Annotated in this window: 54 protein-coding genes and 1 pseudogene (1 of these 55 running past the window's edge); 30 read left to right on the top strand and 25 right to left on the bottom strand. The window is 46.6% G+C overall.

Features of this window, described 5'->3' with window-relative positions; genetic code table 11:
* The 11 genes from hisH to C943_RS07890 form a co-directional block, all read right to left on the bottom strand.
* Positions 1–294 carry the start of an imidazole glycerol phosphate synthase subunit HisH gene (gene hisH / locus C943_RS07940; RefSeq protein ID WP_008626284.1) on the bottom strand. 306 nt of this gene lie to the left of the window's left edge, so the window shows 294 of its 600 coding nt (coding positions 1–294); the start codon lies at positions 292–294; its stop codon lies beyond the left edge, outside the window.
* 143 nt (positions 295–437) lie between these two features.
* Positions 438–1,214: a phenylalanine 4-monooxygenase gene (locus tag C943_RS07935; protein WP_008626283.1), complete on the bottom strand. Its 777-nt coding sequence runs from the start codon at positions 1,212–1,214 to the stop codon at positions 438–440.
* Between the two features lie 197 nt (positions 1,215–1,411).
* The gene (gene aroF / locus C943_RS07930) at positions 1,412–2,431 is read right to left on the bottom strand and encodes a 3-deoxy-7-phosphoheptulonate synthase (RefSeq protein ID WP_008626282.1); all 1,020 of its coding nucleotides are present in this window, start codon (positions 2,429–2,431) and stop codon (positions 1,412–1,414) included.
* A gap of 3 nt (positions 2,432–2,434) precedes the next feature.
* Positions 2,435–3,208, bottom strand: coding sequence for a tryptophan synthase subunit alpha (gene trpA / locus C943_RS07925; protein WP_040479633.1), 774 nt, complete (start codon positions 3,206–3,208; stop codon positions 2,435–2,437).
* Between the two features lie 224 nt (positions 3,209–3,432).
* On the bottom strand, positions 3,433–4,611 hold the full coding sequence (gene trpB, locus C943_RS07920; protein WP_008626279.1) for a tryptophan synthase subunit beta: 1,179 nt from the start codon (positions 4,609–4,611) through the stop codon (positions 3,433–3,435).
* A 120-nt stretch (positions 4,612–4,731) separates the two neighbouring features.
* Positions 4,732–5,358, bottom strand: coding sequence for a phosphoribosylanthranilate isomerase (locus C943_RS07915; RefSeq protein WP_008626276.1), 627 nt, complete (start codon positions 5,356–5,358; stop codon positions 4,732–4,734).
* Positions 5,355–6,179, bottom strand: a complete 825-nt coding sequence (gene trpC / locus C943_RS07910) for an indole-3-glycerol phosphate synthase TrpC (protein WP_040479631.1) — start codon at positions 6,177–6,179, stop codon at positions 5,355–5,357. The genes C943_RS07915 and trpC overlap by 4 nt, the downstream gene beginning before the upstream one ends.
* Before the next feature lie 4 nt (positions 6,180–6,183).
* Positions 6,184–7,197 (bottom strand): anthranilate phosphoribosyltransferase, encoded by a 1,014-nt coding sequence (gene trpD, locus C943_RS07905; protein WP_040479831.1) that lies wholly within the window; start codon positions 7,195–7,197, stop codon positions 6,184–6,186.
* 137 nt (positions 7,198–7,334) lie between these two features.
* Positions 7,335–7,901: an anthranilate synthase component II gene (locus tag C943_RS07900; protein ID WP_008626270.1), complete on the bottom strand. Its 567-nt coding sequence runs from the start codon at positions 7,899–7,901 to the stop codon at positions 7,335–7,337.
* Between the two features lie 87 nt (positions 7,902–7,988).
* On the bottom strand, positions 7,989–8,393 hold the full coding sequence (locus C943_RS07895) for a four helix bundle protein (protein WP_008626268.1): 405 nt from the start codon (positions 8,391–8,393) through the stop codon (positions 7,989–7,991).
* Between the two features lie 36 nt (positions 8,394–8,429).
* The gene (locus tag C943_RS07890) at positions 8,430–9,836 is read right to left on the bottom strand and encodes an anthranilate synthase component I family protein (RefSeq protein WP_040479629.1); all 1,407 of its coding nucleotides are present in this window, start codon (positions 9,834–9,836) and stop codon (positions 8,430–8,432) included.
* Between the two features lie 228 nt (positions 9,837–10,064).
* Here C943_RS07890 and C943_RS07885 point away from each other — a divergent pair, with 228 nt between their 5' ends.
* The 3 genes from C943_RS07885 (at position 10,065) to ppsA (ending at position 13,329) form a co-directional block, all read left to right on the top strand.
* A complete protein-coding gene (locus C943_RS07885; RefSeq protein WP_008626263.1) occupies positions 10,065–10,295 on the top strand; it encodes a hypothetical protein in 231 nt (76 codons plus the stop codon).
* Positions 10,296–10,423: 128 nt separating this feature from the next.
* The gene (locus C943_RS07880; protein ID WP_008626258.1) at positions 10,424–10,864 is read left to right on the top strand and encodes a hypothetical protein; all 441 of its coding nucleotides are present in this window, start codon (positions 10,424–10,426) and stop codon (positions 10,862–10,864) included.
* Between the two features lie 89 nt (positions 10,865–10,953).
* Positions 10,954–13,329: a phosphoenolpyruvate synthase gene (gene ppsA / locus C943_RS07875; protein WP_040479828.1), complete on the top strand. Its 2,376-nt coding sequence runs from the start codon at positions 10,954–10,956 to the stop codon at positions 13,327–13,329.
* On the opposite strand, the gene C943_RS07870 is transcribed toward ppsA, so the two are convergent.
* Positions 13,321–14,085, bottom strand: coding sequence for a hypothetical protein (locus C943_RS07870; protein ID WP_008626254.1), 765 nt, complete (start codon positions 14,083–14,085; stop codon positions 13,321–13,323). The genes ppsA and C943_RS07870 overlap by 9 nt on opposite strands.
* 49 nt (positions 14,086–14,134) lie before the next feature.
* On the opposite strand from C943_RS07870, the gene C943_RS22200 reads away from it, so the two are divergent.
* The 15 genes from C943_RS22200 (at position 14,135) to C943_RS07795 (ending at position 30,919) form a co-directional block, all read left to right on the top strand.
* Positions 14,135–14,368 carry a hypothetical protein gene (locus C943_RS22200; protein ID WP_008626253.1) on the top strand — a complete coding sequence of 78 codons (234 nt, stop codon included), beginning with the start codon at positions 14,135–14,137 and terminating at the stop codon, positions 14,366–14,368.
* A gap of 82 nt (positions 14,369–14,450) precedes the next feature.
* Positions 14,451–14,747: a hypothetical protein gene (locus C943_RS07860; protein ID WP_008626251.1), complete on the top strand. Its 297-nt coding sequence runs from the start codon at positions 14,451–14,453 to the stop codon at positions 14,745–14,747.
* A gap of 219 nt (positions 14,748–14,966) precedes the next feature.
* The gene (locus tag C943_RS07855) at positions 14,967–15,782 is read left to right on the top strand and encodes a polysaccharide biosynthesis/export family protein (RefSeq protein WP_040479623.1); all 816 of its coding nucleotides are present in this window, start codon (positions 14,967–14,969) and stop codon (positions 15,780–15,782) included.
* Positions 15,783–15,784: 2 nt separating this feature from the next.
* Entirely contained in the window at positions 15,785–18,220 is a 2,436-nt protein-coding gene (locus C943_RS07850) for a GumC family protein (RefSeq protein ID WP_008626240.1), read from the top strand.
* Between the two features lie 223 nt (positions 18,221–18,443).
* Complete coding sequence (locus tag C943_RS07845; protein ID WP_040479620.1) at positions 18,444–19,571, top strand: DegT/DnrJ/EryC1/StrS family aminotransferase; 1,128 nt, start codon at positions 18,444–18,446, stop codon at positions 19,569–19,571.
* Positions 19,568–20,143: an acyltransferase gene (locus C943_RS07840; RefSeq protein ID WP_008626234.1), complete on the top strand. Its 576-nt coding sequence runs from the start codon at positions 19,568–19,570 to the stop codon at positions 20,141–20,143. Before C943_RS07845 ends, C943_RS07840 begins: the two co-directional genes overlap by 4 nt.
* Positions 20,140–21,066, top strand: a complete 927-nt coding sequence (locus C943_RS07835) for a Gfo/Idh/MocA family oxidoreductase (RefSeq protein ID WP_008626231.1) — start codon at positions 20,140–20,142, stop codon at positions 21,064–21,066. Before C943_RS07840 ends, C943_RS07835 begins: the two co-directional genes overlap by 4 nt.
* A gap of 35 nt (positions 21,067–21,101) precedes the next feature.
* Positions 21,102–22,550 (top strand): lipopolysaccharide biosynthesis protein, encoded by a 1,449-nt coding sequence (locus C943_RS07830; protein WP_008626229.1) that lies wholly within the window; start codon positions 21,102–21,104, stop codon positions 22,548–22,550.
* 530 nt (positions 22,551–23,080) lie between these two features.
* Complete coding sequence (locus C943_RS22015) at positions 23,081–23,965, top strand: O-antigen ligase family protein (protein ID WP_157198476.1); 885 nt, start codon at positions 23,081–23,083, stop codon at positions 23,963–23,965.
* Positions 23,962–25,050 (top strand): glycosyltransferase family 4 protein, encoded by a 1,089-nt coding sequence (locus C943_RS21355; RefSeq protein WP_008626225.1) that lies wholly within the window; start codon positions 23,962–23,964, stop codon positions 25,048–25,050. Before C943_RS22015 ends, C943_RS21355 begins: the two co-directional genes overlap by 4 nt.
* A gap of 107 nt (positions 25,051–25,157) precedes the next feature.
* On the top strand, positions 25,158–26,126 hold the full coding sequence (locus C943_RS07815; RefSeq protein ID WP_157198475.1) for a glycosyltransferase: 969 nt from the start codon (positions 25,158–25,160) through the stop codon (positions 26,124–26,126).
* Complete coding sequence (locus C943_RS07810) at positions 26,123–27,241, top strand: glycosyltransferase family 4 protein (RefSeq protein ID WP_008626222.1); 1,119 nt, start codon at positions 26,123–26,125, stop codon at positions 27,239–27,241. The genes C943_RS07815 and C943_RS07810 overlap by 4 nt, the downstream gene beginning before the upstream one ends.
* A 24-nt stretch (positions 27,242–27,265) precedes the next feature.
* A complete protein-coding gene (locus C943_RS07805) occupies positions 27,266–29,284 on the top strand; it encodes a hypothetical protein (RefSeq protein WP_008626220.1) in 2,019 nt (672 codons plus the stop codon).
* A gap of 62 nt (positions 29,285–29,346) precedes the next feature.
* Entirely contained in the window at positions 29,347–30,426 is a 1,080-nt protein-coding gene (locus C943_RS07800; RefSeq protein WP_008626219.1) for a sugar transferase, read from the top strand.
* Between the two features lie 115 nt (positions 30,427–30,541).
* Positions 30,542–30,919, top strand: a complete 378-nt coding sequence (locus C943_RS07795; RefSeq protein WP_008626217.1) for a four helix bundle protein — start codon at positions 30,542–30,544, stop codon at positions 30,917–30,919.
* A 102-nt stretch (positions 30,920–31,021) separates the two neighbouring features.
* Here the strand turns inward: C943_RS07795 and C943_RS07790 are convergent, their stop codons facing one another.
* Positions 31,022–31,858 carry an alpha/beta hydrolase gene (locus tag C943_RS07790; protein WP_008626206.1) on the bottom strand — a complete coding sequence of 279 codons (837 nt, stop codon included), beginning with the start codon at positions 31,856–31,858 and terminating at the stop codon, positions 31,022–31,024.
* Between the two features lie 64 nt (positions 31,859–31,922).
* Positions 31,923–32,762, bottom strand: coding sequence for a 1,4-dihydroxy-2-naphthoyl-CoA synthase (locus C943_RS07785; protein WP_008626201.1), 840 nt, complete (start codon positions 32,760–32,762; stop codon positions 31,923–31,925).
* A gap of 80 nt (positions 32,763–32,842) precedes the next feature.
* Between C943_RS07785 and C943_RS07780 the strand changes: the two genes are divergently transcribed.
* From C943_RS07780 to C943_RS07770, 3 genes are read left to right on the top strand one after another with little or no spacing between them, the layout of a single operon-like run.
* Positions 32,843–33,919: an AMP-binding protein gene (locus C943_RS07780; RefSeq protein ID WP_008626200.1), complete on the top strand. Its 1,077-nt coding sequence runs from the start codon at positions 32,843–32,845 to the stop codon at positions 33,917–33,919.
* Positions 33,916–34,341, top strand: coding sequence for a DUF2141 domain-containing protein (locus tag C943_RS07775; protein ID WP_008626199.1), 426 nt, complete (start codon positions 33,916–33,918; stop codon positions 34,339–34,341). Before C943_RS07780 ends, C943_RS07775 begins: the two co-directional genes overlap by 4 nt.
* A 27-nt stretch (positions 34,342–34,368) precedes the next feature.
* Positions 34,369–35,550, top strand: coding sequence for an ATP-grasp domain-containing protein (locus C943_RS07770; RefSeq protein WP_008626198.1), 1,182 nt, complete (start codon positions 34,369–34,371; stop codon positions 35,548–35,550).
* 33 nt (positions 35,551–35,583) lie between these two features.
* Here the strand turns inward: C943_RS07770 and C943_RS07765 are convergent, their stop codons facing one another.
* From C943_RS07765 to C943_RS07735, 5 genes are all read right to left on the bottom strand, one after another.
* A complete protein-coding gene (locus C943_RS07765; protein ID WP_008626197.1) occupies positions 35,584–36,354 on the bottom strand; it encodes an XRE family transcriptional regulator in 771 nt (256 codons plus the stop codon).
* An 11-nt stretch (positions 36,355–36,365) separates the two neighbouring features.
* Positions 36,366–36,623, bottom strand: a complete 258-nt coding sequence (locus tag C943_RS07760) for a hypothetical protein (protein ID WP_008626196.1) — start codon at positions 36,621–36,623, stop codon at positions 36,366–36,368.
* A gap of 446 nt (positions 36,624–37,069) precedes the next feature.
* Positions 37,070–37,366, bottom strand: coding sequence for a hypothetical protein (locus tag C943_RS07755; RefSeq protein ID WP_008626195.1), 297 nt, complete (start codon positions 37,364–37,366; stop codon positions 37,070–37,072).
* An 855-nt stretch (positions 37,367–38,221) separates the two neighbouring features.
* Positions 38,222–40,468 carry a Tex family protein gene (locus C943_RS07740; protein WP_008626192.1) on the bottom strand — a complete coding sequence of 749 codons (2,247 nt, stop codon included), beginning with the start codon at positions 40,466–40,468 and terminating at the stop codon, positions 38,222–38,224.
* A 163-nt stretch (positions 40,469–40,631) separates the two neighbouring features.
* Entirely contained in the window at positions 40,632–41,249 is a 618-nt protein-coding gene (locus C943_RS07735) for an outer membrane beta-barrel protein (RefSeq protein ID WP_008626190.1), read from the bottom strand.
* A 203-nt stretch (positions 41,250–41,452) separates the two neighbouring features.
* On the opposite strand from C943_RS07735, the gene C943_RS07730 reads away from it, so the two are divergent.
* Complete coding sequence (locus C943_RS07730; protein ID WP_008626187.1) at positions 41,453–42,028, top strand: TlpA family protein disulfide reductase; 576 nt, start codon at positions 41,453–41,455, stop codon at positions 42,026–42,028.
* A 99-nt stretch (positions 42,029–42,127) separates the two neighbouring features.
* On the opposite strand, the gene C943_RS07725 is transcribed toward C943_RS07730, so the two are convergent.
* Positions 42,128–42,748 (bottom strand): hypothetical protein, encoded by a 621-nt coding sequence (locus C943_RS07725; protein WP_008626185.1) that lies wholly within the window; start codon positions 42,746–42,748, stop codon positions 42,128–42,130.
* 173 nt (positions 42,749–42,921) lie between these two features.
* On the opposite strand from C943_RS07725, the gene C943_RS07720 reads away from it, so the two are divergent.
* From C943_RS07720 to C943_RS07700, 5 genes and pseudogenes are all read left to right on the top strand, one after another.
* Positions 42,922–43,521: a TlpA family protein disulfide reductase gene (locus tag C943_RS07720; RefSeq protein ID WP_008626183.1), complete on the top strand. Its 600-nt coding sequence runs from the start codon at positions 42,922–42,924 to the stop codon at positions 43,519–43,521.
* An 86-nt stretch (positions 43,522–43,607) separates the two neighbouring features.
* Positions 43,608–44,270 carry a hypothetical protein gene (locus C943_RS07715; protein WP_008626182.1) on the top strand — a complete coding sequence of 221 codons (663 nt, stop codon included), beginning with the start codon at positions 43,608–43,610 and terminating at the stop codon, positions 44,268–44,270.
* A gap of 184 nt (positions 44,271–44,454) precedes the next feature.
* Positions 44,455–45,807, top strand: coding sequence for a flavin monoamine oxidase family protein (locus C943_RS07710; RefSeq protein ID WP_008626180.1), 1,353 nt, complete (start codon positions 44,455–44,457; stop codon positions 45,805–45,807).
* A gap of 164 nt (positions 45,808–45,971) precedes the next feature.
* Entirely contained in the window at positions 45,972–46,514 is a 543-nt protein-coding gene (locus C943_RS07705) for a hypothetical protein (RefSeq protein WP_157198473.1), read from the top strand.
* A 224-nt stretch (positions 46,515–46,738) separates the two neighbouring features.
* Positions 46,739–47,332: pseudogene (locus tag C943_RS07700) on the top strand (DUF1684 domain-containing protein).
* 115 nt (positions 47,333–47,447) lie between these two features.
* On the opposite strand, the gene C943_RS07695 reads toward C943_RS07700, so the two are convergent.
* The 5 genes from C943_RS07695 to C943_RS07670 form a co-directional block, all read right to left on the bottom strand.
* Positions 47,448–49,130: a gluzincin family metallopeptidase gene (locus C943_RS07695; RefSeq protein WP_008626174.1), complete on the bottom strand. Its 1,683-nt coding sequence runs from the start codon at positions 49,128–49,130 to the stop codon at positions 47,448–47,450.
* A gap of 7 nt (positions 49,131–49,137) precedes the next feature.
* Positions 49,138–49,818, bottom strand: coding sequence for a hypothetical protein (locus C943_RS07690; protein ID WP_040479603.1), 681 nt, complete (start codon positions 49,816–49,818; stop codon positions 49,138–49,140).
* Positions 49,819–50,711: 893 nt separating this feature from the next.
* Positions 50,712–52,973 (bottom strand): xanthine dehydrogenase family protein molybdopterin-binding subunit, encoded by a 2,262-nt coding sequence (locus tag C943_RS07680; RefSeq protein ID WP_008626163.1) that lies wholly within the window; start codon positions 52,971–52,973, stop codon positions 50,712–50,714.
* Between the two features lie 12 nt (positions 52,974–52,985).
* On the bottom strand, positions 52,986–53,444 hold the full coding sequence (locus C943_RS07675) for a (2Fe-2S)-binding protein (RefSeq protein WP_008626161.1): 459 nt from the start codon (positions 53,442–53,444) through the stop codon (positions 52,986–52,988).
* A gap of 95 nt (positions 53,445–53,539) precedes the next feature.
* A complete protein-coding gene (locus tag C943_RS07670) occupies positions 53,540–53,989 on the bottom strand; it encodes a nuclear transport factor 2 family protein (protein WP_008626159.1) in 450 nt (149 codons plus the stop codon).
* A gap of 148 nt (positions 53,990–54,137) precedes the next feature.
* Here C943_RS07670 and C943_RS07665 point away from each other — a divergent pair, with 148 nt between their 5' ends.
* The 3 genes from C943_RS07665 (at position 54,138) to C943_RS07655 (ending at position 57,336) form a co-directional block, all read left to right on the top strand.
* Complete coding sequence (locus C943_RS07665) at positions 54,138–55,037, top strand: helix-turn-helix domain-containing protein (RefSeq protein WP_008626157.1); 900 nt, start codon at positions 54,138–54,140, stop codon at positions 55,035–55,037.
* 273 nt (positions 55,038–55,310) lie between these two features.
* Positions 55,311–55,961, top strand: a complete 651-nt coding sequence (locus C943_RS07660; RefSeq protein ID WP_211208870.1) for a hypothetical protein — start codon at positions 55,311–55,313, stop codon at positions 55,959–55,961.
* A 214-nt stretch (positions 55,962–56,175) separates the two neighbouring features.
* Entirely contained in the window at positions 56,176–57,336 is a 1,161-nt protein-coding gene (locus C943_RS07655) for a methionine adenosyltransferase (protein ID WP_008626152.1), read from the top strand.
* Positions 57,337–57,671: the final 335 nt, after the last annotated feature.

Raw genomic sequence — 57,671 nt, 5'->3', positions numbered from 1 at the left:
AAATACACCCAAGCACGTCGTATCGTTTTCTTCGGAATATTCGCAAAGAAGCTGCTGCCCCAGGCAAACACCAAAAAAGGGTTGTCTGAGCTGTGGAATCAAGCGGTCGAGCTTCTTTTCCTTCAGGTAACGCATGGCCGTACTCGCTTCGCCTTGACCGGGGAAGATTACCTTATCCGCCTTTTGGATGGTATCAAAGTCGTCGGTCAAGACAGCGTCGACGCCTAGCCTTTCCAGTGCGTAAAGGACCGATTGGACATTGCCTGCGTTGTATTTGATGACTGCTACCTGCATGCTAGATGTGAGATTTGAGACCTGAGATTTGAGATTTGGGCTGGATTGATGGATGACCGATGATGGGTTACAGCTGAACTCCCAAATCCAAACACTTAATAACTCAGTAACTTTTTAACCTTATAACATTTTAACTTCTTAACCTACTTGGCTGCCTCCGCGACCATTTCCTCAAGCACTTCTTCGATCTCCGGCAATGAACGGTACAATTGCTCATAGCTGTCGATGACGAAGTATTTGTCCTGAAATTTGTCTTTCCAGTATGGCGTATTCATGATCCTTCTGACATCATATGGAAGGTGGGCAGGCGAATCGGAAAGACTGAACTTGGTCTCTCCCGCCGAACTTAGGATTCCTGCGCCATAAATGCGCAACTCACCTTCTTCACGAATCAGTCCGAATTCGATTGTAAACCAATAAATTCTCGACAGCAGTTCTATCGCCCATTTATCGTCTATATGCTTTAGCGCAATTCCGCTGAGATTTTCGAGGAAATCCACATAATGCTGATTGGTCAGCATGGGCATATGTGCAAATGCATCGTGGAACATGTCCGGTTCTTCGAGGTAATCCAACTGTTCCATCTTTCGCAACCAAGTCGAGGAGCAAAAGCGCTTGTTGTTCATCAGCCCGAAAAACAAGTCGTCGTCAATCAGACCTGGCACCACCTGTATCGCCCAACCGGTGGACTTTGCCAACCTTTTGTTGACATCTTCGAAATCAGCGATTCGGTCGGCGGTGAAATTGATGGTTTTGATTCCATCCAGATAAGCTTTTGATGCTGCTTTGGGGAGATTGACGATTTGTCTTTCAAAAAGGATCCTCCAAACTTTGAAGTCCTCCTCCGTGTAAGCCGCATAGTCCTGCCGCATGGCCTTTAATCTCGGGTCCGAAAAGACCCAGTCTTTGGGTTTATTCATGGTAAGCATATTTGGGTTTGGGTGTAAAGATAGGCGAAAGCACAAAAGGTTGAAAGGTTAAAGAGTTATAAGGTTATAAGGTTGAAAGGTTATAAGGTTTTAAGGTTGAAAGGCTATAAGGTTTGGTATTTGCATCTAAGGATGCTAAACCACAAAGTGGCAACTTTAAAACTTTCTAACATTCAAACCTCCTAACCCTACAATAACTCAAACCCCTTCCGCATCTCGAATGTTTTTCGGATCCAATCTGCAAGGCGGGCACTTTGTGCGAAGTCAAGGGTTTGCTGTCCGTCGGAATAGGCTTTTTCGGGCACCTCATGGGTTTCGTAGATGATGCCATCCGCTCCGGCCATCACGCCTGCCAAGGCCATTTGGGGCACATACTCACGGATACCGATGCCATGGGAGGGATCGACGATCACGGGTAAGTGCGATTTGGCTTTGAGGATTGGGACGGCATTGAGATCGAGGGTATTGCGGCTGGCGCGTTCGTAGGTACGGATTCCCCGTTCGCAAAGAATGAGTTTTTCATTCCCGCCGGAAAAGACGTATTCAGCGGACTGCAGCAGTTCTTCGATGGTCCCCGAAATCCCCCTTTTGATCATCACGGCTTTGTCCACCTTTCCCAATTCGTCCAGAAGGTTGAAATTCTGGGTATTTCTTGCGCCCACTTGGTAGACGTCGGTGTAGGGATACATTTCCTCGATTTGGGACACCTGCATCACTTCGGTGACGATCTTAATCCCCGCGGCCGATGCCAATTCATGCCAAAGTTTCAAGCCCTCGATCCCCATGCCTCGAAAAGCATAAGGGCTTGTCCTTGGTTTGAAAACACCGCCCCGCATCATGCGGATGCCGGATTCCTGAAGGTGGGCTATCACTTTTTTGATTTGGTCCTCGGACTCGATGGAGCAGGGTCCTGCGATGATGGCCATATCGCCGTCCTTGATACAAACCCCGTCGCCTAGGTCAATGGTGGTCGGACTGACCTTCCATTTTTTGGAAACAAGCTTGTACTCATCCGATACGATATGGATGTCTTGAATACCTTCCATTTGTCCGATTTTGCGGATGTCAAAATCTTTCTTGCCGATGCCGATCAGGTAATCCCCCAATTGGGTCTTGACCTCGGTGGTTTTGTAGCCGATTTTGTTGACCTCTGCAATCAGGGAATCTTTTTGGCTATCAGAAATGGATTCTTTGAGTTGGATAATCATGGATTACTGGATTACAGAGCGGATATAGGAGATGATATCAGCGCTCAGGTTTTGACTGTTTTTGATGGTCTTGATAAATGCACTTCCGATGATCGCACCGTGGCTGTAAGTGCAGGCAGTATTGAATGTGGAATTGTCAGAAATCCCAAACCCGATCAAGCGCGGGTTTTTTAATTCCATGGATTTTACCCGGTTGAAATACTCGATCTGCTCTCCACTGATATCGGCTTTGGCGCCAGTGATGCTATGGCTGGAAACCATGTAGATAAATCCATTGGACTTCTCATCGATCTCACGAATGCGGGCTGCGCTGGTTTGGGGCGAAATCAGGAAGGTATTCCGCAAGCCATATTGGTCGAACATCTCCTTGTAATCGTCCAAATACTGCTGCATCGGCAGGTCGGGAAGGATAAGGCCATCTACGCCGACGGCTTGGCACTTTTTGCAAAAATCCTCTATCCCAAACTGGATGATCGGATTCAGGTACCCCATTAGGATCACTGGAACTTGCACTGTTTCTCGCATTTTTTCCAATTGTGAAAAAAGCTTCTTCAAGCTCATGCCGTTTTGCAGGGCAACCATATTGCTTTCCTGAATGGTAGGTCCATCCGCTATCGGGTCAGAATACGGCACACCGACTTCGATGATATCGGCACCTGCGGCTTGGATCGCCTCCATGATGGGGAGCGTATCTTCCAAACGCGGGAATCCCGCCGTGAAATAGATGGACAGCACACGCTGTTTTTTTTGCTGAAATAACTGGTCTATTCGGTTCATTTGCTTAGACGTGAGAATTGGATTTGAGAAATGAGATGGGGACTGAAGGCGGAAGAAGAAAGTTATATAACCGAAATCGAATTAATGAGATGCGAATTTTGATTCAAGGATCTTGTCGCCTTTCTCTCGGCTCTTGATTCTCGCTTCTCGGCTCTCGCCTCTCTCTTCTCGGCTCTTGTCTCTTGTTTCTTGCCTCGTACTTCTGACTTCGTAATTCCTACTTTTCAATATCCTCCCCACTTGATATACGTTTCCAAATCCTTGTCGCCACGCCCTGATAGGTTGATGACGATGACATCGTCTTTTTGGTATTGGATCATATTCAAGGCATGGATGGCATGGGCACTTTCGATGGCGGGGATGATGCCTTCCAATCTGCTGAGCTCGATACCCGCCTTCATGGCATCCTCGTCCTCCACAGCCACAAATTCGGCCCTCCCGATATCATGCAGGTGCGCATGTACCGGCCCGATGCCTGGATAATCCAAACCGGCCGAAATGGAATGTGGCTCGACCACTTGCCCGTCCTCCGTCTGCATCAGTAAAGTCTTGCTCCCATGCAATACACCGGGCGTACCCAAGACCGTTGTGGCTGCGGATTTTCCCGAATTGATGCCCAAGCCCGCTGCCTCGGCAGCGACAAGCCTTACCTGCGGCACGTTGTAATAGTGATAAAATGCCCCCGCCGCATTGCTGCCACCACCAACACAGGCAATGACAATATCCGGATTTGGAGTTCCTTCTTTTTCCAAAAGTTGGGTCTTGATCTCCTGTGAAATCACCGATTGGAAGCGGGCGACCATCTCGGGGTAAGGATGGGGGCCGACAACCGAACCGATGATGTAATGCGTGTCGACGGGATTATTGATCCACTGGCGCATGGCCTCGTTGGTCGCGTCCTTGAGGGTTTGGCTGCCTGAGGTGGCAGGGACAACCTTGGCGCCCAGGATCTTCATCCGCTCCACGTTGGGTCGCTGCCGTTGGATATCCAAGGCACCCATGTAAACTGTGCAGTCCATTCCCATCAGTGCACACACGGTCGCCGTCGCCACGCCATGTTGGCCGGCGCCCGTCTCCGCGATGATCCTCTTTTTCCCAAGCTTTTTGGCCAAGATGATCTGTCCAACGGTATTGTTGACCTTGTGGGCGCCCGTATGGCAAAGGTCTTCCCGCTTGAGGTAAATCTTCGCCCCGTGCTTTTCCGAAAGCCTCGACGCAAAATACAAGGGCGTCGGCCTGCCTACAAAATCGCGCAGCAGCATCTGAAATTCCTCCTGAAAATCAGGGGAGGCCACGATCTGCTCCCAGTTTTCCCTGAGTTCCTCGATGTTGGGATGCAGCATTTCGGGGATGTAGGCTCCACCAAATTTGCCATAGAAGCCTTTTTCGTCTATCTGTATCATGATTTTATGTTTAACGACCTATGCTGGAGCCAGGAAATATGGAGTCAGAAACATGAATAGATTTTGCCCATTGATTTCATCTTCCTAAAGCACTCAGTCTTATGTCTTGAATCTTGTGTCTTATGTCTTTAAATAATCCCAAAACTTTCGTACTAAGCTAATATCCTTTACCCCAGGTTTGGTTTCAAATTTGGAATTGATATCGATTCCCTGCATTTGGGGTATTTTGGCCTGAAGATCCTTGATCGCATCCGCGTGTTCAATTGCCAAGCCGCCGCTAAGCATAAATGGAGTCGGCAACGGATAATCCAGCAACAGCTCCCAATTGAATGTCTTTCCACTTCCCCCGTGGCTTTTGGAAAATGTATCGAAAAGGAAGCAATCGACGATATTTTGGTAGGGCAGAAGCTTTTCCCAATCCATCTCCTCCCCTACCAAAAACACCTTCCAAACCGACTTGCCGGTTTTTTCCTTCAGCATGTTCGCAAATTCAGGACTTTCATCCCCATGCAATTGGATCGCATCCAAACCGAACAAGCCGACCTTTTCGCTTATCTCCTCCATGCTTGCATTGACAAAAACACCTACTTTGTTCACCCTGAAGTTCCGGATCGATTCAGCAAGCGCATTTTCGACAAACCTTGGCGAAGGTGGATAGAAGATCAGACCCATCCAATCTGGCTGGACCACTTCCACCAAATCACGGATATTGTCCGGATCCCGCATGCCACAGACCTTTAGCCTCATGGCAGTACCTGGATATCCTTTTGTAGTGCCAAAAGGTTGCGATAGGCATTCATGAAATTGAGCGCGGCCTGCTGTGGACGACTGGTTTTCATGAAGTTTTCTCCAATCAAAAACCCTTGAAAACCAGCGTTTCTGAGTTGGATCAAGGTTTCGGGCTCGGAAATTCCGCTTTCGGAAATCTTGACAAATTCATTTGGAATCCGATCCACGAGCGAAAATGAAGTGTCCAATGAAACATCAAATGTCTTGAGGCTGCGGTTGTTCACACCCACCAAATCCAAGTGTGGATTGAGGGAAGACTCCAGTTCTTGCAAGTCATGTACTTCCATCAATACTTCCATCCCAAGCGAATGTGCAAACTCGGCCAATCCACTCAGCCTTTTTGGTTCGAGTGCCGCTGCAATCAGCAGGATACAATCCGCACCTATGGATTTGGCTTCGAGGATTTGGTATTCATCGATGATGAAGTCCTTTCTGAGGATGGGGCAGAAATTGAACTTCCGGGCCAAGGTGAGGTCTTCGTTTTTTCCGCCAAAGAAATGTTGGTCAGTCAGGATGGATAGCGCCGAAGCTCCAGCCTGCATGTATCCGATCGTGACGGTTTCTACGGAGGCGCCGGGATTGATATCTCCTTTGGAAGGTGAACGCCTTTTGAACTCGGCAATGATCCCGGTTTTGTCTTCACGCAGGATATATTTCTTCATGGAAACCACCTTGGAATCGAAATAGATGCTTTTTTCCAAGAGCTTTACCGGAACCAGTTCGGATCTTTCGGCAACTTCCTTCCGCTTGTGGGCGATGATTTGGTCTAGAATATTCATGGTATCAGGATGCAAATGAGATGCTTGTTTTGGGATTGACTAAAGTTTGGAAAACTTTGAGGGCTTTTTGTCCGAAGAGGGAGTCTTTGGCTTTTTCCACTGCCTGTGCAAAATCCAATTCCGGATTTGCGGTCATGAGGGCTGCCGCCGCATTGGCGATGACGACGGAGTTTTGCTCCTCGGTGCCTTTGCCTTTCAGGATCGATTCGAAAATCCGGGCTGATTCCTCTACAGTGTCGCCTCCTGATATGGATTCGGCCGCAATGGCCACCATTCCCAAATCCTCGGGGCTGTACAGTTTTTCGCCTTTTTGACTGATCATTTTGAAATCCCCTGTCAGGGAAATCTCGTCATAGCCGTCCAATGCATGCAGAATGCTGAAATTCCCCTCATGCTCTTGGTACAGGTACGCGTAAAGTCGGGCAAGTTCGAGGCTGAACACCCCTACCAACTGCTTCTTCGGGAAACTCGGGTTCACCATCGGGCCGAGCATATTGAAAAAGGTCTTGACGCCCAATTCCTTCCGGATCGGAGCCACGTTTTTCATCGCCGGGTGAAACAGGGGCGCATGCAGAAAGCATATGCCAGCCTCGTCCAGGCTCTTGCGGATATGGTCCATATCATTGCGGAACTCATAGCCAAAATAGGCGAGCAGGTTGGAGGAACCGCAGATAGAGGAAACACCCGTATTGCCATGTTTGGCAACGTTTTGACCGGCGCCAGCCACGATAAATGAAGCCAAGGTGGAGATATTGAAAGTGTCCTTGCCGTCTCCGCCCGTACCACAAAGGTCCATGGCATCGTATTCGTCAATCTCTACGGGCACGCAAAGCTCGAGCATGGCTTCCCGGAATCCGCCCAACTCTTCCACCGTGATGCTCCGCATCAGGTAGACAGTCATGAATGCTGCGATTTGGCTTTGATTGTAGCCTCCGGTCGCGATATTTTTGAGCACCTCCCGTGCCTGTTCCTTTCCAAGGGTACGGTGTTCGATGAGGTGGTTGAGGATTTCCTTCATGGTTTGGTAGGTTGTTGAGTTATTGGTTATTGAGTCCATAGCGGATAGTCCATGGTCCATAGCTGCGGCTGAGATTTCATATTGTCAATAATCGGTTCATTTACTTGGTTCTTCATACTTGGTACTTTGTATTTCCTTTATCCTTCCAGCCAATTCCGCATCATTTGGACGCCATTTTCGGTCAAGATGGATTCGGGATGGAATTGGACGCCACGCACCTTGAATTCCCGATGTCTTACCGCCATAATCTGTCCATCCGGCGTGCGGGCAGTGACTTCCAAGGCATCTGGAAAATCCTTCTCATTGATCACCCAAGAATGGTAGCGCCCAACCTTGAAGATGCCTGGCAGCCCTTGGAACAACAAATCAGACTGCACATCTACCTCGGACGCCAAGCCATGGACAACTTCCGAAAGGTTAATCAAACTACCTCCAAACGCCTCCCCAATTGCTTGATGACCCAGGCAAACGCCTAGGATATCCTTGGTTGCGCTGTATTTCTGGAGAAGTTCAGGCATAATTCCCGCTTCGGATGGCACGCCCGGTCCCGGCGAAAGCAGGACTTTGTCGTATTCTTCGACCTTCTCCAAGCTGATCTTGTCATTTCTGAAAATGTCCATTTCTGACCCATAGCCCAAGGTTCTTAGTATATAGACCAAGTTGTAGGTGAATGAATCGTAATTATCGAGGACGAGGAGGTTCATAGAATTAAAGGGTTGCAAGGTTAAAAGGTTTGGAAGGTTTGAGGGCTAGAAGGTTTGGAGGGTTATCGAAGTCAATATTTCAAGCATCTATTTTCCATTCGGGTTTTTTTTATCTGAAGCAGAATTGATTGTTGATTTAAGATAGTTGATGAATGTCTTGATTTGGGCCGAAAGTTTCTTCAGATCGTTGTGGAGAACGTGATAGTCATTTTCACTCACCCTTCCCGCTGCCACTAACACCGCTAATTGGCTTCTTACCTCGCCAGCTGATCCTTTGGCATAGTACAGAAATTTGATGAACACCTTGTTGTTGTTATATTCAAAGCCCTCAGCTATATTATTGGAAATAGATATAGTGGCACCTATCAACTGATCCCTTGATTTAAAATCGTTTTTCAAAGGCGCACGATCCGAAAGTTTATAAACTTCGACACCAATTCTCACCGCCTCCTTCCAAATATTCAAATTCTCAAAAGCTTCAATAGTTGCCATAACTTTTTAACCTTTCAACTTTCTAATCCCTTTAACCTAAATCCTTTCCGCCATCCTTAGCGCCACCCTCAAAGCCGCCAACTTGTTACCTACTTCGTTTAATTCTGACTCGATGGAACTCTTGGCGACGACTCCTGCCCCGGCTTGGAATCGCAGCTCGTTGTTTTCGGACACAAAGGAGCGGATCAAAATGGCGTGGTTGAAATCACCGTTGAAGCCCAAAAAGCCGATTGCACCCCCATAAAATTTACGAGGCGTGTTTTCCAACTCATCGATCAATTGCATCGCACGGTATTTGGGTGCGCCTGACAGGGTTCCTGCAGGGAAGGTATCCGCAACAAGCTGTAATGGATTGGCGTCTTTGGGCAAGGTTCCTTTTACCTTGGAGACCAAGTGGATGACATGGGAATAGTATTGGATTTCTTTAAAAACCTCCACTTCCACCTTCTCCGAAGAGCGGCTGAGGTCGTTGCGGGCAAGATCCACAAGCATCACGTGTTCGGAATTCTCCTTTGGATCGTCATACAGTTTCATCGCCAGGGCCGCATCCGCTTGGTCGTTACCAGTTCGTTTGAAAGTGCCTGCTATGGGATAGATGGTGGCCTGGCCGTTTTTTACCACAATCTGTGCCTCCGGACTGCTTCCAAAAACCTTGTAAGAACCATAGTCAAAATAGAACAGATAGGGCGAGGGGTTTACCGAACGCAAGGCCCGGTAAACATTGAATTCATCCCCTTTAAAGGCCGTTGTAAACCGACGGGAAAGCACAATCTGGAATACATCCCCGCGGAAACAGTGTTCTTGGCCCTTTTTCAAGATCTCCAAAAATTCCTCATCCGTGTAGTTGGAGCGCTCCTCCCCGACCAATCTGAAGGAATAGGCTGGAATGTTCTTATTGTTGAGCAGGGTTTCCAATTGTGCCAGGATGCTTTCGCGTGGTGATCCTTCTACTTGGTGCTCAAAGAGGTACATTTCATTTTTGAAATGGTCCACCACAATGACGTGCTGGTAGACGGCATAGTGCAGCATCGGAACAGAGTCAGACGCCCCGTGTTTGAGCGAAATATCCTCGAAGTAGGCGACCGAATCATACTGCATGTAGCCGAAAAGCCCATTCGAGATGAACTTGTGTTTCCCATTGTCATCCTCAAATTTTTCGGAAAACCGCTTTAGCGCATCGATCAGCGACAGATCGGGACCAATTGTGTAATGCAGGATTTCACCATTTGGAAGGGTTTCCTTTACTTTTCCATCCAAAAAAGAAAAGGCCGCCAGTGGATTGAAACACACATAGGAGTAGCTATCATCATGCCCGTGGTAATCCGAACTCTCCAACAGGATCGGATTCGCGAATCGGTCACGGATCTGTAGATAAATGGAAACCGGCGTGATAGTATCAGCCAGCAGTTTTTTGAAAGATGTCCGTATTTTGAATGCATTCATGGTCCAGGGATTAAAATGAAAAAGGCCCGCGGGGGAAACCAGCGGGCCTTCATGTATGATGATTTTCAAAATCTAGGCAACAGCTTTTGGTTCTTCCCCTGCTTGGAAAGTCAAATGCCACCACCAATATTTTGCTGTCAATGTTTTCATGATTCGATGGTCAAATTTAGGCAAGGATTGAAGAATCCAAAATTATTTCGAGTAAATTTTGGAACAAAAACAAAAAACATGAAGCCAATCCCCAAATATTTCAAGCGCGTGTTTGATGACTACCAAGTGTTGGTCAAGGTCAATCCAACGGATTTTTCGGGCATCGAGCTGATCGTTCATCCCGACGGCCGGGTAGAAAAAACAGAAATGTCCTTTGATGAAGAGATATTTGAGGATTTGGAAGTGGACGAATTTCAACCCGGTGGGGCTTTGGAATTCAATCTCTACCTGGCCAAAGCTAATCCCTGATTTGGCCGAAAAGAAAAGGCTGCCTCCAATCAAAGCAAACAGGCATCTGAATACTATTGAAGGTATACTTTTCCAAGAAAAAAGCCTTAAATTATCCCTCAATACAATAACCCAACACGAAAAACACTATGAAAAATAACCATGCAAGCCAGGTTGGTCTATGGATGGACCACTCCAAAGCACAAGTTGTCGAATTCAAAAACGGTGAAGCGGTTTTGGTCGAAAACATAGATTCTCCGGTCGAAACCATCAAAAGAATCGAGGGCGAAGTGAAGGATACAACAAGATTCACCTCAAGCAATGAACATTCATCCAACAACGAACACAAAAAACACAACATTGCCCAAAAAGAACTGAATGAATATTTCAGAATCCTTGAAAACAAATTGGCATCCTATGACGACATCCTGATTTTCGGACCTGGCGTAGTCAAAGAACAGTTCAGAAACAGACTGCGGGAAAACAAAAGCTTCTCTGATAAATGGCTTTCTGTCCAGACCAGCGACAAGCTAACAGTGAACCAACTGTTGGCTTTTGTCCGCGATTTTTACAAGGAGTCAAACCCTTAAGGGGCCACTCGAAAATCAGGTTTCTTCCATGACCGGGGTCATGTTTTTTGAATTCCAATCGGCGTAAATTGATTGAAAATCCAAAAGACATGGCTCCTTTCATTATACCCTTCTCCCAAATCCTCAACAAGGACGTTGCACAAGTCGGCGGGAAAAACGCCTCTTTGGGTGAAATGCTCCATCATCTAAGTCCATTGGGAATTCGGATTCCGGATGGATTTGCCACCACCGCAAATGCTTTCAGGTATTTTCTCCAGCAAAACAACCTAGTCTCCAAATTGGAGGAATTGCTCGATAGCCTCGACAAAACCAGCCTGGAAAACCTCGGCGAAATTGGAAAAGCATGTCGGGAATTGGTATTGTCCGCTTCGGTCCCAAAAGACCTAGGGGCAGCTATTCTCGAGAACTACCAACGACTAAGCGACGGAACACCCGTTTCGGTAGCGGTCAGAAGCTCGGCGACTGCCGAAGACCTGCCCACAGCGAGTTTCGCGGGACAGCACGATAGTTTTTTGAACATTTCGGGGGAAAAGGAATTGCTGCATGCGGTACAGAAATGCTACGCCTCCCTCTTCAATGACCGCGCAATCAAATACCGGCTGGACAATGGCTTTGAGCACATGCAGGTCGCGCTTTCTGCAGGGATTCAAAAGATGGTCAGATCGGATTTGGGTTCGGCTGGAGTGGCATTTACCAATGATCCGGAAACTGGATTCGAAAACATCATCTACATCACCGGTGCCTGGGGTCTCGGCGAAAACGTCGTGCAGGGCGCGGTCAATCCGGATGAGTTTTATGCTTTCAAACCAAACATTGAAAAGTCCTTGCCCAGTGTGATCCATCAAAAACTGGGTTCCAAGGAAACCAAAATGATCTACAGCCAAAACACGGCCAAGCCGGTGACTAGCGTACCGACTGCCACCCGGGAGCGAAACCACTATTGCCTATCGCTTGCCGAGACCGAAATTGTTGCTAAATGGTGCTTCTTGATCGAGAAGCATTATGGCATGGCCATGGACGTGGAATGGGCCAAAGATGGGGAAACCGGAGAATTATACATTGTACAAGCAAGGCCTGAAACCGTGCACGGTAGCAAAAAAGCACTGACAGTGAAAGAATATGCCCTGACCTCCAAAGCAAAACCGATACTCAAAGGAAAAGCCGTCGGAAGGTCGATTGCAAGCGGAAGAGCCTGCCTAGTGGATTCCATCGCGGATGCCTCCAAGGTTAGAAAGGGCGATATCATCGTCGCAGACATCACCAATCCCGACTGGAATGCGATGCTCAGAAAGGCGGTTTGCATCGTGACGAATAAGGGAGGCCGCACCAGCCACGCGTCGATTGTTGCCAGGGAACTGGGAATCCATGCCGTGGTGGGCACCGGCGACGCAACGAAAAAACTGCACGATGGGCAAGAAATCACCGTATCGTGCATCGAAGGAGACGAGGGAATGGTATATGAGGGAAAAATCGCCTGGACCGAAAAGGAAATTGACCTAGGGAACCTGCCAAAAACCAAAACCCATCCAATGTTTATCCTAGCCGATCCTTCGAAAGCATTCAGGCTGGCATCCTACCCAAACCAAGGAGTAGGATTGTTGCGCATGGAATTCATCATCAGCAACACAATCCGGATTCATCCCATGGCCTTGGTAAATTTCGACCAACTCCCGGAGGGAAACGACAAAAAGGCCATCGAAGGCATCACTGCCCAATACGTGGACAAGAGGCAATTTTTCGTCGAAACGCTGGCCCAAGAAATCGCGATGGTGGCAGCAGCATTTCATCCCAAAGATGTCATCGTGCGGATGAGCGATTTCAAAACCAACGAATATGCCCAATTGATTGGCGGGAAAACTTTTGAACCCGGTGAGGAAAATCCAATGCTTGGATTCAGGGGAGCTTCCCGGTACTATCATCCGCTCTACCGGGACGGATTCGGTTTGGAATGTAAGGCAATGAAAATGGTCCGAGACCACTATGGCCTGACCAATGTGAAGCTAATGATTCCGTTTTGCCGCACGATCGAAGAAGGGAAAAAAGTCCTGGAAACCATGAAAGCACATGGATTGGAACGAGGCAAAAACGGTCTAGAGATCTACGTCATGGCCGAAATCCCAAGCAATGTCATTCTTGCCGAAGAGTTTGCCGATATCTTTGACGGATTCTCCATCGGTTCCAATGATCTCACCCAACTCACACTTGGTATTGACCGGGACTCCTCGCTGATTTCCGATCTGTTTGACGAAAACAATCCCGCAGTGAAAAAAATGCTTGCCGATGTGATTGGCGCAGCCAAACGAAAAGACGTCAAGATCGGACTTTGCGGACAAGCTCCAAGCGACTATCCCGATTTTGCGGGATTTCTGGTGGAACTCGGTATCGACAGTATTTCATTCAATCCAGACGCCCTGATCAAGGGCATCGAAAACATCGCCAAAGCAGAAAGCAAAAAATCACTTTAGAGACAAGGCTTTGAAGCCTTCCTTGATTCTGCCCACCGCATCAAAGGAGTCGTCGATATTGATGACTCCTTTTCCCACTTCATGCCAGAGGCCATCGCCACAATCGATGAAATGTCCTTTGTGTTGGGGCTTGGTTTGCTTTGCGCGATCATAGTCGTAATCCGGAAGAAACACAAACGAGAGCAATTCCTTGGTCTTGTCCCAATCGGCTTCCTTTGCCTTTCCGTTTACCCTAACTTCCACTTTTCTAACAGAAAACAAAACCGTCAAGGTCAAATCAAAAAGTTGGTTTTCCTCCCGAATCAAATACCCAATTTTAAGCGGAGCCTCTTTTTTGGAAATCTCATAGATCGCTTGGATCACATCTTGGGCAAAAAACTGCCAATCCTCTTGGTTAAGCGGCACGGTATAGACTTCCTGTCCGTGTATGTCTTTCGTCAAAACACCAATTCCGCCTTCAGCGTCAAGCTTTTTATTGGACCATTTAGTCTTTGAATAAAGCTCCATCAGGGGCTTTTTCCAGACCAAAGGAACCTCCCCGTTGAAGTGAAAATCATCATGTAGCGTAAAACCTTCGTCCCTGATTTCCTCCTCGGTCACCTCGTCCCTATCCGTATAGACCAAGTCCAGGGACACATCCAAAAAATCCCGTTGGATACCAATTTTGAGTTTGTAATAATGGCTGTAGGGAGGAGGAATCACGCCCGAGTCAAAGGCAATTTCAATCAGTTGGATATCTTCTTTTTTTAGATGCATAAAAATGGTGAAAAGGGAATGGCCAAAATTAAGTCAAATCGGCGGATGCTTGACGTCAATTTCTGGAAAACTTGGAACAAACGAACCTGGAAAGGAAGGATTTTTCGAATTTTTGCCTCAGGGAGCAATCAAAAAAAGAGGCGGCATCGCACCGCTACAACCGCCTACCCTTGCTTCCGTCAAGACCTGGGGGATTCAGCAGGAGCTGGTCGTGCCGCCGGAGGGCAAAGGTAAGTCAAAATACATTCACAGCAAATGTTTGAACAAAAATCAATCCGACTGAATATCAGGGCACTGAACCCCGATCCAAAACTTTTTCCCCAAAACGAGGGTAAAAAAAAAAATGTAACCAAACAAACAAGCATATGAAAAATGCCATTTTGATAGTCATCCTTTTTGTAGTCGTCTCTGCCTGCGGAAGCTTAGGGCCGGATCAAAACTACTACACAGGCATGAAGGAAAGGAAGTTCCTAAGGCAAAACAAAGAAGCTGTCGTAAGCAGCCTTGACGGTCCCTTGAAGACTTATCGGGTCAACCGGGACGAGCGTTTCTACATCTTGGCAACATTTGAAAACGAACGCCTGACCAAATTGGAGGAGCGGGAAATCAGGCCTCTTTGGATGGATGGGCGGTCTACCCAAGATTCGGTCAGGGTAAGGTAAGCCCTCCCATTAACCCCGTTTGTGGAAAAACAATCCAAAAAAAGGTTTCGCTTTTTTGTTTATCCTTTTGCAAGGCACGGACACAAGTGATCCGAAAAAGGTGTTTGGTGCGTGTTTTGTGCCAATTCCTTATGCTCTGACTCTCCACCAAACCGATTCAATAATTGATATATTTGATTAAGTTTACGGTCAATAATTGGTAAGATTCGAGTGAATTCTATGCATATAGGAAAATTGAGTACGTTGGTGATCCTGCTATTGGCGGGCCTCTTTTCCTGTATTCCCAATAAAAAAGTTATCTACTACCAAAATCTCGAGGGCAATTCAAGCATCCCGGATGGGGATCTGATCCCTTACCAAATCCCCGAATACCGCATCCAATTCAATGACATCCTCGACATCCAAATCCAAACTGTAGAGGATATACTGGAAAAAGGTTTCAACTCGAGAGTCCAAATGGAAGCCAATCAGGCTATTTTTGGCCAAATCGCCCAAAGTGGCGGAGATATCTACTACATGAATGGATTCACGGTTGACAAAAACGGTTTTATCCGCATGCCACTGATGGGAGAAGTCAAAGTCGTCGATATGACACTGGATGATATCCGCGAAAAACTGGAAAACGACCTCAAGGCCTATGTCACCACAGAGATCTATGTAAGGGTAAAATTGGGCGGGATCCGCTTTTCCACCATTGGCGAATTCCGGAGACCGGGCAAATATGTGGTCTTGCAAGACCGCCTGACGATTTATGAAGCCATTGCCCAAGCGGGGGACCTGACCACCATTGCCAAAAGGGACGAAATCCTTTTGGTCAGGCAATATCCGGAGGGCACACGCCTTCACCGCATCAACCTCAACGACCGGCAAATCATCCAAACGCCCTACTACTTTATCCAGCCCAACGACCAGATTTATGCTGAGCCGATGAAAGTCAGGGAACTCGGTGTCGGGGAAAACACTGCCCAAACCCTGCTGCTGGTGTTTTCGGCCATCACCGCCGTCGCCTTGGTAGCTAACCTATTCGTCAACTGACAATGAGCCAGCCCAATTACCCTTTTCTTCCAGATCCATTTTTGCCACCACAAGAGGAGGATATCGAGCTTAAGGTGGTCCTTTTCAATTACCTGAAATCATGGCCTTTTATTCTGATTTGCACGGTAGTTGGTCTCTTAGCGGCCTTCTTGTTCAATCGGTACACCACTCCCGTCTACTCCGTCCAATCCAGCGTGATTGTCGCCGATGAGCCACAAAATCTCGGTGCAGACATGTTTGAATCCGTGGGCTTGCTGCCAATCAAGAGTAACGTGGAAAACGAGATCGGCATTCTAAAATCCTACACTTTGGCCAAACAAGCCATTCAGGAACTTGGCTTGGATGTGTTCTTTTACACCTCGGATCTACTTTTGATCAGCAGCCAGCAGTACGCCAATCTCCCTGTGTCCGTGGATGTGGATTGGGGCCATAACCAGCTCGTCCGCGGTAAATTTGAATTGGAAGTCCTGGACGCGAATACCTTTCGGATTACTGCATTGGACGATGAATACGAGCTTTTTGACCCCGCGGATCCATTTTACAAAACCAAAACCAAAGATCTCCCTACTTTTTCGAGTCAGTATGAATTTGGGGAAAAAGTGGAAACCAATTCCATCAGCTTCAAAGTCCAAAACCTGAAGGCAAAACCTGGCGATATCCTCCAGTTCGAACTGATCGACAACCATTCCCTCGCACTTATTCTCCAGGAAAAAATCGCAGTCGCGACCATCAATAAGCAAGCCTCAATCCTAAATATCTCCTTCGAAACCCCGGTCCGAAAGATGGGCGAGGACTACCTCAACAAGCTCATGGAGGTCTACCTACAGCGAGAACTCGACCTCAAAAACCAGGCTGCAGAAAATACCATCCGCTTTATCGAAGACCAACTCAGCGGCATCACCGATTCATTGGCCTATTTTGAAGGGAGACTGGAAAGGTACCGTTCGGAGAACCGGATTTTCAACCTGAGTGAGGAAGGTTCCCAGATTTTCCTGCGGCTGCAAGAACTCGAGAAAGACAAAGCACAAACCGAAATTAACCTCAAATATTTCCAAACCCTCCAAACCTACCTCAGCAATGATGAATTGGAGGATTTGGTGGCACCGTCCATCACGGGCAACACCGATCCGCTGATGCAGTCGCTCGTGACCAGCTTGAGCGAGTTGCAGGCAGAAAAATTACGTCTCTCAGCCAATTTTTCTGCCCAAACTCCTGCTGTGCGGGAAATCAACAACCAAATCAGAAACACCAAAAAGGCGCTGCTGGAAAACGTCAATTCGTCGATACGAAATACGAACACAGTCTTGGCCGAGATCAACACCCGTATCCGAAGAATCGAGCGTGAAATCAACGCCCTGCCCGAGACCGAAAGACGGCTGCTTGGCATTCAGCGCAAGTTCACCGTCAACGAAAACATCTACCTCTACCTGCTCCAAAAACGGGCAGAGTCAGAAATCCTGAAAGCCTCCAATATGCCAAAAAACGCCATTTTGGACTATGCACGGGCTGGGCAAAAACCTGTCTTTCCGCGAAAATGGCTGAACCTGGTGTTGGGACTGGCGGGCGGTCTGTTTTTCTCGATTGGCTTTATCACCATCCGGGATTTCCTCAACACCAAAATCGAAGATCCCAAGGAACTAGAAAGACAAATCAAAACCCCACTAATTGGGATGATTGGGCGGAATTTCAGCAATGATCCAAAGCCGGTCCTGAATAATCCAAAATCCTCCGTAACCGAATCCTTCCGGAATATCCGGGCCGACATGTCCTTTTTGGTGCCCAACCAGAAGCAATACACGATTCTATTTACCAGCAGTTTTTCGGGAGAGGGAAAAACCTTCGCCTCCGTCAACATGGCTTCGGTGTACTCTTTGTTGGGCAAAAAAACTCTTCTCATGGGACTGGATCTGAGAAAACCCAAGATCGCCGAGGAATTTGGCCTCAGCAACGACAAAGGAATAAGTACCTGTTTGAGTACGGGTACGCCTTGGCAGGAGGTGGTCAAAAAAACAAAATACGACAACCTGGATGTAATTCTTTCGGGTCCAATCCCGCCAAATCCGGCCGAATTGCTTGTCCAGGACAGATTTTCCGCGATCATGGAGGACATAAAAAGGGCATACGAGGTTATCATCATGGACTGTCCCCCGGTCGGGTTGGTATCCGAAACCAAAGAACTGTTCAAATACTCCGACGTCAACTTCTTCATTTTCAGGCAGGAATTTTCCTACAAGAGCAACATCCAAGTCCTGAACAACCTGATCGAAAAAGGTGGTGCAACAAAAATCTACGCCATACTCAATGATGTCCATATCGACAAAGGCTACGGATTCGGTTATGGCTATGGCTACGGTTATGGACATGCGGGTGGGTATGGCTACCACGAGGAAATCCAGCTTCCCTGGTGGAAAAGGGCATTGAGGAGGAGGAAGAATTGAGATTTGAGATTCGAGAAAGGGAACGGGTGAATTGAGATTAGTTAACCCATTACCTAACTTAAATCGTAAAGCGATCATTTTCTGAACACTGATTTCGATTCTAGAAGCTATTGACGATGGTCTATCAGCCATGGACAATTAACCAATAACCATTTAACTAATAACTAATCCCCCCTCTCTTGTGACCCACGTGGCGAAGCTGTGCCCGAATATTGGCAAAAGCATGAAAAAAATACAGATGGTGGACCTCAGGTCCCAATATGAAAGGCTTCAAGCCGATATCGACCAAGCCATGCAGGGCGTCTTGGAAAGGACTTCCTTCATCAACGGGGAGGAAATGAAGGTTTTTGCGGCGGATCTGGGCAAATATTTGGATTGCCCCACTGTCATCACCTGCGGCAATGGCACCGATGCGCTTCAGTTGGTCATGATGGCGATGGACTTTCGGCCCGGTCAGGAAGTGATCGTACCGGCATTTACCTATATCGCGGCCGTGGAAGTTTTGGCCTTGCTTGGGTTGAGGCCCGTTTTGGTGGACGTACATCCGGAGACTTTTCAGATCGATGCCAAAAAGATCGCCACCGCCATCACAGCAAATACAGTCGGAATTGTCCCCGTGCACCTCTTTGGCCAATGCGCTGACATGGGTGCCATCATGGAAATTTCCAAAAATCACGGGCTGAAAGTCATCGAAGACGCTGCCCAATCCCTCGGTGCCGTCTACAGGATGCCGGATGGCAGCCGCAAGCATTCGGGTACAATCGGACATGCCGGGACTACCTCCTTTTTCCCTTCCAAAACCTTGGGTTGTTTCGGGGATGGTGGGGCCGCCTTTACCAATGATCCGGAATTGGGCCAAAAAATCCGCATGATCGCCAACCACGGACAGCGGCAGAAATACTTCCACGAGAGCATCGGCGTCAATTCGAGATTGGACACCCTCCAAGCGGCGATCCTGCATGCGAAATTGCCGCATTTGGATGATTTTGTGCAAAGGAGGAATGCGGTTGCCAAGGCCTATAACCAAGCCTTTGCGCTGCATCCCCATATCCGGATTCCGCAGCTTGTGCCCAACTCCACACATGCCTATCACCAATACACCATCAGGATCCGGGGCGCGAATCGGGATCAGTTGCGGGATTTTCTGAAGAACCAAGGCATACCGACCATGGTATACTACCCACTGCCTGTGCACCTACAGCCAGCGTACCATTACCTTGGGTACAAGGAAGGCGATTTCCCGGTGGCAGAGCAGCTGTGCAACGAGGTGCTTTCACTGCCCATCCACACAGAAATGGAAGAAGACCAATTGGACCATATCATTTCCCAAGTCAAAAGATTTTTCGCATGAGTTACTCCGCACATCCAAGCGCTGTCATCGACGAGGGCTGCAAGATCGGCAGCGGCACCAAGATTTGGCATTTTTCCCATATCATGCCCGGCTGTACCATCGGACAGGACTGCAACATCGGGCAAAATGTGGTCATTTCACCCGAGGTGGTCTTGGGCAACCGGGTCAAAGTCCAAAACAACGTATCGATCTATACGGGCGTGGTTTGCGAGGACGAGGTTTTTCTCGGTCCATCCATGGTCTTCACCAATGTCATCAATCCCCGCGCGGCAATCAACCGCCGTGACCAATATCTCCCGACCATCGTCAAGAAAGGCGCAACCATTGGTGCCAATGCCACGATCGTCTGCGGCATCACGATCGGGGAATATGCCTTTATCGGCGCAGGGGCGGTGGTCACCCGGGACGTGCCCGCTTATGCCTTGGTAATGGGAAACCCCGCTCGGCAAAAAGGATGGATGAGTGCCTATGGGCATCGCTTGGAATTTGATGCAAATAATGTGGCGAAATGTCCGGAGAGTGGCGAGGAGTATTTGTTGGGAAAAGGGAGGGTTGAAAAATTAAGGCCATGAAAAACTTCGCATTGATCGGGGCTGCGGGATACATCGCCCCGCGGCATATGAAGGCAATCCAGGAAACGGGCAACCGACTTGTCGCCGCCATGGACAAGTTTGACTCCGTAGGGGTCTTGGACAGCTATTTTCCGGAGGCGGATTTCTTTACCGAATTCGAGCGGTTTGAGCGACACTTGGAAAAACTGCGCCGACAGGAAGCCGCTGTGGATTACCTTTCAGTTTGCTCGCCCAACTACCTGCATGATTCCCACATCCGATTTGGACTGAAGATGGATGCGGACGTGATCTGCGAAAAACCACTCGTGCTCAATCCCTGGAACCTCGATGCCTTGCAAGAAACCGAGCGCGAAACCGGCCGCAAAGTCTTCACCATCCTCCAACTCCGCCACCATCCTGCCATTATCGCTCTTCGTGAGAAAGTCGCCCAATCGGACAAAATCCACGATGTCGACCTTACCTACATCACTGCAAGGGGACATTGGTACCATAGTTCCTGGAAAGGAGACGAAAGCAAATCCGGCGGAATCGCCACCAATATCGGCATCCATTTTTTTGACATGCTGCTGTGGATATTTGGCGGTGTAAAGCATAACATCCTCCACCTCCATACCCATGACCGTGCAGCCGGCTACCTCGAACTCGAAAAGGCAAGGGTAAGGTGGTTTCTCAGTATCGATGCAAAGACCTTGCCCCAAGCAGCCACCAAATCAGGTAAAAGTATTTACCGTTCCATTACCGTAGACAGCGAGGCCCTCGAATTCAGTGAAGGGTTCACCGACCTTCATACCGAGAGCTACCGCCAAATCCTTGACGGCAAAGGCTACGGCTTGGATGCAGCAAGGGGGTCGTTGGAGTTGACGTATGCCATCAGGAATCAGCCTGTATCTCGACGGTCAGGCACTCCACATCCCTTTTTGTAGCGAAAAACCCAAAGCAAAGCTGGGGAAAAAGTGAAATGACCTTAAGAAACCTATCTCTTTACTCGTTTATAAGTCAGGTAATCGGATTTAGTTTCCATTTTTTTACCGCTTTTGTTCTTGTGCGACTTTTAGGGAAAATTGAGTTCGGAGTTTACCAGCAGTACAATCTACTGCTCACCACAATTCTTCCTTTTTTTGGATTTACCCTCGTTTCTAGCCTTTACTTCTTCAGTGGAAATTCAGAATATAAAGCTGAAAAAAGCTATTTTTTTAGTCAAACCTTTTTTTTGCTCATACTCTCAAGCTTGCTTTTCTCTATCTCATTTTTCATTTTCAAAGATCCAATCCTCGGGTACCTCAACCTTGGTGCGCTGAATGAAGCTGCCATTTGGTCGTTAGCTTCAATTGCCTTTTATTTGGCATCAAGCATTTGTGACAATATCTTCCTTTTGGATAAGAACAGGTTCGGTATCCTGTTCTTTCTGCCACTGGAAAAGATCACTTTTTTCACAATCATACTATCAGCGTATTTCCTCCAAGAAAGATTCATTGACGTTTTCAAGGGTATCTTTTTAGTCTCGGTACTCAAGTTTGTATTTACTGCTTTTTACTTAGCGAAAAAACATAGTTTGTTATACTTCTCAGCCGATCTTAAAAAGATTAAATCTCAGATTTCTTATTGTTGGCCGTTTTACCTTGGAACATTAGTATACATATTCTCAAACAAAATTGACAAATACATCCTGAATGGGTATGTCGAGCCCGGTGATTACGCCATTTATTCAGTATCGTTTTTAAGCATTCCTTTTCTCGCCAACGCTTATAGTTCGGTTAATAATGTAGCCTTGCCAGAGTTTGTTTCGCTCGTAAAGCGGAGGGATTTTGAGCAACTCAGGGAGCTTTATAGAAACATCGTCGTCAAAACTGGATCGATAGCAGTTCCACTTCTGCTTTTTTTCTTTTTCTATGGCGAGTTTGTTGTCGAGCTTGTATTTACCGCCGCATATCTGGAAGGGACACTTTATTATAAAATTGCGCTTTTGTCGTTTTTAGGTACAATGACCTCATACGGCCTTATTCTAAGGGCTGCAAACCAAACAAGGAAAATTTTCCTCATCAATTTGATTTGCGCTGCAATCACAGTCTTGATTGCATTTTGGCTTGTACCAAGCCAATTGCTTCTTGGGGCTGCAATTACGTCGGTTTTTGCAGTTGTATTACCAGGTTTGATACAACTATACGTCGAAGTTCGGTTGACTGGGTACAGATTTCGAGAGTTTTTCCCGTGGCAACAGCTATTCCAAATCGTTGGAATATCCCTTTTGATTGTGCCGATCGGCATTGGTCTTGGTCTTGTAATTCAGAAAGGCTACCTCCTCCCTGTTTTGTCTGCTATCATTTATTTTCCATTGGCCTTCTTCCTTCTCTTTAAACTACATCTATTACCGTTTAGAGACTTGGCAAAGTGGCTTGACAAAAGATGAAAACATCTTCAATAACGATAGGCCTTACTGCACTTATGGTATTGACACTGTTTGCAGTATCGAATTTTGGTCTCGTGACTTATTTTTTGGCAATTACCCTAATTGGTTTTTTGGTTCTTTTTCTGGCAAACAGCAACTTGATCAATATTGCTTTTCTGGTTTTTTTGCCCACAAACGATATTTTCCACAAAGAAGACTTTCTTTTTTCATTTTTGGGACTAAAGCAAATCTTGGCATCTTTTGTAATACTTTTCTTTCTGAAAAACTGGAGATACATCAAACCAAGATACTCCGCTATCAGATCTAGCAAGAAGTATAAACATTTATTGGGAGCGCTAGACACAATACTCATAGTTCTTATTTTTTATTTCAACTATACCTATTTCAAGAATGCGTTTTTCGGAATCCATGGGTATTCGATCGAATCGGCAGTTTTGAAATCCATCAATATGACACTTCAGCTAATGGCATGTTTGTGCGTAATCCGTACCGCACTTTGCAAAATGCAATTACAACAAATCAACAGTGTCATGATTTCCTCAATTACCCTCATGATCATCTTCTCCGCCTTCAGTCCACTACTCCCGAGTTTGGGATTTAGATCTCTCGGAACCGAGAAATCTGAATTTGAACAGGTCGGATTCGAAAGGTTTTCTGGAATTGTCGCCGATGGCGATTCCAACACCCTGAGTGTTTACCTCACCCTTGCGGTTGGCATTTGTCTTCTATTTTATATTTACTACCAAAAAAAAATCTATATCCTTTATCCAGTCCCACTGATTATCTTGATCGGTATCGCCGGAAGTAGGACCGGAATAATCGCGCTCGTTGTGATGCTGTTGGTGTTTTTTGCTCTGGTGAAAAATCAGCACAGTTCGAGGACAAAAATTCAACTTTTGTTGTTTCTCCCATTTATTATTGTGGTTTCAATACCCTTTTTCGAGCTGATTATCAATCGATTTGAGCTTATCAATGAGCAATTCGATATAAACTCGACCTCAAACCGCATTGGAAAATGGGCGCTTTACGTAACCTTCCTTTGGCAACACAAAACCTATCTCCTGACAGGTGCCCGGTCGGAGCTTTTGATATCTTGGGATTCCCAATATTACTCAGCCCACAATGCCTTTATTACAATCACCTATAATAGCGGATTGTTGTTTTCATTGGCATTTTTAACTTCAATCGGTCTATTCATTTGGTTTTCCTACAAGAATAAAATGTACGAGCACCTGATGATATCCATTCCTAGTTTCATTCTGATGAATACCGTTAGTGATCTTGGAATCATTTATTCGATGCTGCTTTTCTCAATCATCCTGATTCGAAACCGCTTCTTTTTTGAATACCGAAATTTCCGCGCAAAAATGGGCAATCCGGAAAAGATGAAAAACGCGTTAGTTACCAGTCCATGAATCGGTATGTCTTTATTTGTGGAAACCTCTATCCCCACCAAATCGGAGGCTTGGAGGTCTTCAACCATCATTTGATCAAGGAACTTGGGAAGATAACCGAAGTATCAGTGGTATCCCATCAAGGGAGACCCAATGAAATTCCAAAACGAGATTTCATTGGAATCAAGACGCTACCGCCACACGGTTTATTCTTTTCTTTCGGTATCTTTTTCAGAATGCTTTTTGCAAAATTGGATGATATCAGGGTAGTAGTTAGCTTTTCAAAGGCACATTGGATCAATTGGCTTCCCTACATAGCCTTGAAAAAATTACGGAATCTTAAGTATGTGGTGGTTATCCATTCAGGTGATTTGGGCGAATGGAGAAACACAACTATCCACCTAGCGTTATTCAGAAATGCACATGCGTTGTTTGGAGTTTCTGAGTCTATCTGTAATGCCTATCGGAAAAGCGTCAACCAACCTGTAATTTACCTTCCGCCCTTGATCCCATTCGAAAGGGAAAACTTAGAAAAATCAGCATGCAGACATACACTTGGAATACCTCAAAACAGAAAAGTAATCCTTGCGGTGGGTTCATTGAGGCAGGTTAAAAGACCAAATCTTCCAATTGCAGCCTTGGACCTATTGGGATATCAGTTTTTAAAAAAGGAACGGATTCTTTTGGTTTTTGTGGGCGATGGAGAGCTCCGCAATGAGTTGGAAACAAGTGTGAAGAAACTGGGCATTGAGGAGTTTGTTCGCTTTGATGGCATTCAACTGCGTGAAAAAATCCCGTTTTATCTTAAGGCAAGTGATGTTTATTTGATTTCTTCAGAATATGAGGGACAACCCTTGTCGTTGCTTGAGGCATTATCGTATCCAATCGAAATTGTGGGCTCTGACGCGGATGGTGTAAGGTCAATCCTGGACGCTTTTGGAGGTAATGTTTTCGAAAGGGGAAATACTGAAGCCTTGGCCAATCTCTTGAAAAAGGTACTAACCGATCCAACATATGAACCAAAATATGCCCGGTCGAATTTGTATTTCCATGAGAGGTTTGACTATCAAAAGGTCCTGCATTCTTTTGTCGAAAAGACAAGATGACAGAAACGCACCAAAAAAGCATTATCCTAATTTCCAACACACTTCTAAAGGGAGGGGCCGAAAAGCAATGCGTGTTATTGGCAAACTTCCTGTCCCAGCATTTCCGGGTGAATCTTTTAATTTTCAATAACCAAATCGATCCTCAACTTTTCTCCCAACTGAACCGCGCTAAAATCGAAATCAAAATACTAGAGGGAAATTTGGTTCAAAAGCTACTAGCAATTAGGAATTTCGTAAGGTACTCCCGCCCAAGTGTAGCAATTTCCTTTTTGCTGACCTCTAACATTATTGGTGGAGTATTCGGAAAGCTACTTGGAATTCAGAATAGATTTATGGGAATAAGGACAAATGAGATACATGGTTGGAAATGGTATGCTCAGTTGGTAATCCATCGTTTTTTTGCCACGAAAACAGTTTTCAACAACTATTCGGGAGCCAATTCATTTTGGCAAAGAGGCTTTTACAAACAGAAATCCGTTGTCATCCAAAATGGCATAAAAGCCCCAGACTTGCGAAAGGATTATTCAAACGATTCTATCGGTTTGAAAATCCTTACTGTAGCGAGATTTGTAAAAGAGAAGGACTTGTTGACCGCGATCGAAGCAGTCTCAATTACGAGAAATCGATGGCCTCAACACAAAATTACCTACTTTATTGTCGGTTATGGAGAGCAAGAAAACCTAATCAAATTGAAAATCAAAGAGTTGGGACTAGGGGAAGTGGTCAATATTGTAGTCAATCCAGACGACCTGCAAAGCTACTTTTTGGATGCAGACCTTTACCTAAGTACATCCATAAATGAAGGAATGCCAAACACAATCCTAGAGGCGATGAGCTACGGATTGCCAATTATTGCTACAGATGTCGGCGACGTTTCCGAATTGGTAACAACTGGCTCTAATGGATTTGTTGTGATGAAAAGAAATATTGATGGCATTGTTGAGTCAATAAGTTATTTTTTGAGAGAACCCTCTCATTTGGAAAAAATGGGCTCCCGAAGCCGAAAGATAGTTGAAAGCAGCTTCACTGTCGAGAAAATGGGATTGGCATATAAAGACATAATTGAATCAAATTGAAAAAAAGGATTGCGGTCATTGGCCTTAAGGGTATCCCAGCTACAGGAGGGGCGGCTACTGTCGGCGAAAGTCTGATCGATTACCTTAGAGATTACTTTGAATTCGAAGTGCTTTCGACTGCATCCCACGCAAAAGATCAAACTGTAAAGGGCATTTCCCAGATCATTTTTCCCGCCCACAAAAATCCAAAAATCAACACGCTTCTTTATTACCTCAGGTGTGCGTTGTTTGTGCTTTTTAAAAGGAAATACGACCTGGTACACTTGCATCATGCCGAGAGCGGCTTCATAATGCCACTTTTGAGGTTGAGGTACAAGGTCGTTACTACATACCATGGGATGTTTTTGGATGATTATTCAGATCCAAAATTCTCAAAACTCACAAACCGCTTTTTTAGATTTTCACAGTGGATCAACGTCAGTCTTTCCAATATCAATATTTCTGTATCAAAAATTGACACTAAAAAAGTTAACTCGAAGGCCGGAAAAGAATTAATACGGTATATACCAAACGGAATTAGAATTCCCAAATTGAACAGCCCCCGAGAAAGCAAAGGCTACGTCACTTTCGCCGCTAACCGGATTTATCACATCAAAGGATTACATACTTTGATAGAGGCGTTTCGCAAATCCGGGATTCAAAAAACACTGAAGGTAATTGGCGACCTAACGCAAATCCCAAAATACAAGACTGAGATTGAATCCATATCTAGGGGTCTCAATATTGAGTTCATAGGTAAAATATACGACAAGGAGATTTTATTCGATACCATCCGTGACTCGGATTATTTCATTTTCCCATCGGAAAAAGAAGCAATGCCGATGATGTTGCTCGAAGTTGTTGCACTAAGAATACCAGTAATTGCAAGCGATATACCTGAGGTACGCGCAATTTTCGATGAAAAGGAACTTATATTTTTCCAATCCCAAAACCCCATGGACCTAGCCAACAAACTTTTGCTATTGGAGAATGATGCCGATCTGGGAGTAACAATCGCACAAAACGCTTACAATAAGGTAGTAAGTGAATATCGCTGGGAACATATTGCTGCACAGTATCGAGAAATTTATTCGGATTTGCTGAAAATGCCGCTAAGTACCCCAAAAAACGGCTAACCATGCAATCGATCTAAAGGACATATGTGCGGCATCTTTGGACTTCTGATCCATCCTGATTACCAAGCCAGTAAACATGCTGCTAAAGAGGTTCTCCACGGCTTGGCACGGATGAGCGAGGCAAGGGGAAAGGATTCGTCCGGCATGGCATTTTTGGATTTCGGCCAAAACGAAGCCAAGGTACTGAAAGGCAATCTGCGGCTTCGGGAACTTCTGAAAGACCCAAGCACGCAATCCAAATTGGATGCATCTTTGGATGCTTGGCGTAAACAAAGGGTCCCTTTCCTCGCGTTTGGCCACGCCCGCTTGGTCACCAACGGCTCCCAATTGGAGCAGGTCAACAACCAACCTGTTGTCAAAAACGGTGACCTGCTGATCCACAACGGCATCATTACCAACCACGAAGTGCTCTGGGAAAGCCTCCATCAAAAGCGGGAATTCCAGATCGACTCTGAGGTCATCTTGGCGACTTTGAGCGACAAACTTCTCTCTACCGCCAGAGAAGTCCCTCTCAGCCAAGTGTTTGACCGCATGGAGGGAACATTTTCCATCATGGCCTTTTTGGGTTCCCGGCAGGAGATGCTGCTCGCCAGCAACAACGGTTCGCTGCACTATATCCACGAACCGGGAAAATTCCTGGCTTTTGCTTCAGAGGCATACTTCCTTCAAAAAATCACCCAAAAAAAGGCGTGGAGACAGTTCTCCGACACCGATCCCGAAATTCGCGCCGTAGGTCCATGGGCCGGCGTATGGATTGACCCGGAGCGCTGTCAGATTCAAAATTTGGATTGGCACCGACCGGTGAAGGCCTCACAAGAGTTAAAGAAAAAATGGAATAACAACATCTTGGAAGTGAAGGGAAATCATCCGCAGAAAGCGATGGTCCTAGAACCTGAGGTGTATTTCAACAGAAATCGTGAAACGGCACTTTTCAATCTATTGGAAAATCCCAAAGAAAAAGTCCGCACACTTCGTCGCTGCACACGGTGTATCCTCCCCGAAACGTTTCCCTTCATCCATTTTGATGCCAAAGGCATCTGCAATTACTGCCATGGCTACAAGCCAAAATCCCGGGGAAATCGACTTCCCGAATTGATGGACATGCTAGAACCCTACCGAAAACCAGGACGGCAGGATTGCATTGTGCCCTTCAGCGGTGGAAGGGACAGTACTTTTGCACTCCACATGGCAAAAAAGGAATTGGGGTTGAATCCGATTGCTCTTACCTACGATTGGGGGATGGTGACGGACTTGGCGAGAAGGAATATCTCCCGGGTCTGCGGTAAACTCGGTATCGAAAACATCGTAGTCGCCGCAGATATCCGCTGGAAGCGCGAAAACATCCGGAAAAATGTAAGCGCCTGGCTCCGAAAACCCCATTTGGGAATGGTGCCGCTGTTTATGGCAGGAGATAAGTATTTTTTCTTCTATACCGACCGACTCAAGAAGCAAACCGGCATCAAGCTGAATCTCTGGGGGATCAATCATCTGGAAAACACCGATTTCAAAGTGGGATTTGCGGGGATTCCGCCCCAATTCGACAAAGAGAAAATCTACTCGCTTTCACTGGCAAGGCAATTGAAACTCTTCGGGTTTGTCGGTAGCCAGCTCATCCAAAATCCCGGCTACCTCAACCAATCTTGGCTGGACAATCTGGGTTCTTTCGCCACACGGTTCTTGGCCCCCAAGCGTGATGAGTTTCACCTTTTCGATTTTTATCCTTGGGATGAAGCTGAGATCGACAACACCTTGCGAGAATACCATTGGGAAAAAGCCATCGACACGAGCACTACTTGGCGGATAGGCGATGGTACGGCCGGGTTTTACAATTATATCTACTACACGGTCGCGGGTTTTTCCGAGGTGGATACTTTTCGCAGCAACCAAATCCGGGAAGGGATGATTACCCGCGAAAAAGCGGTCGAGCTGGCGGAACGTGAAAACGAGCCCCGCTTCGAAACCATCCGCTGGTACCTAGAAATGATCGGGCTGGATTTCACGGCATCCATCAAAAAAATAAATGCCATCCCAAAGCTTTATTGAATAAATACAGGAACCGAGCGGGACAAAATGTGTAATTTTCGGTTGTAAGGTAAATCAGATTCATGCTTCGAGGTTTGGAGATAGAGAAAATTGATCATTTGGCGGCAAATCCGGCAAGCCTGCAGGAATCTCCTTTCCAATCCGAAATACCCGAGGTCTTCGCTGATTTGATTTCGGCGTATGCTGCGGATTGCTTGAGGCCACATTTTGTCAATGTTCCGGGCACGGTGCCGGCAAGTGGAAACCCTGATTGTCTGGTGGTCGGCTTTTCCATCAACCATCAGGCAAACCACAACCAATTACTCAATACCTGCAACGCTGCCTTGGTTCATGGCGGAATTTTTCTGGGTTGGACCGAAACGTATCAGACCCGTAAAGCTTCCCTCAAAAACAGGCATTCCAAGCTGATTTTCCCCGTCGCGTATGCTTGGGATGCCATATGGCACAGGTTTTTGCCCAAGGTCCCAATTCTTGGAGCAGCCCATGATTGGGCATTCGGAAGCGAACAGCGGCTGATGTCCAAGGTGGAAATGATCGGCAGATTGTATGCCGCCGGATTTGAATTGCTCGCGGAAAAGATCATCGATGGGAAGCAATATTTTGTCGCCCAAAAAACAACCGCTGCAATACAGGCCGAATCCCCGACTTATGCGCCCTTGGTGAAGCTGAAGCGTGTCGGGCTGCGGGGCCGGGAATTTCATATTTACAAGTTCCGGACGATGTATCCTTATTCCGAATACCTTCAGGAAATGGTCTTTAGCCAAAACAACCTGCAAGTTGGGGGCAAATTCAAGGATGACTTCAGAATATCCAAGTTCGGCCGATTTTTGCGAAAAATCTGGCTTGACGAGCTGCCCATGGTTTGGAATCTGGTCCGCGGCGACATCAAGATCGTGGGCGTAAGGCCTTTGAGCAGACATTATTTTAATCTCTACAGCGAGGAACTAAAGACCAAGCGAACCCAATTCCGTCCGGGCTTGCTCCCGCCATTTTATGCGGACCTTCCCAAAACCTTGGAAGATATTATGGCTTCGGAAATGAAATACCTCCAAGCCTACGAAAAATCCCCCTTCAAAACCGATATGCGCTATTTTTTCAAAATCCTGAGCAATATTGTACTCAAAGGAGCTCGGAGCGCTTGATGGAGTTGGCAGTCGCAGCGGTCAGTTCGCAGGGGAGATGGCAGGGGCAAGTGGCAATGTAACAAGTGAAAAACACAAATTTTTCTTCCAGAGATTTTTTCCTATAAATTAGTTAATGGATTTCAGAGATTTGCTGGCCTACGATAAGGCCTTTAAGTTGGCGATGGAGATCTTCGAAAAAAGTAAAAGATTTCCGAAAGAAGAGACTTATTCCCTTACAGACCAAATTAGGAGAAGCAGCCGATCCGTATGCGCAAATATTTCCGAAGGATTTAGAAAGCGTCAGTATCCACTGCACTTTCTTTCAAAATTGAGCGATGCAGACATGGAAAACAGTGAGACCCGGGTTTGGCTAGAATTTGCCTTTGCTTGCAAATATCTTGAGCAAATGGAATTTGAAGAGCTTACGAAGCAAAACGTAGAAATAGGGAAATTAATCAACTATATGATTCGAAATCCACAAAAATTCGGTTCAACTCTGCCTGAGAAATAGACGAAATCTTATTTTACCTGTTTGAACCGACGTTTCGACGAACCTTTTTACGCCGCTGCTCAAATAAGCTTCTGATAGCTATCTTCTGAACTCTGCCCACTGTCACTGCCGACTGGATATCCACCCCACAATCTCCTCCATCACCAACTCCTTCTCTGGCTCATTGATCAGTTCGTGGTAAAAATCGGGAAACAACTTCATCGTCATATCCGAGCCTTTCAGCTTTTTGAAAAATTCCCTTGATCCATCGGGATTGGTCAGTCCGTCGGCGGTACCGTGCATCAGCAGTAAAGGCAAATCGAATTTTTCTGTATTCTCCCCTATGAACCTCATCATCCGCAAAAGCTGATGACCCGTCCTTGCAGTGACTTTTTCGTGGTAATTGAGTGGATCTGTGTTGTATTTTTTGACTTCGATCGGGTCACGGGACACGAGGTTCGCGTCGACCTCCATGACTTTTTGTTTGGGAAAAAGCCGTCCCAATAGGGATGCAAGGGCGATGAGTCCCTTGGAAGTGCCTTCCGCAGGTTTCAGCAAAGGCGCGCTCAAAATGACCCCAGCGGCTTTTGGCTTGTACGCGATACAATAGGCCGCCACCATCCCCCCACCCATGCTGTGCCCAAAAATGAAGGCCGGAATTCCCGGAACGTAGTTTTTCACTTTTCCAAAAAGCGCATCGATGTCCTTGAGGTAGTCTTCATACCTTTCAAAATAAGCCGTTGGCGAGGGCTTGCTGGATTTGCCATGTCCCCTTCCGTCAAAGGTAAAAACAGCTACCCCGGCATCGGTCAGCTTCTTGGCCAAATGGGCATACCTGCCGCTATGTTCCCCCAGGCCGTGCACGAGCAATACCGAAGCTTTCGGCTGCTCCGGCATCCAAGCCTGAAGGTACAATTCCAGTCCGTCGTGGGTTTTGTAGGAGGTCTCGAGGTGTTTCATGGGGAATCTTCAAGAATAGTGCGGTAGGACATTGATTTAGTGAAAAAGCCCCTGAATTATCGCCTCAAGGGATCCATTTGATGTGTTTGAAATTAGGCTTTCGCTTTTCCAAAAAGGCATTCCGACCTTCTTTCGCCTCCTCGGTCATATAGGCAAGCCGTGTCGCTTCACCCGCAAACACCTGCTGTCCCACCATGCCGTCGTCGGTCAGGTTCATGGCAAACTTCAACATCTTGATGGAAGTTGGCGACTTGGCGAGGATTTCCTGCGCCCATTGGTAGGCGGTGTCTTCGAGTTCGGCATGAGGGATCACCGCATTGACCATACCCATGTCGTAGGCATCTTGGGCGGAGTAGTTTCTACCCAGGAAAAATATCTCCCGCGCCTTCTTTTGACCAACCATTTTGGCCAAATAGGCTGAGCCATATCCTGCATCAAAGCTCGTCACGTCCGCATCGGTCTGTTTGAAGATCGCGTGTTCCTTGCTGGCCAAGGTCAAATCACATACCACATGAAGGCTATGTCCCCCTCCCACGGCCCATCCCGGTACCACGGCAATGACGACCTTGGGCATAAATCGGATCAGTCGCTGTACTTCAAGGATATTCAATCGGTGATAGCCATCATCTCCCACATAGCCCTGATGTCCCCGTGCGCGTTGGTCACCGCCCGAACAAAAGGAATATACCCCATCTTTGGGTGATGGTCCTTCGCCTGAAAGCAGGATCACGCCGATCGAGGTATCCTCCTGCGCATCATAAAATGCATCATAAAGTTCCTTGGTGGTCTTGGGTCGAAACGCGTTGCGTACCTCAGGCCTGTTGAAGGCAATACGGGCCACGCCATCACATTTTTTGTAGGTTATATCTTCGTATTCCTTGGCAGTTTTCCAATTGATTGACATAGTCGGATCGGTTATTTTTACATGCAAGATAACAGCCTTCGGGGAATTTTGTTGATTTTTGGACTTCAGCAATCACGTCCATGGGGAAAATCATCCTTCCACACCAATCCTATGCTTTCGATGACATCAAAGGGGGAAATTGGGCCGAATCTGAGCCCTATTTTGCGGATTCCCTCCGATTCTGCCAAGATTGGTTGTGTGGGCAAACCTCCTTTGAACTGAAGACATCCGGCTCAACGGGCACTCCAAAAACCATTCGGGTGCAGCGAACCCAAATGGTGGTTTCCGCAAGAGCCACTCAGGGTTTTTTCCGGATTGCAGCCCACGCTCGCCTCCTGTGCTGCCTGAATACTGCCATGGTCGCAGGGAAGATGATGCTCGTAAGGGGCATCCTTTGGGATGCGGATATCTACTTGGTCAATCCGACCGCTGACCCGTTTTCCGCCAATAAGCTTCCCGAAAGATTCGATTTTGTGGCGATGGTACCGCTCCAGGCGGAAACTTGCCTCAACAACCCAAGGGGGCTACAAAAGCTGTTGGGAATAAAACACCTCCTAATCGGTGGCGCGGGGCTTTCGCCCACCCTTTTTGATAAAATCAAAGAGCAAAAGCTCAATGCATACCAAAGTTTTGGCATGACGGAAACGGTATCGCATTTTGCCCTGGCCAAAATCGAAGGCGAAAATCTTTTGTACCGCACACTTCCCGGAGTCAAGATCGGTACCGACGACTCGGGCAAGCTGTGGGTCAAGGCTCCGATGGCAATAGATCCTTTACTCCAGACCAATGATTTGGTAGAGATGGTTGATGAGGAAAGTTTTTTTTGGAAGGGCAGGGCCGATTTCACAATCAATTCGGGGGGCATCAAAATCCAGCCAGAAATCCTTGAATCCCAAATCCAGCCTTGGATCCATACTTTTTTCGGAGCGGTACCTTTTTTGATTGGAGGGAAAGCGGACGAACGCCTTGGCCAGAAAGTAGTATTGCTGATCGAATCGGAACAAAAACCTGGTTTTCAAACAGAAAACTTGTTTGATTCGTTATCCAAACATATCCCCAAATACCAAGTTCCAAGGGAGATACTTTTTGTCAAACCCTTTGAGAAAACAGAGTCCGGGAAAATCAATCGGCTCAAAACACTGGAAAAAATCAAATGAAAACAACAATCGTATTGCTTCTGATGGCCCTTCTTTTTGCCGCTGACCAAAGTTCTTCCAAGTTGACCCTGAAGGTGACGGGGGTCAGAAACGATAAAGGAGTCGTGAGGGCACTTCTTTTCAAGGGAGAAACAGGCTTTCCTGATGATCCTGCAAAGGCTATCCGCAACGCCTCCGTCAAGATATCAGGAACCCAAGCCGAAATCGTTTTTGATGACATCCAGCCTGGAACCTATGCGATTTCGGTATTTCACGACTCGGAAAACTCAGGAAAGTTAAGGACTAACTTTCTTGGAATACCAAGGGATGGCTACGGCTTCTCCAATAATTCGATGGGGACCTTTGGCCCACCGAGTTTTAAGGACGCATCATTTCAAATTACCGCTGGTCAAAATACCCATATCATCAAGCTCAGGCACTGAATATCTTGGTCGCGTCTAATCACCACCATGATTCTCCTAGATTATCCCTATGTCTCGGATTTTCTCCTTGACACTATCTCGAAGTTTGAATTACCAGTCATTGCTACCAAAAACGCGCTTGAACTAGCCAGCGGGAGAAAAGTGCGCTGGATTTCCGAGTCGGAAGCGCTTGAAATCCTCCAAAAGGATCCGCATCATCCTGTCTATACAAACTCGGAAAATAGCGTCCAATGGATCAAGGAACACCTTCCCAACAGTAGCCTGTACGACACGGTGCATGTATTCAAAAACAAGTTCGAATTCCGGCGCTTGGTAGCAGATGCCTATCCTGAAATTTTTTTTCAAGCAGTGGCTTTGGAGCAGCTGGATCAAATCGAGCCAGAAAATCTGGTTTTTCCACTGATTATGAAGCCATCAGTTGGTTTTTTCAGCTTGGGTATACAAAGAATAGATCGGGCGTCAGACTGGAAAACGGCAGTTGTGAACCTAAAATCTGACATCTCAACATTCGAATCCCTCTACCCGACTGCGGTTGTAGACAGTTCACAAATCCTACTGGAAAGCTATATCGAGGGCGATGAGTATGCGTTTGACTGCTATTTCAACAAGGACGGCAATCCCGTTTTATTGAACATCCTCCACCATACCTTTTCATCCGCAGATGACGTAAGCGATCGGCTGTACAGCAGTTGTCCTTCACTCATCACCCAAATGTACAAGCCGATCATGGATTTCTTGGAAATGTTGGGGCGTAAGATCAGCCTTCGAAATGTTCCGCTGCACATAGAAATCAGGAAAAAAGGCGGAAAAATCTATCCCATCGAAGTAAATCCACTGCGATTCGGCGGCTTCTGTACCACCGCGGATTTGACTTGGTATGCCTATGGCATCAATTCCTACCTGAGTTTCATACAAGGAATTCAACCGGATTGGGAAAATATCCTCCCGCCCCGTACTGACAAAGTATTCAGCTTGATTCTATTGGACAACCAAGCAAATATCGATCCGCAAGAGTTCGACCATTTTGACTACGAGGCATTGCTAGGGGATTTTGAAAAACCCTTGCACCTCCGCAAAGTACCCTTTGACAAATTCGGCGTCTTCGGGTTTCTTTTTACTGAAACAAGGATGAAAAATAAAAAAGAACTGGACGCCATCCTGTATTCGGATCTCAGGAAATACATCAAACTCCGTGACCGGCCACTTTAATCCTATATAAGTAGAAAGCAAGTCGCCGACGGTCTATTTCCTCAGCCGTAGGATTTCGGATTTCAGGTCCAGGATCATCGCCGATATCTCATCCAAGGTGGCCGGCTTTGTTTTATCTTTTGGATTGGGGAAATCCGTGCTGATAAATGCCTTCGCCTCCCAGACCTCCAACACATCCTCGCCCCTGAGGTCATAGGGTTTGTAGTGTTCGTTGTCCGAGACCAAAAAAAGCTTGCCGTTTTCTTCCAAATAATTGAACACCCGTTTGTAGACCACTCCCTCTGTGGCTGTCACGAGGACATAAGTCTTCCCACTTTTGATATCCTTCAGTTGCTCTACATAGGCACCGATGACTATCGTACCCGGGACAAGTGGCAGCATGCTGTCGCCACTGAGCTCAAAAGCACGATAAGTTGCATTGGAAGCTAATGTCGGCAAATGGAACTGCGGCAAAGTCTCCACATATTCCGGGTCCGCAAAGCCGTTGAGATAGCCTGCTGAGGCCTTTTGCCCGACCATGCTGATATTTTCGCGATCCTTCCGGTCTACCGTCACGGCGAGGACTTTGATGTCTTTGGCTTGGGAAGCCCTTCTGCCAAACTGCTCGATATCATGGTTGATAAGCTCGTCGATACTGACGATAAAAAGCCCCGAAATCACCGCCAAGGTGGCAAGCTTAGGCTCGGAACGTCCATCCTCGTAGGCGGAGATCATCGTACGCTGCAGGCCCAACTTGTCTGCCAAATCGGTCTGGGTCATGCCGGCTTGGGTACGGAGAAAGCGGATGTTCTTAGCTAGTATCATGGCTTTGGAATTTAGGCCGAAAACAAAAGGAAGTCGTGGTCGTCGCGGACGTTGTTTTTCAAAGAAAATGGATTGAGCCCCGAAAAGGCCATCCTGCGCTTTTCCAGCCTTTCCTGAATCTCCGCGATGATTTCACCAACCGGCTTGGGTTCACTGACAAGCAAGTAGCCGTACTGCGGCCGCCTTTCATCTTCGATAAAAAATTTGACCTGGCAATTGCCGGAAGGAAGCTCCTTTTGTGTCACGCTGATGTTGTTGATCGTTTCCATATCCCCTGTGATTTGACAGAGGCTAATGTCGGAATGTTATTTTTATTAACCAATACATGTTGGTAAAATTAACATCATCATGACAGAGGATGTCGGGGAAGGAAGAATTTTAAGATTGAAAAATTGGTTTAAAGGTTAGAAGGTTGGAAAGTTAAAAGGTTTTGATGGTTCAAAGGTCTGGAAGTTGAAAGTTAAAAGGTTGAAAGGTTGGGTTTTGAATAGGATTTCATAGTCCAATCACTAAGTCCCGAAAATTGCCGCGGTGGATGACTTTGGTGTCGACATGTGGGGGTTTTTGGAAGCAAGACCGCAACTTTTTTGGAATATGGTCTACGCAGGTAGCTACTCACGGGGATAACCGACTTCCTGGATGGGTGAGCCTTTTGTATTTTTGTTCTGAATGGAATTAGTTGAAGGCTATCAGTCAGCGTTTTTTTCCTTGAAAACTATTTAAAAAAGTACCGAAATACCTTGAACACCAGAAACAGGATCAAGGCAATCCAGAAAAAAATCCCGGAAGCTAAAAAGAATACGTGAAGGCTACCAAATCCCTCCCAGAACGATTCTCCCTCTATAAATTTCTCATTGACGACCTCATGAAATCCATTATCCCCCAGTTCAACTGAATCAGGCAAAATGACTTCCAAGGAATCGGAGACAATGTTGTCTTGAGCAAAGGTGGATTTGTAGGGAAAAAGGAAAAGGAAAAGAAATAGGTAAAAGTGCGTGTGGGTAGATTTCATAGCAATGGCTTTAGGTCTTGCTTTAAAAATAGTTTAAATCCATTTCAAACGAAATGAATGTTTGGAAATAGATTCCTTCTCCGTCGGAATGACGAAGAAATGCATTTGCTACCTAAATCGCTTATTCAAATAAGTTTGGTCAATCCAATTCAAGCAACCAATGAAAAAGTAAATAGACGATACAGGCTGAAAATTGAAATAGTGTGTGCTTTACCGGTGGAAATGATCAAGGACAGGTTGGGCAAAGTGCAAATCCAAACATCAGAAATTGTATCATGAAAAATATATACAAGATCAATAGAAACACAAAAATTACAATCCTTGAATACCACTTTGGGCTTTTGGGTTTGATCAAGGCATGGGATTTGGCCATAAGAAAGATTGTTATGAATAGCCAAACGACCATCAAAACCTTACTAATCGTTAAAGGAACCGAACCGACAACCGCAAACGCTGGCCAAACAATTCCCCAAGTGTAAAAGAAAATTACACCTAATGTCAGGTAATAACGCTTTTCATCGATCGTTGCTTCTTCCATTCGACCTAGGATTCATGTTTTACCAAATTAAGAAAATATAACTTCATTGTTGGTCCTTCAAATAATCTGACTCCAAAAAAAATACGACAAACATCCAATATCGTAGGACCTCTCTTTCCAATGATCTTTGGTAGATTCCTCCTCCGTCGGAATGACAAAGAAAGGCTGTCGCCCTAAGAAGCGCTTTTTAATTGTAGTGGCCAGTCTAAAATATCCATCAACTCCAAATAAACGATCCCTCAAACTTTCAAACGTTTTAACTTTTTAACCTTTCAACCGAATTTTTCAATCTCTCAATCTTCAAATTTCAAAATCCCCTACCGAAACTTCCCCTTCAGCGCAGCCAATTTCGCAGCAAAGTCTCCTTGGGATTCAGGCGTCTCTTTCGATTTTTTCTCCACAGGTTTTTGTTTGCCGCGCTCTCCAAATGGATCGGATTTCATACTCAGGCCAATTCGCTTCCGCGGTATATCGACTTCCATCACGGTAACCTGGACCTTTTGGTTGACCGAAACGACGGCCGCCGGGTCGCTGACATAGCGGTCGGACAAATGGCTGAGGTGCACCAAACCATCTTGGTGCACACCGATATCGACAAATGCCCCAAACTTGGTAATGTTGGTAATGATGCCCGGCAACTTCATACCGACCTTCAGGTCCGACATCTCGTTGACGCCATCCTGGAATTGGAATACCTCAAAAACTTCCCGCGGGTCACGACCCGGTTTGGAGAGTTCGGACATGATATCCTGCAGCGTCGGCAGGCCGACAGTCTCAGAGACATAGTTTTTCAGGACGATCTTCTCCCGCAATTCCTCCGAAGTCATCAAGTCTGCTACCTTGACGCCAAGATCCTTTGCCATTTTTTCCACCAAGTCATACCGCTCCGGATGTACGGCGGAGGCATCGAGCGGATGTTTGGCATTTCGAATTCTTAAAAAGCCCGCCGCCTGCTCAAATGCCTTATCGCCCAAACGGGGCACTTTTCGGATCTCTGCCCTGCTTTTAAACGGGCCATTTTCGGTTCGGTACTGCACGATGTTTTGGGCGAGTACGGGGCCAAGGCCAGACACATAGGTCAGCAATTGCTTGGAAGCTGTATTGACCTCCACGCCGACGCCGTTGACACAACTCATGACGGTATCGTCTAGGGAGTTTTTCAAGGCAGATTGGTCCACGTCATGTTGGTATTGGCCGACGCCGATGGACTTTGGATCGATCTTGACGAGCTCGGCCAAAGGGTCCATCAACCTACGTCCAATGGAAACAGCGCCGCGAACCGTCAAATCATAATCGGGGAATTCTTCCCTTGCCACCTCCGAAGCCGAGTAAATCGAAGCCCCGCTCTCGTTGACCATGGTGACGATGATATTCTTGGGCAGTCCGAGCGATTTTACAAAAGCCTCGGTTTCCCTGCTTGCAGTACCGTTACCGATGGCGATTGCCTCAACTTTGTGGGTTTCCACCAAGTGCCTGATAGTCGCGCCAGCTTCGGCGGTTCGCTTTTGGGGTTCGTTGGGAAAAATGGTATCGTAGCTCAGTAGTTGTCCCTGTGGTCCAAGGCAAACGGTCTTGCAGCCTGTCCGAAATCCCGGATCAATGGCCAAAACCGATTTCTCTCCGAGTGGCGCTGCCAAGAGCAACTGACGGAGGTTTTCCGCGAACACACGAATGGCTTCCTCGTCTGCCTTTTTCTTCGTGAAAAGTCTCACCTCGGTCTCCATCGAGGGTTTGAGCAATCTTTTGTAACAATCCTTGATGGCCAATCTGACCTGCTCGACAGACGAATTTGCGGCCCCTGTGAGGACCATTTTCTCCATCAATAAAGTCGCCGACAGCTCCTCCGGACAGGAATCCAGCATCAAAAAGAGCTCCTTCTCCCCTCTTCGCATCGCCAACACCCGATGGGAGGGTGCGGTCTTGATCGGCTCTTTCCAATCAAAATAATCCTTGTATTTGATTGCTTCTTCCTCTTTACCTGGTATGACTTTGGACACAAAAACCCCCTCATTGATGAATAGATCCCGCATTTTCTTACGCAGTTCCGCGTTTTCGTTGATCCATTCGGCGATGATATCCCGGGCGCCCTGCAAGGCTTCTTCCACTGTATTGACCTCTTTGGCTTCATCGATGTACTTTGCCGCTTCGGTCTCCACATCCCTCAGGTCTTGTCTGAAGACCAATTCTGCCAAAGGCTCCAATCCTTTTTCCCGCGCCACAGTTGCTTTTGTCCTGCGCTTTGGTTTGTAAGGCAAATACAAGTCCTCCAACACTGCCATCGTCTCGGCCGCGAGGATCTGCTTTTCCAGTTCCGGCGTCAGTTTGCCTTGTTCCTGAATGGATTTGAGGATGGCTTCCCTCCTTTTGTCCAAATCACGCAGCTGCTGTACCCTGTCCCTGATTGTAGCCACCTGCACCTCGTCCAAGCTGCCGGTAACTTCCTTCCGATACCTCGAAATGAAGGGAACGGTGGCACCTTCGTCCAGCAACTCAACTGTATCCGTGACTTGCTTGACTTTGATGCCCAATTCTTGGGCGACGATTAGGAAATGGTTGGTGTTCATGATTCACTGAAATTTGGAGCAGCAAAGTAAGCAGTATTGGAAAAACCAACCGTCCATTTTGAAAAAAATCCGGCACTGAAGATGACAACCCAGTGGCGGTCAAAGCAAAAAAAAAGCCCCGGGAGATTCCCAGGGCCAATCTTCAAGATCAAACGAGCTGTACTTATTGCTGTAAACGGAAGATCAAACCGCCGGTGAACCCAAACTGGACAATCGGAGACCAGCCGGTGACGCCGACCGCCGTGCCGCCTCCCGGGCTCCACCAAAGGCTGGCGCCGGAGCTGATGATCGGAAACATCAAATTGGCCTGAAGCCTGATGCCGATTCGTTCAGATGCATAGTATTTCACACCGCCTTGGAATCCTACAGAAAATCGCGTTTGCGATCTGTAGTCACCATTTGGGAACGCCAGTGTCCCTGTACCCAATTTACCACCAGTGAAGAAAGTCGCCTTTTCGCTTACGGGAAAAAGTCTGTTTGCACCAATCATTGCGTAGTGGATTTGTGTCCTGGTATCCACATTTGCCGCGCCAGGTATTCTACTAGTCCATGCCCGGGTAGCCATATAGCTATAGGACAACTCCACTTCAACAAAGCTATTGGGTGAAAATCCAAGATTACCTCCCCAGTTTTGGCCATCCTCCAACTGAGCACGTCCGCCACCCACGTTGAATCCTGCTGGAAATGTATAACCTGTAATCGGTGTAATCTCTACGCTTTGGGCCTTAGCCGCTAATCCAAAAGTTGAAATCAAGAGGAAAGCAAGTAATAATTTTTTCATAGTAAATAGTTGTGGATTGAGAAATGCTTGGATGGCAAATTTAGACGTAAATGTCAAAATGAAGGAGATCAGGAAACTAAAATTTCGGGTTTTTTCATTGAATCATGACAAAGTTTTTCCGATTGTGAAACTAATCACAAATCATTCTTTTTGATTTCCCTACATTCGACCAAATTTATTGCCCGAAACAACATGTTTGCGATATGAAAATCAAGACCATCCTAATAGCCTTGGCCCTCCTTGCCGGCCTTTCCGTTTGGTTTTTTTATTTTACAGGAAAAGGAAAATCGATCAAAAAAAGAGCGCGTCTCGAACTCATCGGCCTGGGTATCGTCGGCACCAAAAACGAACCCAAGACCGAGGTGGCTGATTTTGACTTTTCGGGAAGACTATTGGACAAAGACGGCAACCAAGTCGACATCTCACAGTTCCATGGAAAAACCTTGTTCATCAACGTCTGGGCTTCTTGGTGTGGACCTTGCAGGATCGAAATGCCTTACATCCAGAGCCTTTATGACAAAGTAAAAGAGCGGGGCGATATCGAGTTCCTGATGGTCGCCACTGACAAAGATTTCTCGAAAAGCCTTCAATTTGTACAGACAAAGGAATTTACCTTCCCTGTCTACCATGCCTTCGAAGGTCTAAATTCCTCGATGTTTACCAAGACCATCCCGGTCACCATCATCGTGAATCCGGAAGGAAAAGTCGTGTATTACCTCAATGGCACCAATAATTTCGATACAGACCATTTCAGGGATTTCCTATTGGGTGTGAAGTAGCGCCTGAATGGTTGCTTTTTTCGGAAAAGAGCGACGTGTTTTGATAGGAAGGGTACTTGGAAATTAGCCAAAATTGGCCCAACAACAACAGTCGTCTGTTCAATTCAAACGAAAGACCAGGCCAACATTGATGCTGAAAGGTACGATCGGTGTCCATCCACTGACATTGGTACCGGTGCTGGGATTCCACCAAAGACTCCCTCCTGCACTGACAATGGGTAACAATAGACTTCCCTGCAACTTTGCACCAACACGATCGGAAAAAAGATATTTCACACCACCCTGCATCCCAAAGGTGAATTTGGTAAGGTTGGGACTTGGCCCGTCGGAAAAGATCAAGGAAGAAAAGCCTACTTTGACCCCGGGATAGAAAGCGACTTTTTGTGACACCCAAATCAACTTGTTGGCGCCGGCCATAATGAAATGCAGCCGGGCCTTGCTGACCGCATCATTTTGCAAATAAGCCGAGCTTGCCCTGGCAGTAGTTGGCAGATATGTATAGGACAATTCCCATTCGATACGGTCCTGAGGTGCATAGGAAGCGGAAATTCCAAAATTGGCATTTCCCTCGATTTTGGCAGTGCCACCCGTGATATCGAAACTGGATGGAAAGGTATAGCCGCTGAATGGGCTGATTTCAAAGGTTTGGCAAAACCCATTTGCGGCATAAGCCAACATGATTGGTAAAAACAGAATGAACCTGAAACCTTTTGACATCATGAATCCCGTTTTGGTCAACTTTCATTAGAAAAAGTAGTCATTTTGGTCAAGTTAAACAAACTCGAACAGACAAATCCAAACTGATTTAACCAATCTCAAAAATGCGAAAAGTGTCCAATATCACAGTTCGTCCAAAGGACAAGCGCTAGATTTGTGGGACCAAAATTCAAAGGATGAAAATCGACTGGAAAAAAGAACTCAAGAGTTGGGGATTGATACTTTCGATCTTCGCGTTCCTGTATTTCACTGGGCTGATCACACCCATCATGGGAGGCATACAGTCGCTGCTGCTGGCTACCGGCATCAAAAAGCCAAAAATCGAACTGGTCAATAAGGAAAACCAAGAGTTTGACTACCGCGGCCGATTCGTTGACATGGAAGGCAATCCGGTGAACTTGGAATCCTATCGTGGAAAGACGGTATTCATCAACCTTTGGGCGACATGGTGTCCACCTTGCCGGGCTGAGATGCCGCATATTTCCGAGATGTACAAAAAAGTGAAAGACACGCCTGACCTTGAATTCCTGATGATAGCACTGGACAAGGATTTTGGGAAAAGCAAAAAATACATCGATGACAAGGGATTCACTTTTCCAGTGGTCCACGCCGCTTACGGCCTCAACGAATCCCTACAAAGCCAGGCCATCCCCACTACCCTTGTCGTCAATCCCGATGGCGAAATCATCTTTTACCAAGAAGGCATGAGCAATTTTGACACGGAAGAATTCAGGGACTTTTTGACGAACACGAAAAACAAAGTTGCTGAAAATTAAGGCTTTGAATTTCTGCCTTGTCGCAGCAAAAACTAATTTATAATCTTTTCGTTGATGCTGGTATTTCACACAAAAAACCAACATCTATGAAAAAGAGACTTTTGATTCTGTTGTTTTGCTTTGGGTTTGTCGCGATTGGTTTTGCACAGGAAACCCCCGAGCCCCCAGTTTTCGACTATGCAAAGACCAAGCACGAACTTTCGCTGAATATCGCGCCTGTCTTGGTTGGAGAATATCCATTTGATCTTTTATACAGGAAACACTACGTCAACAAAAACGGAAAAAACGTGGCGCTTAGGCTAGGTGGGTCGATTGGAGCAAACTTCGGGCAGTTTGAGAACAACGGAAACAAGCAAGACCAAAATGGACAATCCTTTCAGGTCTATATCGGTAAAGAATGGCAAAAGGCGTTTCATCCACGAATTATCGGATATTATGGCACCGACCTGTCATTCGGATATGGCCGCTCATTCAGTGAACTTAATCCAGTCGATCCAAACCAAACAGTCACTTCCCGACGGACGACAACCGCCAACATCGGCGCCACTGCATTCCTGGGAATGAGGTATCACCTATCCAAACACTTTTCGATATCGGCCGAAACCTCCGGCACGATCAATTACTCCAACATGACAGTATATGATCTTCAAAGTAATCAGACAGGCTCAGGAGAAACGAGCATCCAAAACAACAACCTCGGCCTGTTTTTGTCTCCCCTCCGCGCCATCCGGTTTGCTTTCCATTTCTAAATAATCCTTGACCTGACGGGTCAGCGCACAAAGACTTCTTGCAGATTCGGGTTTTATTCTGGAATTTTTGGTTCCAATCCCTAGAAACCCATCCGCATGAAGTCTTTGCTTTTTTTACCGAAAACCAATTCACCAGGCCGAGAAATCCCTAGTCAATCAAATAAGACCCCAAACCCCAGTAACCATGCTTGACACCATCATCATCGGCGGCGGGTTTTCGGGCATCGGCGCGGCGAAGCTGCTTCACGAAAAAGGCCTTTCTTTCAAGGTACTCGAGGCCCGCGACCGCATAGGCGGTCGGGTACATACCAAGCATTTCTCCGAGGAACTTTACCTTGATTTGGGTGGTCAGTGGATTGGGCCGGGACAGGACCGGATGTACCAACTCTGCGCGGAACTCACCGTGCCCTATTTCGAGACGTACAATTCGGGCTATCATATGCTTGATTTTGGGGGGAAAGTGAAAAAGTTCAAAGGCCTGATCCCCAAACTGGACCTGATTTCCTTGGTCAATATTGACCTTGTCATCAAGAAGTTGGAAAGCATGGCCAAATCCATCGACCAGCAACAGCCTTGGACCCATCCAAAAGCAAGCTACTACGACAGCGTTTCTTTGGCCTATTTCCTGGAGGAAAATTGCAAAACCAAAGCCAGCAGGAATTTGGTCAAGCTTGCCCTCGAGACGGTGTTTGCCTGCGAACTCAACGAGGTTTCGCTGCTTCACGCCCTATTCTACATCAAGTCCGGCCGCGACCTCAACACCCTTATCAACATCGAAAACGGCGCCCAACAGCACCGCATCGTAGGCGGTATGCAAACCCTGATTGAGCGGATGGCGGAGCCGTTCAGGGAAGAAATCCTATTCGAGCATCCTGTTCAAAGTATATATCAAGAAAAAGAGTCGGTGAAGGTAATCGCCCAAGGTTTTGAGTATATCGCCAAAACAGCCATTGTCGCGATTCCTCCTCCGCTTGCCGCCAACATCACATTCGATCCTCCGCTTCCCTTGGAAAAGCGCCAAGTCATGGACCGGATTGCCATGGGCATCGTCATCAAATGCTTCATGATCTATGAAAAGGCTTTTTGGAGAAAAGAGGATTTCAGCGGTCAAGCTTTTGCGGACGAGCATTCACCATTCCAAAGCATGTTTGACAGCTCGCCAAAAGACGGCAGCTACGGCATCATCCTGGGCTTTTGCATCGGAGATCGGGCCAAGGCATTTCTCGAAAAAGACAAGACCCACCGACAAGCAGTGATGCAGCAGATCCTTGCGCGGTACTTTGGGGAAAAAGCCAACAATCCCATCCAATACGTGGACCATACCATGTCGGACGAAGCCTGGAGCAAAGGCTGCTATGCGGGTCTGTACCCGACAGGGGCCTGGACAGGATTCAGGGACAGCTACCGACAACCCCATGGCAATGTCTTCTGGGCAGGTACCGAAGCATCGGAAAAATGGTACGGCTATATCGAGGGCGCTGTCTTGGCTGGGGAAAAAGCGGCAAGACTGGTGGCGGATTGGGGAAAAGGCGGATAAAAGTCGATAGTCAATAGACCATAGACCATGGCAGGGGAAATGGGATGCGGGAATATTTGGAGGATTTCACTAAATTATAATTCCGTATAAAAAGGGACAAAGAATCGTATTATCCATAATTGGGATTCAAATACCAACCAGAATATCTAAAGCAAGCAAAGCACATGATGAGGTATCCAATTTTCCTACTTTCTTTCCTAATCACCGGCTGCAAGCAACCAATTAAAGACGCCGACATTCCGGGCGTAACCGAGGCGGAACTAGAAAAATTCCTACTCCCCGATTCAGTATATGTGATTTTGGAACCTGACTCTGATCTTCCTTGGGCTTTTAAAGACGAAAAACCCGCCACACTTTCTGAGGCTGAACTGATAGAAATCGAGAAAATCTTGGAAAAAGCGATCGAGGAGAATAACCATCATCAGCGGGAAATGCTTGAACAGCACAATAAAAACCACCCGGATAGACAAATCGCAGAAACAGGATATGAATTGCGGACAGAAGGATACAAAAGGCAATATGTCCCGATACTCAACAGCAAAGGCCAAAAAGAGATTTGGATCAACTTTTTCTGTAGTGATAATTTTAACGATAGTTGGAGAAAGGGGGTCGTGTGGGTTCTCGATGGAGGAAATTGCTATTTTAATCTCAAGATAAATCTTGCAACCAAGACATATTCGGAATTAAGGATCAATGGATATGCCTGAAAATGAAACATTCATGCCCTCAGGGCATGTCACTTGGTTTATTAAGTTTTGAAAGATAAAACCACAAAGTAAATCCCATCAAACAAGGACGGGATTAACGAGAAAAAAGCGAATAAGCTCGCGGAATTCTTTTCCCGTAATCCACTAGGGATTTCTATTTTGGATCACTTTTTTTTCGGCAAAAACGTCTAATTTAGGATTCAAGTATTTTTGAACATCCAGCTATGCATTCTAAAGCGCTTTTGCTTGTTTTCCTAATCGGCTTCCCGATACTCGCATCGGCACAATCCTACAAGAAATCCATCCGGGAATTTCAGGAGGATTTGAACAAAAGCTTCACAGACCCTGAAAAATCCCCGCTCTCGAAGGAGAAAATGGAAGAGTTCAAAGGGCTTCCCTTTTTCCCGATTGATGAAAAATATAGCGTCACGGCTAAACTCGAGTGGCTGCCTCCATCCAATCCCCTGCGCATGCGTACCAGCGATGACCGGCTGCGGGCTTATGACCGCTTTGCAAAGGCCACTTTTACGCTTGATGGGAAGGAATACACATTGATACTTTATAGCGATAGGAGTTCCAGGCAAAAGGAAGAATCCAAAAACAGGCTATTCCTACCATTTACCGACCAAAGCAACGGCACGGGAACATATGGAGGCGGCAGGTACATTGACCTGGAGATTCCCGAAGGAGACACGATTGTCATCGACTTCAACAAAGCCTACAACCCCTAATGCGCGTACAGCGACCGGTACTCTTGCCCCATACCGCCGAAGGAAAATGACCTGTCCATCGCCATCTTGGCTGGGGTAAGGTATTGAATCCGAACATCGGACCATTTTCAGATTATCCAATGTCGATTCATCGACTGTCATTTGAGCCTGGATACGACAGAAATAGCTGTCTACCATGCCAATGCAAGACACAGATTCGAAGCTATGCCCCACTTTCTATCTGATCAATACTTTGCTTTAGGGAGTTCGTTAGGGATGAGATTGCCGACATGAGTTCATCGGTTGCGCGTGCAAATTCAATTTCATCTCCTCTCGGACGTGATACCGTTGAAAAAGTCAACTTGAGGGTACTATTGTAAGAATTCAGCGCTGTCGCATACTTTTCACGGCTTGCAGTTATTTCAGCTTCCAACTTTTGAACTAAATCAGTATCGCCTTCCTCTCTCATTTTTAGCGAAATTTGTCCAGCCCTCAATATCTGTTTTTTGAATTCCTTAACCAGAGAAATTTGGTGCAACTCGATTCCACTGGTCCCTCGGTTTGGAATTGGCTCCAAGACAGAAAACCGGTATTGGCCTTTGAGCCACAAATCAAACTCCCGCTCCAGAGAAACAAGGCTGGAGCCGATCACGCCCTCAACCACCTGGAGGTTCGACAACATTTCAGAATCCATGTCCTCGAATCGCCGGTTTCTATAAGAATCAATCACCTGTCTCAGCAAGTCCTTTGAGTCAAGAAAAAACACAAAGTGCTTAGCGTAGGCATAGTTCAAGGAGGCTTGGCAAATATTTCCCTGAATCGTACCGTCAAAATCGTCCCAAGAGCTCTCGATGAATGAAGGCAAATCTGGCAAAGAGGAATAAAATTGAAAATTCTGGGTCGCCCCCAACAATACCTCCGTCCGCCAGAAATCTTTGTTACCCTTTAATTCATCGCCCTCCCAATGGCTTTCTTCATAAATGGTGGCAAGGCCCTCATCCAACCAAGCTGGCAAATCTGGTATATCGGCCCTTGTCGCGAGATGGAATAGCTCATGTTTCAAGGTACCAGTTCCCAGAAAATTGCTGATAGACAAAATGCTGTAGTCCTGAACCAACGAGTAACCATAGTTTTCAGCAGGTATTTTCATTCCGTGAACCTTCAGGGCAATTTCCTGCATTGACTTGACGTCCGGCAATAGGTAGGTTGTGATGACCCTGTCATTTGGCGTCAATCCGAAATAGCTGGTGTAAAAAGCGAGTGTTTTTTCAAGGTCCTCAAAGATTTCATTCCGCTTTGCAGTAGAAACTTTTGAAGACTTGTGGGTCACCAGGATAAAGTTTTTGCCCGAGGCGGCGACATAATTTTCCGGGAGGAATTCTTTGACTTTTTGCAATGCTTCCTCCATCTCGTTTGTTGAAAAAATCCGGCTATTGAACACATCCTCGGCAATGTTCCTGACGATTTCGACCTTCTTATAATCCTGAAAACAATTGTAGACTTTCCCCAATTTGCCTGAGACGCCGGCGGTAGGCAGGGGATAGACGGGAATCACGTTGTAGGCTAACCAGTAATCGCTATCGTATTGGATTTGGCAGCTTTGCATCTCGGACCTTACAAAATCCTTAATTGGGGGTGCCAGCTGTCTGTAGTTTTTGAGAATATGGTTGAACCTGCTGTTCGCTGCCGCCTGATGGCCACTCATACAGAGTGCTTTGCCGATAAGAAAATCAGTGAGCATTGTCTTACCATGAGGTTTCTTTTGGATTTCAATCAATTCTTGGTAGGCTTGTTTATACTTGCCGTTCCGTAAGAGGTCGACATACCTTTCTTTATCGAATTCTACCTGGGCCCACCCGATCTGACTGGTGATCAAGAACAAAAACACAAACGAAAAACGCCTCATATGCCTGTCATTTTCGATCGGTGGAATCAAGTTCAAACTCTGGAATCAGCTCGATTTCCGGAAACTTACCGGTTTGCTTTGTCTGGTTGGTCATCACCTGAATACTATTGGTGTTCAAGAAAAGCGGTTGATCATTCACTTTGATCTCTGATGAAGTCACAATGGTGGTAATCATCAAGATCGTCCCCAAAACGCCAAATATGATCCCCGGTGAAGCTGAAATGATATTGAATTTTACCTGGTCCTTGAATTCGGCACCTATCTCAGACCTGGATTCAGACAACTTTCCGATTATGAAAACCGCGCCCAGGATCGCGAGCACCATCCCGGTAAAGAATCCCAAGTATTTTGTCAGCACCCTGGAAATCAGCAACAAGCCCGCTTGGTTGTACCGATTTTTTATACTTTCCTCTTCCAGATGGAGCAAAATCAACCATTGGTCGCGGGTTTCTGAGGATTTGCCTGTGCCTAGAGAATCGGCCTGAAATAGTGCCTTGTCAAAATAACTTCCTTCTCCCTTCTTCCCTACCGAATCGTAAAATTCCGACACTTGCTTATTTGCGAGATAAATGAACGCCAGCGCAAGTACAACTGGTAGACCAATCAAGAATGGCAGCAGCTTTTTCTGCCATTCATTTACCTGATCCTTGCCTGCCTTATCAAGGGAGTTGTTTTGATTTTCCATCATTGGAGATATCTACCGATTTAAACACCAAACAAAATAGCCTCAACGGCTAATAAACCTCATAAAAGTTAAGTATTTTGAGTGAATGGATTGCCTTTCCTGTTCGAATTCTTATGTGAAGGCGACCATAATCCAAAAATCAATATTCCAAGCTCGTCGAAGTTCACATGTCGGCATGATCATGAACCTCCAAAAAGTCAAATAAATGCATCCCCGAACCATATCAAGCAAGCGTTTCAGTCACTCCGAGGTTTTAAAATTGGGCATTTACTGAAAGGAAATGACAGCTGCGGCCCGTCATGCTGAACCGTAGCTTGCGGAGGGAAGCATCCCCCTGAATTGAGGAGACCCTTCGTTCCTCAGGGTGACGACTCACAAATCTGTCATTGGTATCGATAATGGAGACCAAATTTTGGGAAAAATATTTTTCTGCTTCTATGGCCATTTCGAGGGAAATTATTAAGTTTAAAAAATTTTGGTAGCGAAAAAACATCAAAAGTCAAGAATTTACCAAAGTTTATACGGCTGTAGTCAGTTACAAATAAACCCACACTTGGAGTCTTTTACAGAGACTCCTTTTTTTATGCCAAAATTCTAAACCTGTTTTTTGAATATTTACATCAATTATGAAAAAACAGATTGTTTTTTGAACCTATTTTTTGATTTTTTACAAAATTGTCGGAATCATGAATCAATTTGAAGCGATATGCCTACATCCCTGAAATAAATTTTCGAAAAATGGCCAAAAAAAAGACCAAACACCGATTAGGATCGATATCTGGTCTTTTTTCAGAATAAAATTCCGTTTTTTATTTTGAAGAAATCAAATGTTTCGAATGGGAGCGGAATCAGTTGGTTTTTGTACCGAATGCCTTTTCCAAATATTGGTTTCTCTTTTACATCCTCAGATTCTGCATTTCGAGTTGTGGCGCAAATGGCTGCTCGTAGTAGCGCTTGCCCGTAGCCTTGTAGAGGGAATTGGCGACGGCTGCGAAAACCGGAGGAAAAAGAGGTTCGCCCAGACCTGTAGGATCTTCGTTGTTTTCCACAAAATGTACCTCGATTTTCTTCGGAGCCTCTCCGATTCGAATCATGCGGTATTTGTCAAAGTTCCGCTTGGAGGGAGCACCATTATCGAAGGTCAATTCCCCAAAGAAAGCATTTCCGATCCCATCGACCACTGCTCCTTCACCCATATTCCTCGCAGCATCCGGATTGATGACTATCCCACAATCCACCGCGGCATATACCGATTCGACCACCGGTTGATTGTCCTTGATGACGGTGTCGACTACCTCGGCAACATAGGAATTGTGGCAGAAATAAGCGGATACCCCACGGCTGACGTTGGCCTGAGGCGTATTCCAGTTGGATTTCTCACGCACCAATTCCAAGACCCCGGCATAGCGTTTCGCGTCGTAGTCATTGTTTTCCCCAACTGGGTTGGTTTCGGCTCTTTTGAGTAACTCCAGCCGAAATTCGATCGGGTCCTTGCCCATTTCTTCCGCCAATTCGTCCAAGAAACTTTGCTCTGCTCCAGCTATAAAGTTGGATCTGGGTGCACGGAATGCGCCGATGGTAATATTCGACGGAATGTCCCAGGCTTCTGCCAAATAATTGTCGATGGCACCGGCAGGGAATCGGTTTGCATGCAAGGGAGTTTCAGGAATACCTCCAGCCTTTACATGAAAAGCCAGTAGGTTATTGTTTTCATCCAAGGCCGCGCGGTAAGTAGCAGAGTAGGTTGGTCGGTACACTCCCGCTGACATATCGTCCTCCCGGGTATAGACCAGTTTGACAGGCGCCTGGATTTTTTGGGAAATCAAGGCAGCTTCGACCATATGATGACTGTAGGCACGACGACCAAATCCCCCACCCATTCGGGCAAGGTTGATTTGGATATTTTCCCGAGGAATGCCCAAAGCCTGCACCAATGTACCCATAATAAACTCCGGTGCTTGGGTAGGGCCATACACCACGGCCTTGTCCCCCTTTACATCCGCAAAGCAGTTCATCGGCTCCATGGTATTGTGAGCCAAAAACGGTGCGGTGTAGGTTCTTTCCAGCACTTTTGCTGCTTTCTTAAAAGCGCCTTCGGGATCCCCGTCTCTTCTCACCACATTTCCGGGCTTTTGGATGTATTCAGCCATTCTCGCTTTGTGGGATAGGGTGTTTTCCAGTCCTGAGGGGATCGTTGCCGTACTCGTACCTCCTCCCCGTCCCGCCAAGGTGAAGGAGCTCTCAGGTGCCTTTTCCCATTCTACATTTAGGTTCTTTTTGGCCTGCATAACTTCCCAGGTTGAATTGCCGACTATGGCAACGACCTCTGGAAAGGTGGTCGTATCAAAGAAATTTCTGGCATAGTCCTCTTTGAAAAGAGAAATCGGAAATACATCCATGATCCCGGACATCCCTGTCACGGAGCTTTTGTCGAATGACTTGAGCCGCATACCAAACGCCGGAGGCATGACCAAAGCGGCATATTTCATCCCTTCTACCTTATGGTCAATGGCAAACAGCGGCTTTCCAGTGACAATTTTTTCTCCATCAACATTCCTTTTGGAGGTTCCGATGATCTTGAAACTCTTGATTTCCTTCAAGGGCACTTCCTCGGGCACTTCCAAAGTAGCGGCCAGGGAAGCCATCTCCCCATAGTGTGCCTTTTTGCCGGAGGCTTTATGCTCCAACTTGCCCGCGGCAGTTGTGATTTCGGAAGCTAGCACATTCCACGTCTGGGCAGCGGCAGCTACGAGCAAGGCCCTCGCAGTAGCCCCGGCAGTACGAAGCGGGGTCCATCCTTGACGGATGCCTTGGCTTCCTCCGGTAAACTGTCGATCAAACCGCTGAGGAAAAAAGTCCGCCTGCTCCACAAAAACATTTTTCCAATCCGTATCGAGTTCCTCCGCCAAAATCATCGGCATGGAAGTCTTCACATTGGACCCGAATTCGGGATTGGGAGAATAAAGTGTGACGGCACCATTTTCCCCGATTTTGATATAGCTGTTCAGTTCAAACCATTCCTTGGGTAACCCAATCATCTCTTCTTCGGTCGGCTTGCATCCAGCCAGCCAACTGAAGCTGAGCACCATTCCCCCACCTGCTAAGGCCGAGACTTTCAAAAATGACCTGCGGTCCAATTTCTTATCTAAAGTTGCCATAGGTGTATAGGGTTAAAGGTTTTGAGCGGCTGTTTTAACGGCTGCTTTGATTCTGAGATAGGTACCGCAGCGGCAGATATTGCCGTTCATGGCGTTGTCGATATCCTCTTCGCTCGGATTTGGATTGTTGGAGAGAAGCGCGGAGGCCGACATGATTTGTCCTGCTTGGCAATAGCCACATTGGGGGACATCGTGCTCCAACCAGGCTTTCTGTACGGGATGGTCACCGTTTTCGGAAAGGCCTTCGATGGTGGTGATTTTGGAACCGCCCACACTCGATACAGGCATGACACAAGACCGAACGGCATTGCCGTCCAAATGGATGGTACAGGCACCACAAGCCGCTACGCCGCAGCCATACTTGGTGCCCACAAGGTCGAGGTGGTCACGCAGTACCCATAGGACAGGCGTAGCCGGATCGACGTCCACCTGCATGCTTTTGCCGTTGATATTGAGATTGAAAATGGCCATAATGAGTTGATTTGAAGTTTAAAATTAATGGTTCTGAAGTTCAATCGCTTACGAAATTCAAACAGATTTCTACAGAATTCACTCACTGCAATTTGTCATTTCTCGATTTCATGCGTATCGCGTACACTGCTGAATGTCAAGGCCAGCATTTTCCAATCCGAGCCTTCTTTTTGGTAAACTTCAGTCACGGTAAATTCAGTAACAACATCATTTCCTCTTACATTGGCAGTGAGGGTGATTCTTTTCCAGACGATAGCGGTGTTTCCAACGATCTCGATCGCGATATCTTTGATGTCGGCTTTCTTGTACCAAATGCTTCCCGTTTCAATGATTTCGAGTTCTCTGGCGGTCGTCCAGGTCCCGCTCATGTGGACAAACTTTGCCTGAGGATGAAACAAAGGAGTGAGTTTGGCGATGTCCTTATCTGCCATCCACTGCCACTTGTCCATGGATAGTTTTTTGATTTCCTGCTCGGTTGAAGATTGGGCAAACGAGAGGTTTGCGCTTAATAGTAACAGGGCAAATACGAAGAGTTGCTTTTTCATGGGTTTTTTAATTTCTCAAAGATCCTTCGATTCACGAATTCACGACTTATACAAAACACAGGATTACTTACCAATTTCACTGATTGAGTTGAATCGCTAATAATTTGACCTGTAAGTAGTTAATTTTGAATCATCATCTGCTACAGCCATGGAAGATATCCTAAGATTTGAGACCGTCAGCCAATACAATGCCTTCAACAATCACAAGACCCTGCATCCGCTTGTGTCAGTGATTGATTTTTCCAAGGCCAATCCCCGCAGGCTTCGCAAAACCTATTTTGGCTTTTACCTGGTCATACTGAAGGATGTCGTCTGCGGTGATCTTCGCTACGGCAAAAACACCTACGACTACCAAGAGGGCACTTTGGTTTTCATCGGTCCCGGGCAGATTTTCGGGACGGACGGAGGAGAGGAACTCTATCAGCCAAAAGGTTTTGGCGTGGTATTCCATCCTGATTTGATCAAGGGCACTTCGCTTGGACAGCGGATCAATGAGTACACGTTTTTCAGCTATCAGGTCAGTGAGGCACTTCATGTCTCCGAACGTGAACGTCAATTGGTGCTGGACTGCTTTTCCAAGATCCAGTATGAACTCGATCATGCCGTGGATAAGCACAGTAAGACCCTTTTGGCAGACAATTTTGAACTCTTGCTCAACTACTGCATGCGGTTTTATGACCGACAGTTTATCACCCGTGAATCGGCCAACAGCGGGATTTTAGAACGCTTTGAAGGCTTGTTGCAAGATTACTTTTCCTCCGAAAAACCCCAAACGGTCGGACTGCCATCGGTCACCTATTGCGCTGGCGAGCTAAATCTATCCCCGCATTATTTTGGCGATCTGATCAAAAAGGAAACCGGTAAAACCGCCTTGGAATACATCCAACTGAAACTTATTGACGTGGCCAAGGAAAAAATCCACGATCCAATGTTATCTCTCAGCGAGATTGCCTATGGCCTGGGGTTCAAATATCCCCAGCACTTTACCCGACTCTTCAAGCAGCAGGTAGGCATGTCGCCGAAGGAGTATCGGGAGTCGGTGAATTGAGGCATAGGTAGACTCCACGTTTTGTTATCTTCCTGAAAAATCACCTACGCGTTCGAAAAAAGAACCAGCTAACTGGTTTTCCCTACTCCTGCTCAGCTGCAATAACCTGAGCGTCTAAAACCGAGAAAAGCCAAAAAAACTAGGCGGCTTTTGCTGAAGGAAAACATTCCCCTAGACTCGAATCAGGAACAAAATCTCCTGAAAAAGGAATTCCACAAATTTCCGATATTTGGGCGCATAGGCTTCAAACCAACAAAGACTACCACGGCAAACATGGGACAAATCATCAAAAATCACGCGGTTCTGATTTGCATTGTGATTTCAGTGTCTTTGGTAAGTATAGCGGCAGCTTTGTATCCCGGGGGTTCCCTGCTCGATATGGATTCAGAAGGGTTTGATTGGACAAAAAACTTCATCACCAACCTGTTCCAAGATAATGCCCTCAATGGGAAGGAAAACCCCGGAAGAATATGGGCGATCATCGGGATTGCATTCCATGCGCTTGGCTATGGCATATTCTTTATCAATATGTCCAAAAAGATTTCCAACAATCATGGAGCAAAGGTTCTAAAGATCGTCGGCATCTCCAATATCCTATTCACCTTCCTGATTGCCACTCCCCTCCACGATATGATGGTAACGATATCAAGCACGCTGGCCATGCTCGGGATATTTTACATCACGGTGTTTACCCTGAAGACCAAGCTCCATCTGATCAAAATCTTCTGCATCCTGTCGATGCTCATTTTCTACTTCACCCTGTTCCTCTACGGATTGGGGGATTGGGGTTTGCTGGCCATCATGCAGAAAGTCGCGTTTACAGTGTCCATGCTCTTGGTGCTGGTCTTGGAGTATTTCACAAAACAGACGGACTATGCTCGAATCAGCCCTGGTGAACAAAGCCTGAACGCGACGCAGCGCTAGAGGATGTTTTATCAAGTCTGAAGGCCTTAAATCCTAGGCAATTGACGCCGGAAATAGATTTACCGCGTATCCAAAAGTGAAGACATCAGCGGGATAGAATTCCTACTTTCCCACCAAATAATCCCCCATTTTTCCTAACTTTTTGAAAAAATCGGACCCTTTTTCCCTTGCCAATTCCAAAGTACAAGGGGACACGTATTAAGCGATTCAGAAAATGAAAAGTGCCATAGAAATCCAGGACCTCGCGCCCTATCCAAGCCAAGAAATGGCCGAACGCAAAGGCCTTGGGCATCCCGACACACTTTGTGATGAGGTGGTGGAATCGGTTTCCAAGGCACTGTCAACTTACTATCTGGAGCATTTTGGCAGCGTTTTCCATTACAATGTGGATAAGGCGCTTTTGGTCGGCGGCGCATCCGCGCCCAAGTACAAGGGAGGAAAAATCCTGGAGCCCATTGAGCTTTTCCTTGCGGGAAGGGCCACTTCTTTGGTTAATGGAGAAAAAATCCCCGTGGACGAATTGGCCGTGGCGGCTGCCAAGAAATGCATTTCCTCCCACCTGCGGTTTTTGGATGTGGAAAAAGATATCCGCATCATCCCCAAAATCCGCCCCGGCAGCAGCGAGTTGGTGGCGCTCTTCAAACGCTTCGGAGCCGGTGAGATTCCCCTTGCCAACGATACTTCTTTTGGCGTGGGCTATTATCCTTTTTCGGATTTGGAGAAAAAGGTGCTGGAAATCGAGCTTTTTCTGAATAGCCCGGAGACGAAGTCGCTTTTCCCTTATATCGGTGAGGACATCAAAGTGATGGGGGTCAGGCATCAGGGCAAGGCGCAGTTCACCGTCGCAGTGGCGATGGTAGACAGGTTTATCGCCGATATTGGGGATTATGTGGAAAAAATCAATTCGATTCGCAGCAGCGTGGCCGGGAGATTTGGCCTCGACCCCGCACAAGTTTTTGTCAATACCGCGGACAATTACCCACAGGAAAACATCTACCTGACCGTCTCAGGTACCAGCGCGGAAAACGGCGACGACGGCCAGGTCGGTCGCGGCAACCGCGTCAATGGACTCATCACGCCGTTCCGGCCCATGAGTTTGGAGGCGTCGGCTGGGAAAAACCCCATCAGCCATGTCGGCAAAATCTACAACCACTTTGCCTTCGAACTCGCCCGGGAATTGGTGGCGCAGGGCTTCGGGGACGCCGCAGAAGTATTTTTGGTATCCCAAATCGGCAAGCCCATCACCCAACCCCAAAGCATCCAAATCAAACTCCAAAACCGCACCGCCTTCCGCTCAAAAATCGAGGCCTTTGTGATGGACTACCTCGGCCTCCTGCCCCATTTTTGGAAAAAGATTGTGTTGGCAGATAAGTAAGGGCAAACTTATTCTCCATTTGCTGCTGTTACTGGTTCTATCTAGTAAGTCGTTGGGCTGTTTTCCACAAGCTATAAATCGACCTATATTCCCTTTTTGCCGACTTATGGCGGTTTGGAGCTGACTCGTGTCGGCTCTAGGGTGACTCATGTTAGCTTTTTGCTGACCCGTGTCGGCACTTTGCTGACACATGTCGGTTCCGAGGTGACAGGTGTCGGCTTTTTTCCTACTCGTGTCGGTTCTAAGGCGACTCGTGTTAGCTTTTTGACCCGTCCTGAAAAAAGTTGACAGTTTTTGTAATAATACTGACCCGTCCTGAAAAAAGTTGACAGTTT

Origin of the sequence: Mariniradius saccharolyticus AK6 (genome assembly GCF_000330725.2) — a bacterium.
Lineage (GTDB): Bacteria > Bacteroidota > Bacteroidia > Cytophagales > Cyclobacteriaceae > Mariniradius > Mariniradius saccharolyticus.
This window is presented reverse-complemented; position numbering and strand designations above follow the sequence as displayed.

What these genes read in the sequence shown, in the direction of transcription:
- C943_RS07715 (WP_008626182.1), top strand. Translation starts at nt 43,608, where the DNA reads ATGAAAAAGAGACTTTTGATTCTGTTGTTTTGCTTTGGGTTTGTCGCG.
- C943_RS07680 (WP_008626163.1), bottom strand. Translation starts at nt 52,973, where the DNA reads ATGGCAACTTTAGATAAGAAATTGGACCGCAGGTCATTTTTGAAAGTC.
- C943_RS07735 (WP_008626190.1), bottom strand. Translation starts at nt 41,249, where the DNA reads ATGAAAAAATTATTACTTGCTTTCCTCTTGATTTCAACTTTTGGATTA.
- C943_RS07860 (WP_008626251.1), top strand. Translation starts at nt 14,451, where the DNA reads ATGAAAAATGCCATTTTGATAGTCATCCTTTTTGTAGTCGTCTCTGCC.
- C943_RS07885 (WP_008626263.1), top strand. Translation starts at nt 10,065, where the DNA reads ATGAAGCCAATCCCCAAATATTTCAAGCGCGTGTTTGATGACTACCAA.
- C943_RS07830 (WP_008626229.1), top strand. Translation starts at nt 21,102, where the DNA reads ATGACCTTAAGAAACCTATCTCTTTACTCGTTTATAAGTCAGGTAATC.
- C943_RS07720 (WP_008626183.1), top strand. Translation starts at nt 42,922, where the DNA reads ATGAAAATCGACTGGAAAAAAGAACTCAAGAGTTGGGGATTGATACTT.
- C943_RS07670 (WP_008626159.1), bottom strand. Translation starts at nt 53,989, where the DNA reads ATGAAAAAGCAACTCTTCGTATTTGCCCTGTTACTATTAAGCGCAAAC.
- C943_RS07795 (WP_008626217.1), top strand. Translation starts at nt 30,542, where the DNA reads ATGGATTTCAGAGATTTGCTGGCCTACGATAAGGCCTTTAAGTTGGCG.
- C943_RS07710 (WP_008626180.1), top strand. Translation starts at nt 44,455, where the DNA reads ATGCTTGACACCATCATCATCGGCGGCGGGTTTTCGGGCATCGGCGCG.
- C943_RS07770 (WP_008626198.1), top strand. Translation starts at nt 34,369, where the DNA reads ATGATTCTCCTAGATTATCCCTATGTCTCGGATTTTCTCCTTGACACT.
- C943_RS07755 (WP_008626195.1), bottom strand. Translation starts at nt 37,366, where the DNA reads ATGAAATCTACCCACACGCACTTTTACCTATTTCTTTTCCTTTTCCTT.
- C943_RS07800 (WP_008626219.1), top strand. Translation starts at nt 29,347, where the DNA reads ATGCTTCGAGGTTTGGAGATAGAGAAAATTGATCATTTGGCGGCAAAT.
- C943_RS07660 (WP_211208870.1), top strand. Translation starts at nt 55,311, where the DNA reads ATGGGACAAATCATCAAAAATCACGCGGTTCTGATTTGCATTGTGATT.
- C943_RS07785 (WP_008626201.1), bottom strand. Translation starts at nt 32,762, where the DNA reads ATGTCAATCAATTGGAAAACTGCCAAGGAATACGAAGATATAACCTAC.
- trpA (WP_040479633.1), bottom strand. Translation starts at nt 3,208, where the DNA reads ATGAACCGAATAGACCAGTTATTTCAGCAAAAAAAACAGCGTGTGCTG.
- C943_RS07655 (WP_008626152.1), top strand. Translation starts at nt 56,176, where the DNA reads ATGAAAAGTGCCATAGAAATCCAGGACCTCGCGCCCTATCCAAGCCAA.
- C943_RS07690 (WP_040479603.1), bottom strand. Translation starts at nt 49,818, where the DNA reads ATGATGGAAAATCAAAACAACTCCCTTGATAAGGCAGGCAAGGATCAG.
- C943_RS07765 (WP_008626197.1), bottom strand. Translation starts at nt 36,354, where the DNA reads ATGATACTAGCTAAGAACATCCGCTTTCTCCGTACCCAAGCCGGCATG.
- C943_RS07935 (WP_008626283.1), bottom strand. Translation starts at nt 1,214, where the DNA reads ATGAATAAACCCAAAGACTGGGTCTTTTCGGACCCGAGATTAAAGGCC.
- C943_RS07915 (WP_008626276.1), bottom strand. Translation starts at nt 5,358, where the DNA reads ATGAGGCTAAAGGTCTGTGGCATGCGGGATCCGGACAATATCCGTGAT.
- trpD (WP_040479831.1), bottom strand. Translation starts at nt 7,197, where the DNA reads ATGAAGGAAATCCTCAACCACCTCATCGAACACCGTACCCTTGGAAAG.
- C943_RS07665 (WP_008626157.1), top strand. Translation starts at nt 54,138, where the DNA reads ATGGAAGATATCCTAAGATTTGAGACCGTCAGCCAATACAATGCCTTC.
- C943_RS07760 (WP_008626196.1), bottom strand. Translation starts at nt 36,623, where the DNA reads ATGGAAACGATCAACAACATCAGCGTGACACAAAAGGAGCTTCCTTCC.
- C943_RS07695 (WP_008626174.1), bottom strand. Translation starts at nt 49,130, where the DNA reads ATGAGGCGTTTTTCGTTTGTGTTTTTGTTCTTGATCACCAGTCAGATC.
- C943_RS07675 (WP_008626161.1), bottom strand. Translation starts at nt 53,444, where the DNA reads ATGGCCATTTTCAATCTCAATATCAACGGCAAAAGCATGCAGGTGGAC.
- C943_RS07840 (WP_008626234.1), top strand. Translation starts at nt 19,568, where the DNA reads ATGAGTTACTCCGCACATCCAAGCGCTGTCATCGACGAGGGCTGCAAG.
- C943_RS07870 (WP_008626254.1), bottom strand. Translation starts at nt 14,085, where the DNA reads ATGCATCTAAAAAAAGAAGATATCCAACTGATTGAAATTGCCTTTGAC.
- C943_RS21355 (WP_008626225.1), top strand. Translation starts at nt 23,962, where the DNA reads ATGAATCGGTATGTCTTTATTTGTGGAAACCTCTATCCCCACCAAATC.
- C943_RS22015 (WP_157198476.1), top strand. Translation starts at nt 23,081, where the DNA reads ATGATTTCCTCAATTACCCTCATGATCATCTTCTCCGCCTTCAGTCCA.
- C943_RS07805 (WP_008626220.1), top strand. Translation starts at nt 27,266, where the DNA reads ATGTGCGGCATCTTTGGACTTCTGATCCATCCTGATTACCAAGCCAGT.
- aroF (WP_008626282.1), bottom strand. Translation starts at nt 2,431, where the DNA reads ATGATTATCCAACTCAAAGAATCCATTTCTGATAGCCAAAAAGATTCC.
- C943_RS07725 (WP_008626185.1), bottom strand. Translation starts at nt 42,748, where the DNA reads ATGATGTCAAAAGGTTTCAGGTTCATTCTGTTTTTACCAATCATGTTG.
- C943_RS07845 (WP_040479620.1), top strand. Translation starts at nt 18,444, where the DNA reads ATGAAAAAAATACAGATGGTGGACCTCAGGTCCCAATATGAAAGGCTT.
- C943_RS07855 (WP_040479623.1), top strand. Translation starts at nt 14,967, where the DNA reads ATGCATATAGGAAAATTGAGTACGTTGGTGATCCTGCTATTGGCGGGC.
- C943_RS07850 (WP_008626240.1), top strand. Translation starts at nt 15,785, where the DNA reads ATGAGCCAGCCCAATTACCCTTTTCTTCCAGATCCATTTTTGCCACCA.
- trpB (WP_008626279.1), bottom strand. Translation starts at nt 4,611, where the DNA reads ATGATACAGATAGACGAAAAAGGCTTCTATGGCAAATTTGGTGGAGCC.
- ppsA (WP_040479828.1), top strand. Translation starts at nt 10,954, where the DNA reads ATGGCTCCTTTCATTATACCCTTCTCCCAAATCCTCAACAAGGACGTT.
- C943_RS07730 (WP_008626187.1), top strand. Translation starts at nt 41,453, where the DNA reads ATGAAAATCAAGACCATCCTAATAGCCTTGGCCCTCCTTGCCGGCCTT.
- C943_RS07775 (WP_008626199.1), top strand. Translation starts at nt 33,916, where the DNA reads ATGAAAACAACAATCGTATTGCTTCTGATGGCCCTTCTTTTTGCCGCT.
- C943_RS07835 (WP_008626231.1), top strand. Translation starts at nt 20,140, where the DNA reads ATGAAAAACTTCGCATTGATCGGGGCTGCGGGATACATCGCCCCGCGG.
- C943_RS07880 (WP_008626258.1), top strand. Translation starts at nt 10,424, where the DNA reads ATGAAAAATAACCATGCAAGCCAGGTTGGTCTATGGATGGACCACTCC.
- C943_RS07790 (WP_008626206.1), bottom strand. Translation starts at nt 31,858, where the DNA reads ATGAAACACCTCGAGACCTCCTACAAAACCCACGACGGACTGGAATTG.
- C943_RS07780 (WP_008626200.1), top strand. Translation starts at nt 32,843, where the DNA reads ATGGGGAAAATCATCCTTCCACACCAATCCTATGCTTTCGATGACATC.
- C943_RS07740 (WP_008626192.1), bottom strand. Translation starts at nt 40,468, where the DNA reads ATGAACACCAACCATTTCCTAATCGTCGCCCAAGAATTGGGCATCAAA.
- trpC (WP_040479631.1), bottom strand. Translation starts at nt 6,179, where the DNA reads ATGAATATTCTAGACCAAATCATCGCCCACAAGCGGAAGGAAGTTGCC.
- C943_RS07890 (WP_040479629.1), bottom strand. Translation starts at nt 9,836, where the DNA reads ATGAATGCATTCAAAATACGGACATCTTTCAAAAAACTGCTGGCTGAT.
- C943_RS07895 (WP_008626268.1), bottom strand. Translation starts at nt 8,393, where the DNA reads ATGGCAACTATTGAAGCTTTTGAGAATTTGAATATTTGGAAGGAGGCG.
- C943_RS07900 (WP_008626270.1), bottom strand. Translation starts at nt 7,901, where the DNA reads ATGAACCTCCTCGTCCTCGATAATTACGATTCATTCACCTACAACTTG.
- C943_RS07705 (WP_157198473.1), top strand. Translation starts at nt 45,972, where the DNA reads ATGATGAGGTATCCAATTTTCCTACTTTCTTTCCTAATCACCGGCTGC.